Raw genomic sequence first — 57,671 nt, 5'->3', positions numbered from 1 at the left:
ACGCATGGCTGGGGCGGCGCTGGCGGCAACGCCGTGGCCGTGAATCAGCGCTATCTGTATGCGGCGGTTGGCGTGGGCAACGAGAAAGGTCATCTCGTCGGCAGCGGAATCTGGCCTGCGAAGGGCAGCCAGTGGTACGGCATCACGCGCCGGCCGCTCGACGAGCCCAAGCGCGCGGCCGCGTTCCAGGCCTCGCCCGATCCACTCAATCCGCATGCGCAGCTTTCTGCGTCGTTCCTGAAGATCAACGAAGTGCCAACCGGCACGCATGCCGACATTGGCGGACTCGCCGCGACGGATTCGACGCTCTACGTGAGCAACACGCCGATGAATCGCATCGAGGTGTACGACGCGAACTCGATGCAGCGCAAGACGCAATGGGACGTGCAGGCGCCGGGCCGGATCGCGCTCGCGGCCGACGGGTCGGTGTGGGTGCTGGTGGGTGCTCAAGCGGGCGCTGACGCGGGCAAGGGCAGCGTTCATCCGCGCATCGAGCATTACTCGGCCGATGGCAAGCGCCTCGGCGACACGCTCGCGCTGCCCGACGATTCGGTGCCAGTGGATCTCGCGTTCGATCCGCAGCAACGCTTGCTAATCGCCGATAACGGGCCGCGCCAGCAGATCCTCATCTTCACGCGCAACGGCAAGACGTGGACGCAGAGCGCCACGCTCGGCGAGCGCGGCGGCATTTTCGCGGGTGTCGCGGGCCGTCCGGGTCCAGGCCGCTTCAACGGCCTCACGGGCGTTGGCACCGATGCGCGCGGCAACATCTACGTCTCGACCAATGGCGTCGGGCCGCAGCATGAAGACAACATCGGCGCGGGTCTTGGTGCGACGCTGGAAGCGTATACGCCCGCAGGCAAGCGCTTGTGGAACCTGGAAGGCTTGCTTTTCGTCGATGGCGCGTGGGTGGACCCGCAGCGTCCGAACAGCGTGTACACGGGCAACAAGCGCTTCGAACTCGATCTTTCGAAGCCGGCCGGGCAGGACTGGAAATATGTCGGATTCCTGTCTAATCGTTTCCGCTATCCCGACGACCCGGTTTTTCACACCGACCAGTGGCCGGGGCTGCCTACCGCGCGCGCGTTGAACGGGCGCACGTTCCTGTTCCTCACCGACATGTACGCGGACCACTTGAAGATTTATCGCTTCGACGCGCAGCGCGACGGCGAGACCGCGATCCCCTCGGGCCTCATCGCGGGGCGCGGCCGCGGGGTGCAGAACGTGCCGAACGCGCCGCAGGGCGGCGACTGGATCTGGCGCGACGCGAACGGCAACGGTGGCTTCGACACTGACGAATTCACGCGCAATTCCGGCCGCGACCATCTGGCGGGCGGCTGGGGCTGGTGGATCGACACGCGTGGCGACATCTGGCGCGCGCGCGACGACAAGGGCATCTGGCGCTTCCGCTTTGGCGGGCTCGACGCGAAGGGCAACCCGATCTACTCGTACGACAAGCTCGACAAATACGCGATCCCCGCGCCGTTTACCGAAGTGCATCGCGCGATCTACGAGCCGCAGACCGACACGCTCTACGTGACGGGGTACACGGCCGATGCGCCGCACGAGCCCGGCTTCTGGAAGGAAGCGGGGCGTGTGCTGGTGCGCTACGACAAGTGGTCGAGCGGCCACCCCGAGCAGCACTACATGCTGCGCCTGCCGTGGGACCCGAAAGCCAAGCCGCCTGTCACGCCCGCGGGGCTCACGGTGGAAGGCCAGTACGTGTTCGTGGTCGAGCCCGCGGGCAACGTGCACGTGTACGACAAGGACAGCGCGAAGGAGATCGGCACCTTCGGCCCCGGCACGGAAGTGGGCAATACCTCGGGCTGGGTCGACGTGCCGTTCGGCATCACCGCGCATCGCGAAGCGAACGGCGAATACCTCGTGTTCGTCGAGGAAGACGCGCGCGGCAAGGTCCTCATGTACCGCTGGAAACCGGCCTGACCCTCACGGGCCATGCAACTGGATACCTAATGGATAAAGGAATACTGCGCAACGTCGCAATCAATCTGTTCGGTCTCGTGCTGCCGACCTTCGTGTCGCTCGTCACGGTGCCTTCGTATATTCGCCTGCTCGGCGTGGAGCGCTACGGCGTGATCGCGCTCGTGTGGACCTTGATCGGCTACTTTAGCGTGCTCGATCTCGGCATGAGCATGGCCGCGCAGAACCAGATCTCGAAGGCGTATGCGTCGAAAGACGCCGACGCCTGCGAGCGCGTGTTCTGGAGCGCGTTCTGGCTGAACTTCACGACGGGCGCGATTGGCGGCCTGCTGATCTATTCGGGTGGCGCGCTTTATACGGCGTATTTCACGCACGTCACGCCCGAATTGCGTCACGAGGTCTATCTCGCGCTGCCCTGGCTCGCCGTGGCGATTCCGGTGGCGAACGTCTCGTGGGTGTTCGCGGGCGCGATCAACGGCGCGGAGCGCTTTGGCATCTACAACACGAACCAGACGCTCGGCACGTTCCTGTTCCAGCTTCTTCCGCTCGCCGCCGCCTGGGCGTACGAACCGAATCTGCAGACCGTGCTGGCCGCCGCCGTGTTCGCGCGCCTCGCGGCGGCCATCCTGCTCGGCCGCTCGGCGCTGCGCGTACTGGGGATCAGCAAAGTGCGCGGGCCGCGTCTCGATACCTCGAAGGCGCTCTTTAATTTCGGCGGCTGGATGCTCGTCGCGAGCATCACGACGATGGTCGCGGATTCGCTCGACCGCATGATGCTCGGCGCGGGCCTCGGCGCGCGTTTCGTGACGTACTACACGGTGCCGCAGAACCTCGTCACGCGCCTGAACATGGTGCCCAATGCGCTCGTGCGTACGCTGTTTCCGCGCCTGTCTTCACTGGGCCGTGAGCATGCGGACGAAATCGCTTCGCAGTCGCTGCAATTTCTCAATGCCGTATTCACGCCCATCGCCATCGGCGCGATCGTCGTGCTCCAGCCCTTCCTGCACGCGTGGGTCGGGCCTGTGATCGCCGAGCACGGCGCACCGGTTGGCCGCGTGTTGATCATCGCTGTGTGGCTCGTCGGGCAGGCCGGCGTCACGCGCATTCTCATCCAGTCGCAGAACAATCCTGCCGCCGCCGCGCGCGTGGGCCTTGTCGAGCTGCCGCTTTTCGCGGGACTGCTGTGGCTCGGCATATCGCGCTACGGCCTGCCGGGCGCCGCCGCGGCGGTGCTGTTTCGCGCACTGTTCGACTACGTCGTGCTGCTTTGGCTCTCGCGCATTCATAGCCGCACGATCATCGTCGATATGTTTGCACACCTGAGTTTTCTCGGCGCCGCGCTCGCTCTTGCGTGGTGGCTGCCGGATGCGCTGTACGCAATCGGCGCCGGTGTCGTGCTCGCGCTCGCCAACGTGGTGTGGTCCGTTGCGACTACGCCCATGCTGCGCGGCTACGCCCGTTCCCTTCTCTTTCGACTGAATTCACGGAAAAGCGCATGAGTCACGAACTGATCGACGAAGCGGCGCCGTCCGAAAGCGCCGCCGCGCCCATTCAACGGCGCGACGCCACCAAACCGCGACGCCCTGAGTCTGGCGCCGTCATGCCGCTGCGGCCAATGCGTCCGGCCCTCGCCGCAGGCCGCGCGCCGCGCGTGGCGATCGTGCACGACTGGCTTGTGACCTATGCGGGCGCGGAGCGCGTGCTCGAGCAGATTCTTGCCTGCTTTCCGGACGCAGACCTGTTCTCGGTCGTCGATTTCGTCGATGACCGCACGTTCCTGCGCGGCAAGCGCGCCACGACCTCGTTCATCCAGAAGCTGCCCGGCGCGCGCAAGCGTTATCGCGCGTACCTGCCGTTCATGCCGCTCGCTATCGAGCAACTCGACGTGTCGGGCTACGACGTGGTGATTTCGAGCAGCCACGCGGTGGCCAAGGGCGTGCTCACGGGACCGGACCAGTTCCACATCAGCTACGTGCATTCGCCGATTCGCTATGCGTGGGACCTCCAGCATCAATACCTGCAGGAGTCGAGCCTCACGCGCGGGCCGAAGTCGATGCTCGCGCGCCTGATCCTGCATTACATCCGCAACTGGGACGTGCGTACGGCGAATTCGGTGGACCAGTTCGTCGCCAACTCGGGGTTCATTGCGCGGCGCATTCAGAAGGTGTATCAGCGCGAGGCCGAGGTGGTCTATCCGCCCGTGGATGTCGACGCGTTCGAGCTGGAAACGCAGAAGGAAGACTTCTACATGACCGCCTCGCGGCTCGTGCCGTACAAGAAAATCGACCTGATTGTCGAGGCGTTCGCGCGTATGCCCGAGCGGCGCCTCGTGGTGATCGGCGACGGCCCCGACATGCACAAGGTGCGTGCGAAGGCCACGCCCAACGTGGAAGTGCTGGGCTACCAGCCGTTTGCCGTTCTGCACGATCGCATGCGGCGCGCCAAGGCCTTCGTGTTCGCGGCGGAAGAGGACTTTGGCATCTCCGTGGTCGAGGCGCAGGCGTGCGGCACACCTGTGATTGCGTTTGGCAAGGGCGGCGCGCTCGAAACGGTGCGCGACACCGGTTCGCGGCCCACGGGCATTTTCTTCGAAGAGCAGAACGCAGACGCGATCATCGAGGCTGTCGAATCGTTCGAACGCGATCCTGGCCGATTCCGCGCCGAGGATTGCCGCGCGAACGCGGAGCGCTTTTCCTCGCGGCATTTCCGCGAGCAGTTCTTCGCGCGCGTGGCGAAGGCGGTGCCGGCGATTTCGCAGGCGGGCTCCGCTCACGGCGCGCCGCCGTTCGAGATCGATGCGGACGCAACGGAAGCGCCGCGCGTGCTCGCGATCGACCAGAGCGGCGTGCTGGGCGGCGCCGAGCTTTCGCTGCTCGAAGTGGTGAAGGGCTTGCGCTCGCGCATCGACGTGCTGCTCTTCAACGACGGTCCATTCAGGGAAGCGCTAGACAAGGCCGGCGCGCGCGTGGAAGTGCTCGATTCGGGCGCGCTGAGCAAGGTGCGCCGCGATGGCGGCGCGGCACCGCGCCTGGGCGTGCTCGCGGGCATTGCGGCGCTCGTGCGCGAGACGCGCCGCCGCGCGCGCGAAGCCGACGTGCTTTACGCCAACACGCAGCGCGCCATGGTGATCGGCGTGCTCGCCGGCAAGCTCGCACGCAAGCCGGTAGTCTGGCATTTGCGTGACATCGTGAGCGACGAGCATTTCGGTCGCGTGCAGCGTGCCGTGATCAAGGGCTGCGCGAAGCTGGGACTCGCGCATGTGATCGCGAATTCGCATGCTTCGGCGAAGGTGTTCGCGCAGCTTACGCGCTTCGACACGAAGCGCATCGACGTCGTGCATAACGGTGTGGATGAGTCACCGTTCCGTGCGCTGGCGCGAGTGCCGCAGGCGCAATTGCGGGCGCAGATCGGCTTGCCCGAGGACGCGTTTCTCGTTGGTGCGTTTAGTCGCCTCGCGCGATGGAAGGGGCAGCATGTGCTGCTCGAAGCGTTGCTGGACGAGCCGCGCGCGCATGCGGTGTTTGTGGGTGCGCCGCTGTTTGGTGAGGATGCTTACGCCGCCGAACTGCATGCATTTGTCGAAGCGAATGGGTTGCAGGAGCGTGTGCATTTTCTCGGCTTCCGGCATGACATTGCGGCTTGCATGCGTGCTGTTGACGTGATCGCGCATACGTCGATTACGCCCGAGCCGTTTGGACGTGTGGTGGTCGAGGGCATGCTGGCGCAGCGGCCTGTCGTTGCTTCGCGCGATGGCGGTGTGACCGAGATCGTCGAGCACGGCAAGAGTGGGTTGCTCTGCACGCCAGGCGATGCGAAAGAGTTGGCCGCGACGATCGGCAGGCTGCACGATGATGCGGTTTTGCGGGAAGGGCTTGCTGCGCAAGGGCTTGCTACTGCGCGTGAGCGTTTTGGCAAGCAGCAGTATGTCGAGGCTGTTGAGCGCGTGCTGGATGGCGTTGTCGCGCGTGGTAAGTAAGTAGGTCTCTCTTAGGCCTTTGTCGCGGCTCTTGCCGCTTTGGCCTTTCCTTGATTTCGTGTCGGTATGCGAGCGTTGCCCCTGTGCGGGGCGGCACCTACTTTTCTTTGCAGCGGCAAAGAAAAGTAGGCAAAAGAAAGCCGCTCAAACCGCTAGCGCCTGCCACCGTTCACCTCGCGCCATACCAGGTTAATGGCTCCGGAGCGTCTGTCACCACTCGCCCACAACGGGAGTGACAAGGCAATCATACGTCCGGCGGCGCTACGCGCCCCGAAGGGCATAACCCAAAACCAAATGCCCTCGCAAACAGACCGGTTTCCCATGCAGACCCAACCGCAGCGCGCGTAGCGAGCAGCGGGATGAATGAGTCCTTTGTCACTAGCGAGAATGGTGCGAGGCGACAGACGCTCCGGAGCCATTAACCTGGTATGGCGCGAGGTGAACGGTGGCAGGCATTAGCGGTTTGAGCGGCTTTCTTTTGCCTACTTTTCTTTGCCGCTGCAAAGAAAAGTAGGTGCCGCCCCGCACAGGGGCAACGCATGCATACCGACGCGAAATCAAGGAAAGGCCAAAGCGGCCAGGAGCAACGTTTAAGCGATAACCCGCTTCCTGAGCCGCGCAGCGACATTAAGCGCCGGCCGCTCGAAGAGCCGATAGAACACCCAGGCGACTGGAATCACAGCAAGCGTGAACCCAAACGACGGCCAGATTGACGTTTGCAGCTCAGAGCGAAACAGGAGCGATCCGAGCAGCACGAAGAGCGGCAAATGGATGAGGTAAAGCGAGTAGCTGAAATCACCGAGCCTGGAAAACAGCGCTTGCAGCAGCCCAGGAGACGCAGGCGCGGGCCGCGCAAGCGCCTTGACGAGATAGCAAGCAAACGCGCATGCCCAGAGCTGAAACGCGCCAAACTGCCCAAAGTGAAACGCCACGCAACCGGCTGCGGCAAAAAGCGCCGCAGCAGGATACGCAAAGCGAAAACCGGAGGACCCACGCAAACGCACTTCGGCGATCCATGCGCCGAGCATCCACGAGAACCAGTACGACGTGAACACGACGATGTCGTGCCGCTCGAGCGTCAACGCGGATACGACATTGACGAGCGCCACACCAGCGAGCACGACATTCAGGCCGAAACGACGGCGCGCAGCGAAAAGCAGCGGATACAGCAGGTAAAACTGCACTTCGAGCGACAGGGTCCAGAGCGCGCCGTTGGAGCCAAATGTCTTGCCGGCCACGCCTTGCAACGAGAACAGGTTCACGAAGAAGTTACGCACGCCGATATCGTTGATCTTGTGACTCACAGGAAGCAGCGAAAGGCTGATCGAATCTACAGCCAGCGTGAGCAGCAACGCGGCGAGCAGCACCGGATAGATGCGCACGAACCGCCGCAGCCAGAACTGCCGCGCATCGAGCCGGAAATTGGGGTTCGCATTCAGGCGCGCAGCGCCGCTGCGGTGAATGCAATAGCCGCTGATGACGAAAAATATCGGCACGCCCGCCGATCCCCATGCAATGGGGAACGTCAGCCACGCAGCGATAGTGCCGGGGCTCGCGAAGCTGGCGTGCAACTGGTGGAACGCGCCCATGCCGATCCAGGTGACCTGGCGGCAATGGAAATAGGCCACCAGCAGGGCCGCAAAGCCGCGCAGGGCTTCGATCAGATGCTCGCCGGCAAGCTCGCGGGCCGCGGCCGTGGGCCGCGCTGCAGGCGTAGCAGCAGCGGGCAGGGCGGATGCAGGCGGCATGGCGGTTTGGAGTACGGGATCGCTCATCGGTGTCAGCCGGTCCTTGGGGGAGAGTACCCGGCGATCTTAGTGGCGCGCGCGCGAGGGAAGTAAGCAAAAGATTTACAAAATGTATTCATGCGGAAATGAGAAATGGAGAAATAAATGGATTGAAAAACAAAGCAGTTTATTTATCGAATTTGGAATGCTAGTTTGAGTGTGATCGACTATGGTCGCTGGAGAATCCGATGAACCTGCACTTGCTGGCCGGCGTGGCCGTGCTGTTGATACTCGTGGGGGTGTCCGCGTATCGCGAAGCGTTGCGCAATGAGCCCATCCGGCGCGCGCGCACGCGCTCCGGCGCCTTGCCGCCCGCCGATGAGGCGGAGTAGACTGCGCCCGAACGCGACGTCATTGACACGAGCCGGATCAGGAAATTCATGCCGACTTGTTTAGAATTATTCGGAATGGGCGGCAATAATTTCCGGTGTTATGCTGAAAGCACGAAATCTGTATTTGCTGGCCTTTTTTTTATTGCTTAAAAGGCGGTAAACAATCTTATTCAATACAAGAATCTGCCACGGCAGAACCTCGGGGAAGTCGGCTTGCCTCGCTGCGAGACCGAGACTCAAACGAACGATCTGGGAATGGACATCATGCTGAAAGTAACCAAAGCGGTATTTCCTGTTGCAGGCCTTGGGACGCGCTTCTTGCCCGCCACCAAGGCGAGCCCGAAGGAAATGCTGCCGATCGTCGACAAGCCGCTCATTCAGTACGCGGTGGAAGAGGCGATCGCTGCGGGGATTACCGAAATGATCTTCGTGACCGGCCGCAGCAAGCGCGCGATCGAAGACCATTTCGACAAGTCGTACGAGATCGAATGCGAACTCGAAGCCCGCAACAAGCAAAAGCTGCTCGACCTCGTTCGCAGCATCAAGCCCGCGAATGTGGACTGCTTCTACGTGCGCCAGGCCGAGGCGCTCGGTCTGGGTCACGCCGTGCTGTGCGCGGAAAAGCTCGTGGGCGGCTCGCCGTTCGCCGTGATTCTCGCGGACGACTTGCTCTACAGCCCGACGCCCGTCATGAAGCAACTCGTGAACACGTTCAATCACTATCACAGCTCGGTGATCGGCGTGGAATCCATCCCGCGCGAACATAGCGCGTCGTATGGCATTGTCGATGGCCGCGAGTGGGAAGAGGATGTGTTCAAGCTTTCGGGCATCGTCGAAAAGCCGGCGCCCGAAGTCGCGCCGTCGAATCTCGGCGTGGTCGGCCGCTACGTGCTGATGCCCACGATCTTCGATCATCTGCGCTCGTTGAAGCCGGGCGCAGGCGGCGAGTTGCAGCTTACCGATGGATTGCAGTCGCTGCTCACCGAAGAGCAGGTGCTCGCGTACCGCTACATGGGCACGCGTTTCGACTGCGGCAGCAAGCTCGGTTACCTCAAGGCGACGGTGGAGTTCGCGCTGCGCCACCCGGAGGTCAAGGAGGAGTTCGAAGCGTATCTGCAAACGCATCTGCCGGCGGCGCTGGCCGCTGCAGCATAAAAATTCCCCAACGACTCCACGGCGGCACAACCACGCTACGGGGTACATCAAAGCGCGCGGGTTCAGCGCCCGCGCGCTTTTCGCACATCTCGTCTCTCATCCCCATCGACCTCCGCGACCAGGCCTTGCGCCGTCGTCCGGAGAGATTTGCAATCGTCATCGGTGTATAACGATTCTGCGGGCACGCCGAATGCGCACAGCGCCTCGTTTGCGCTCGCGTCGCGCCGATGCTGCGTGAATATTCCAGACACAGGCACGCGCTTCATGAAGGAGAAACCGGTCATGACCAGGCACCTCCCGGTGGCAGGCAGTGAACATCCCACTCCCGCTGGCGCGCAGTGCGTCGGCGCGTGCGACCCGGCGGAGCGCATCAGGGTCGTGCTGATCCTGCGGCGCCAGGCGTCGGCAGAATTTCATGAGCTGGTGGACCGGCTCACCACGAACGATCCGGCCGCGCAGCCGGTTTCCCGCGCGGACTACGAGCGGCGCTTCGGTGCGAGCGCGGCCGACATCAAGCGCGTCGAGCAGTTCGCGAGCGCGCACGGGCTCAATGTCGATCAAGCCGATGCCTCGGCGCGCCGCGTCGTGCTCTCGGGCACGGTGCAGCAATACAACGCCGCCTTCGGCATCGACCTGCAGCGCTTCGAACATCAGGTCGGCAAGACCGTGCATCACTTTCACCAGCCGAGCGGCCCGCTGCATTTGCCGGAAGACATGCACGAGGTCGTCACCGCCGTGGTGGGGCTCGACAACCGCGCGAAGGCGCAGCCGCACTTTCGCATCGTGCCGACGAGTCTGGCGGCAACACCGGAAGCCGCAGCACAAACGCCCGGCGCGCCCATTCGTCCGCCAATCCGCGCTGCACGTGCGGTCACCAGATCGTTTACGCCTTTGCAACTCGCGGAGCTTTACAGCTTTCCCGCGGGCGACGCCAGCGGCCAGTGCATTGCCATCATCGAAATGGGCGGCGGCTATGACAAGGCGGACCTCAGCGCGTATTTCAGCGAGCTGGGCGTGAGCGCGCCGCGCGTGGAGGACGTCTCTGTCGATCAGACGACGAATGCGCCGACCGGCGACCCCAACGGCCCCGACGCCGAAGTCACGCTCGATGTAGAGATCGCCGGTGCGCTCGCGCCGGGCGCGCTCATCGCCGTGTATTTCGCGCCGAACAGCGAATCCGGCTTCGTGGATGCGGTGAGCGCCGCGCTGCACGACAGCCAGCGCAAACCGTCGATCATCTCGATCAGCTGGGGCGCGCCGGAGTCGGCGTGGTCGCAGCAAACGCTCGGCGCGCTGAACGACGCGTTGCAAACGGCCGTTGCGCTCGGCGTGACCGTGTGCGCGGCCTCGGGCGACAGCGGCTCGTCGGACGGCGTGAGCGACGGCGCCGATCATGTCGACTTTCCCGCTTCGAGCCCTTATGCGCTCGGCTGCGGCGGCACGCACATCGCGGCGTCGAACGGACGCATCTCGCAGGAAACCGTCTGGAGCGAAGGCGCAGACGGCGCGACGGGCGGCGGCGTGAGCGCGACGTTCGCGCTGCCGGACTGGCAAAAGGGCTTGCGCGTCGTGCGCGGCAGCGGCGGGGCGGGTGCGCTGGTGCGGCGCGGCGTGCCCGATGTCGCCGCCGACGCTGACCCCGCCACGGGCTACGAGGTGCGCGTGGCCGGCGCGGATACGGTGGTGGGCGGCACGAGCGCCGTCGCGCCGCTGTGGGCCGCGCTGATCGCGCGTATCAACGCGGCGCGCGGCAAGCCCGTGGGCTTCGCGAATGCGAAGCTCTATGCGCAGCCCGGCGCTTTCAACGACGTGACGAGCGGCAGCAACGGCGACTTCTCGGCGGCCCCCGGCTGGGACGCCTGCACGGGTCTCGGCACGCCGGTGGGCAGCAAGGTGGCAGCCGCGCTCGGCTCGGCGTAGGATGAGCGCGGCGCCCCGCCGCTACGGCAAGAAGCGGTGAAAGGCTGGTGGCGGGCGCGATGCGGGTTGCATGAGAGGTTGCATTCGAAGTTGCATTCACTGTCTCAAACGCGAACACATAAAGTGGAGACGACATGAACGACGAAGCGCAGTCCACCAAAGGCAATGGCGGCGCTCAAGGGGCCAGCCCCGCGAGCGGCAACGGCAAACATCGCGCGCAGGCCGACCAGCCGTGCTTCGATCCCACCGCTTATGGCAACGGTCCCGACGACTTCGTCACCGACATGACCGAGAACGCGGCGATCACGCATCACGCCATTCAGATCGGCAAGGAAGTCATCGCCTACACGGCAACGGCAGGCCACCTCGTGACCGTCGATCCGAGCAGCTCGCAGCCCAACGCCAAGATCTTCTACGTGGCGTTCACGAAGGACGGCGTGCAGGCGCAGGACCGTCCCGTCACGTTCTTCTACAACGGCGGGCCGGGCTCGTCTTCCGTGTTCGTGCTGCTCGGCTCGTTCGCGCCCAAGCGCATCAAGACCTCGATGCCGGGCTTCACGCCGCCCGCGCCCTATGCGCTCGAAGACAATCCGGACAGCCTGCTCGACAAGAGCGACCTCATCTTCATCAATCCGGTGGGCACGGGCTATTCGGCTGCGGTCGCGCCGCATCACAACCGCGACTTCTGGGGCGTGGATCAGGACGCGGATTCGCTCAAGCAGTTCATCAAGCGCTATCTCTCGGCGAACGATCGCTGGAATTCGCCAAAGTTTCTCTACGGCGAATCGTATGGCACGGCGCGCAGTTGCGTGCTCGCGTACCGGCTGCACGAGGATGGCGTGGACCTGAACGGCATCACGCTGCAGTCGTCGATACTCGATTACACGCAAAGCGGCAATCCGGTGGGCGCGCTGCCTACTGCGGCCGCCGACGCGTGGTATCACAAGCGCCTTGGCGTGACGCCCGCGCCGAAGGACTTGCAGGCGTTCGCCGCGCAGGTCGCGCAATTCGCACGCACCGATTATCTTCAGGCGCTCTCGAAGTTTCCCGATCCTGGCGACAAGAGCATTCCGGCTACGCTCAAGACGCTGTCGCAATACACGGGCATCGACACGCAAACGCTGGAGTCGTGGAATCTCGACATCGCCTCGTACGACAGCCGCGGCAACTCGCTTTTCCTCACCGCGCTCATGAAGGACAAGGGCGTGGCGCTCGGCTCGTACGACGGCCGCGTGACCGCCATCGACACGGGCATTGCGGGCAACATCGACCCCAACTCGGGCGGCAACGATCCCACCATGACGGCGGTGAGCGGCGTGTATACGGCGATGTGGAACAGCTACCTGAACGAGCAGCTCAAGTTCCGCACGAACTCGTCGTTCACGGATCTGAACGACCAGGCGTTCAAGAACTGGAACTTCGGCCATATCGATCCGACCGGCGCGCAAAAGGGCGTGGACGCGCAGGGCAATATCGTGCTCTACACGGCGGGCGACCTGGCGGCGGTGATGGCGTTGAACCCGGATTTGCGCGTGCTTTCGGCGAACGGCTACTACGACTTCGTCACGCCGTTCTACCAGACCGTGATCGATCTGCAGAAGATGCCGCTCCTCGACCAGAAGGTGCGCGACAACCTGAGCGCGCGCTTCTATCCCTCGGGGCACATGGTGTATCTCGACGCCGGCTCACGCACAGCGCTCAAGGCCGATCTCGCGAAGCTCTATCAGGTCGCCGTGACGGACCGCCCAGCGGTGGCACGCATTCGCGCGCTTCAGCGCATGAGCACGATGAGTACCATGCATCATTGATGCCTTCGGTGGCGCACGCGTTATTGCGTGCGCCCCTGCGCCATCGCTTCAAGACATGCGCGCGCGTCGCCTTGCACGAGACGCGCCGCGCACGCGATCATCAAGTTCTTCGTCAGGCCGAAATCTTCCACCAGATAGCCGCGTTCACACACGCGCCCCTGCGCGTTGGGCACCGAAGGCACGCGCTCAATGAGCGTGCCTTCGTCGGACGAGTAGGCCCAGATTTCCTTGCCTAGCGCGGCGGCATAGCCGATCTCGAATGCAGTGCCGGAGTCGGGCTCGCCGGGGCCGCGAAAGTCGTTGACATTGGCCATCACGATGTCGGCGGCGCGGATCGACTCGATGTTCGCGCGATAGATCCACGCGGCCTGGCGCGGGCCGTCGAGGTCCGGGGGCGCTTGCGCGTCGAGCGGATAGACGCCCTCGAAGCCAAACTCCGCACACGCGGCGACGAGGCGCGCGCCGTGCTCGAGCGCGTCGCGCCGGAAGACGTCGAAGCCGGCAAGATACACGCGCGGGCGGCGGGGCAGCGGGGTCGTAATCATGGCGCGCGGTCCTTCGTGCAAGGGGTTCGTCGAGAGTGAGTTCGACGATTCTAGCGCCAGCTCCCGGGCCGGAGTGGTTTCGGGCATCTTCCTGCTACTTACAAACAGTTGACAACAATTGTTGCCTCTCGCTACGATGATGCACTTTGCATGTTGTCGTGCGGTGTTGCGAGCCGCGCAGGCACACGCAGTTCGTTGCGGGCGCAACATATTGGGGATGCACCCCGGGGATGCGCTCTTATTCCCTGGCCTTTGCCTGCGCGGCATTGGCTTTGCACCATGTTGGAGACCATGAATACGATCGCCGGCGGCCAGTCGAAGGCCGCATTACAAAATATCGAGACGCGCGCCTATTCCAAGGCTACGTTGCGTCTGCTGCCGTTTCTTTTCCTTTGCTATGTAGCGGCGTATCTCGACCGCGTCAACGTCGGCTTCGCCAAGCTGCAGATGCTGAGCGACCTGCAGTTCAGCGAAACCGTGTACGGTCTCGGCGCGGGCATTTTCTTTATCGGCTACTTTTTCTTCGAAGTCCCGAGCAATATCCTCATGCACCGTGTGGGCGCGCGCGTGTGGATCGCGCGCATCATGATTACGTGGGCCGTGCTGTCGGCGGCCACGCTGCTCGTGCAGACGCCCACGCAGTTCTATTTCGTGCGCTTCCTGCTGGGCGTGGCCGAGGCGGGCTTCTTCCCCGGCATCGTGCTCTATCTCACCTATTGGTTCCCGGCCGCGCGCCGCAGCCGCATGAATGCGCTGTTCATGATCGGCATTCCGATCGCGGGCGTGCTGGGCGGCCCGCTCTCGGGGTGGATTCTCTCGGCCTTCACCGGCGCGAACGGCTGGTCGGGCTGGCAATGGCTCTTCCTGATCGAAGCGGTGCCTTCGCTCGTGCTGGGCGTGGTCACGCTCTTCTATCTGCCCAACGGCATTCGCGCGGCGAAGTGGCTCTCGGAAGATGAGAAGGCCGTGCTCGAACGCAATATCGCCCAGGACCAGGCCGGCAAGGGGCATGCCTCGATCGGCTCGGTGTTCGCCAACGGCCGCGTGTGGCTCATGGCCGTGATTTACTTCTGCTGCATGATGGGCCTTTACGGCATCAGCTTCTATCTGCCCACGCTCATCAAGGCGAGCGGCGTGAAGAATGCGCTGGACGTGGGCCTGCTCACCGCCATTCCGTATGCATGCGCCGTGTTCAGCATGCTGTTCGTCGCGAAGAGCGCCGACCGCACGGGCGAGCGCCGCTGGCACTTCGCCATCGCTTCGCTGGCTTCGGCAGTCGGCCTGTATTTCAGCACCGTGTTCGGCAACAACGTGCCGCTCGCCATGCTCGCGCTCTCGGTGGGCGCGGCCGGCATGCTCGCGACGATGCCCGTGTTCTGGACCTGGCCCAGCGCGATTCTCGCTGGCGGCTCGGCTGCCGCCGCCATCGGCATGATCAACTCGATCGGCAATCTCGCGGGCTTCGTGAGCCCTTCGATCATCGGCTGGATGAAGGATGTGACGCAAAGCACGAACGCGGGCATGTACTGCGTTTCGGCGGCGATGGTGCTAGGCGCGGTGCTTGCTCTGCTGCAGCCGAAGAAGCTTGTTAACGGCTGATCGAGCCGGTCGTGAGGATTGCGCGGTATTGAACAAGAAAAGCAGCGGCACTGTCCGCTGCTTTTTTTCGTCGTCGGCTTAACATGTCGGGAAACCCCTGGTATTTCCCGCATGTTGCGCGACGATCGATTGTGGCGACAAATGTAGGCTTTGACCGCGCAAGACAACGACGAGAGAAGAGGACCGACCCATGAACCGACTGAAGCGGCTGTCGCTGGCCTGCTGGGCCATCGTGCCGTGCCTCTCGCTGCTGCAGCCGGCGTCCGCCCAGGTCGCGCAACCCACGCTGGAGAAAATCCGCTCGGCGAACATCATCGCCATTGGCTATCGCGAGACTTCGGTGCCGTTCTCGTACGTGATTGGCGACAACCAGGTAATCGGCTTTTCGCAGGATATCTGCGACAAGGTGATCGAAGCGGTCAAGGTAAAGACGAAGCGCCCGAATCTACAGGTGCGTTTCATTCCCGTCACTTCGCAAAACCGCATTCCACTCGTGCAGAACGGCACCGTGGATCTGGAGTGCGGCGTCACGACGAACCTGAAGGCGCGCCAGGACCAGGTGAGCTTTTCCTATACGTTCTTTGTCGCGACCACGCGCCTGCTCACGCTCAAGGACTCGGGCGTTCACGACTTTCGCGATCTCGTGGGCAAGACGGTGCTCACGAACCAGGGCACGACGTCCGAGCGGATCTTGCGGCGCATGAACATCGAGAAGCAGATGAACATGCGCATCATCAGCGCACGCGATTATGGCGAGGGGCGCGCCACGCTCGAGTCGGGGCGCGCCGTGGCCTACATGATGGACGACGTGCTGCTCGCCGGCACGCGCTCGCTGACCACGAGGCCCTCCGAATGGGTGATCGTGGGCACGCCGCAATCATCGGAGGCTTATGCCTTCATGATGCGCAACGGCGACCCTGAATTTCGGCAACTCGTGAACAACACGATGGCGGCGCTGATGAAGAACGGCGAAATCAACGCGATGTACGCGAAGTGGTTCGAGAAGCCGGTGCCGCCCAAAGGCGTGAATTTCGACTTTCCGATGAGCGAACAACTGCGCGCGCTTTACGCGGCGCCAAACGATCGCGCGTTCGACTAGGCGCGGCGTGCACGCGCGAACCGTGAGATGATCTCGTTCCTGGCGCGGCGGGCGGCGTGGATTGAAATGTGCATATGAGTCCAGGCCGCCGATGCGCGCAATGAATCAATTAACGTGTAGAAAGCGGGAAAAGCGGGAGCGGACATGCAAGAAGACGGCAGCACGGTGGTGATCGTTGGGGCAGGGCACGCGGGCGGCAACGCCGCGGCGCTGCTGCGGCAATACGGCTTTGGCGGCCGCGTCGTGCTGGTCGGCGAAGAACCGGTGCCGCCTTACCACCGGCCGCCGCTCAGCAAAGCCTATTTGAAGGGCGAGGCCGATGTCGAGCGCCTGTGGCTGAAGCCGCGTGCGTTCTACGACGAGCAGCGCATCGAGTTGAAGCTCGGCGCGAGCGCGCAGTCGCTCGACCGCGCGAACCGCACGCTCACGCTCGCCGACGGCAGCCACGTTCAATACGACAAGCTCATTCTCGCCACCGGCTCGACGCCGCGCGTGCTGACGGTGCCGGGGCACGATCTCGCGGGCGTGATCGCGCTGCGCTCGCTTGCGGACGCAGACGTGCTGCGCGAGCGTGTGAAGCCGGGCGAGAAGCTCGTGGTGATCGGCGCGGGTTATATCGGCCTCGAAGCGGCTGCGGCCGCGCGCCAGCTCGGCCACGAGGTCACGGTGCTCGAAGCCGCGCCGCGCGTGCTGGGCCGCGTGACGGGCGAGACCGTTTCCACTTTCTATGCGAACGAGCATCGCGCGCAGGGCGTGGCGTTGCGCCTGAACGCGAAGATCGAGGCGCTCGTGGGCGAGGGCGGCAAGCTCACGGGCGTAAAGCTGGCCGATGGCGAGATCGTGCCCGCCACGCTCGCGCTGGTCGGCATCGGCATCGTGCCGAACGAGGCGCTTGCGAAAGCAGCGGGCATTCAGTGCGCAAACGGCATCGAGGTGGACGACGACGCGCGCACGAGCGACCCCGATGTCTTCGCTATCGGCGATTGCGCGCACCGGCCGCTTGCGCATTACGGCCGCGCGGGGCGCCTGGAAAGCGTGCACAACGCGGTGGAGCAGGCGAAGCTCGCGGCCGCTGCAATCGTCGGCAAGCCGCGCCCCGCGTGCGACGCGCCGTGGTTCTGGTCCGATCAGTACGACCTCAAGCTCCAGACGGTGGGCCTGCTCGAGGGCTATGACGAGGCCATCGTGCGCGGCGACCCTGCCGCGCGCCGCTTCGCGGTGTATTACCTGAAGGACCGCGTGCTGCTCGCGGTCGACGCCGTCAATTCGATGCCCGATTTCCTCTGCGGCAAGAAGCTCGTGGGCAAGGGCGTGAAGCTCGACCTCGATGCGCTGCGCGATCCGGCCACGGATATGGGCAAGTTTGCCGCGGCGGCGCTGGCCTGAGCGGTGAAGTGAGGGGACGGCGACGTCCCCGTTATTTTCGCGACCGGGATACGCTGCGCGTCGGTTAAACCGTCCCAGCATCCCGATCGCCCGATGAATCCCTCCGTCAATCCCGCTTCTGGCGCCCAGCGCGGCCTCCAGTCCACCGCCTTCGCGCAGCCCGGCGCACCCGCACTGGCGGGCCCGGAGGACATCCGCTACGACTTCAATTTCGGCGCCCGCGTGCAGGTGCCGAAAGACGGCTGGCGCGTGCGCATGCACGATCTCGACACCGCCAACCTGCTGTTCGACGAGGCGTTGAGCGCGGGCGAGATCGCTACGAGCCGCCGCAAATACCATGTGCGCTTCCTGCTGGAGGTGTTCGACGGCGCGCGCCTCGTCTTTTCGCATTCCTTCGATGCGGCAGGGCGTCGCGTACGCGTGGAAGTGGGATCGGGCGCGATCGGCGATGCGATCGCCTGGATGCCGGCCTTCGAGGCCTTCCGTGCGCAGCATGGCTGTGCGCTGACCGTGCGGGTGGCGGCGTCGCTGCATGCGCTGTTCGAGGCGGGCTATCCCGCCATCGCATTCACGGCGGCCGCCGGTGCCGAAGACGAGACCGGCGAGCCCGTCTACGCGACTTACCGCGTCGGCGCCTACCGGCCGCTCGCCGACCGCGACCATCAGCCTACCGACCTGCGCGTAAGCAATTTGCAGGATTTCGCTTCGTACATGCTGGGCGTGCCCGCACTCGAGCGCCGCCCACGCGTCCCGGTCGCGAACCCTGAACGTGAAATTGCCGGGCGCTACGTGTGTATTGCCACACAAGCCTCGTCGCAGTGCAAATACTGGAACAACCCGCATGGCTGGCCGGCGCTCGTCGCACACCTGAAGTCGCGCGGCTACCGGGTGCTGTGCATCGACCGCGACCGCGAATATGGCTTGCCGGGCGAACTGAACGTCATGCCCGAAGGCGCCGAGGATTTCACGGGCGCACGGCCGTCGACGGAACGCGCGAGCCTGCTCGCCCACGCCGACTTTTTCGTGGGTCTTGGCAGCGGACTTTCGTGGCTCGCGTGGGCCGTGGGTGCGCCGGTCGTGCTGATCAGCGGCTTCTCGCACCCGAAGGCGGAATTCCACACGCCGTGGCGCGTGATCAACTTCCACGCCTGCAATAGCTGCTACAACGACACGCGCTACGAGTCCGACGACAGCGACTTCGGCTGGTGCCCGCGCCATGCGGGCGACGCGTTCCGCTACCAGTGCACGAAGGCCATTACGCCGGCCCATGTGATCGGCGTGGTGGACCGGCTCATTGCGACGCTCGGCGAAGCACATCGAAGCGAATGAAGTCTCGAACGGCGCCTCGATCTGCGCTTTGGTCCGCACTGTCACAAGTCTCGGCTAGAATGCGAACGCGGCGCCGCCCAGGAGGCGGCTCAATCCGATAAAGAAGCCGCGCTATCCGGTGTTCGCGACCAACCGAACGCCGCCACTCGAGGAGAGTGACGCAATGGAACAACGCTCCCGTTTTGGGGCGAGCCTGCTGCCATACCTGCTCGTCGGCCCGCAGCTTGCGGTGACCGTGATCTTTTTCCTTTGGCCCGCTGCAGTGGCGCTCTTGCAGTCCACCCAGGCGCAAGACGCCTTCGGCACGTCGTCCGTGTTCGTCGGCTTCGCCAACTTCACGCGGCTCCTGCACGATCCGCTCTATCTGGCCTCTGTGCAGACCACGCTCGTTTTCACGGCGCTCGTCACGTTCGGCGGCCTCGCCATCTCGCTGCTGCTGGCCGCCATGGCGCACCATGTGACGCGCGGCAAGCGCTTTTATCAAACCTTTCTCATCTGGCCGTATGCGGTCGCGCCTGTTATCGCCGCCGTGCTGTGGGGCTTTCTGTTCAACCCGAGCATCGGCCTCGTGACGTTCGCGCTCGCGCGCTTTGGCGTCACGTGGAATCACGCGCTCAATCCCGGCCAGGCCATGACGCTCGTTGTGGTCGCATCGGTCTGGCAGCAGATCAGCTACAACTTCCTGTTCTTCTACGCGGGCCTGCAGTCCATTCCGCAATCGCTTTTCGAGGCGGCCGCCATCGATGGCGCGGGCCCCGTGCGGCGCTTCTTCGGCATTGCGTTTCCGCTGCTTTCGCCCACAAGCTTCTTTCTGCTCGTAGTGAACGTGGTCTACGCGCTCTTCGATACCTTCCCGGTGATCGACGCCGCAACGGGCGGCGGACCTGGCCAGGCCACGCGCACGCTCGTCTACAAAATCTTCGACGAAGGATTTCGCGGCCTCGACATCGGCAGCTCGGGCGCGCAATCGGTCGTGCTGATGCTGATCGTCACGGCGCTCACGATCTTCCAGTTCCGCTTCATCGAACGTCGGGTGCAATACTGATGGTCGAGAACCGCAAATACTTCAACCTGTTCTGCCACGTCATGCTGCTGCTCGGCGTGGCGGTGGTGGCCTTCCCCGTCTACGTGGCGTTTTGCGCGGCCACGATGAACGAGAAAGAGGTCTTCTCGGTGCCGCTCTCGCTCGTGCCGAGCACGCACCTGTTCGCGAACATGGCCACGGTGTGGAACGTGGGCACAGGCAGCGCGGCGAGCCCGTTCGGCGCGATGCTCATGAACAGCGTCATCACGGCGCTCGTGATCTCAGTGGGCAAGATCGCCATTTCGATCATCTCGGCCTATGCAATCGTGTTCTTCCGCTTTCCGTTCCGCCGTCTCGCGTTCTGGCTGATCTTCGTGACGCTCATGCTGCCCGTGGAAGTGCGCATTTTCCCCACGGTGCAGGTCGCGGCCACGCTGCATCTCACGAACACGTATGCGGGCCTCACGCTGCCGCTCATCGCCTCGGCCACGGCCACGTTCCTGTTCCGCCAGTTCTTTCTCACGCTGCCCAACGAGCTGATCGAGGCGGCGCGTATCGACGGCGCGGGGCCGCTGCGTTTCTTCTGGGACGTGGTGCTGCCGCTATCTAAAACGAACATCGCGTCGCTGTTCGTCATCACGTTCATTTACGGCTGGAACCAGTATCTGTGGCCGATCCTCATGTCGAGCACGGCCTCGATGACGACCGCCGTGGTGGGCATCAAGAGCATGATTTCGAGCGGCGACGCGGCCACGCAATGGCATCTCGTGATGTGCGCGACGATGATCGCCATGCTGCCGCCGCTCGTGGTGGTGCTGGCCATGCAGCGCTGGTTCGTGCGCGGCCTCGTGGATGTGGAGAAATAAGCATGGATGCAATTCGGGAGACGGCATGACGGCATTGAGCATACGGGGCGTCACGAAGTCGTACGACGGCGCGCAACAGGTGTTGCATGGCATCGACGTGCAGGTGGCGGACGGCGAATTCATGGTGCTCGTCGGGCCTTCGGGCTGCGGGAAGTCCACCCTGCTGCGCATGGTCGCGGGGCTGGAGACCATCACGTCGGGCGAGATCGCCATCGGCGAGAAAGTGGTCAATCGCGTGGAGCCGAAGGATCGCGACATCGCCATGGTGTTCCAGAACTATGCGCTTTATCCGCACATGAGCGTCGCGCGTAACATGGGCTACAGCCTCAAATTGCAGGGGCTCGACCGCGCGACGATCGATTCGCGCGTGGCGGCGGCCGCCGAAATCCTGGAGCTGGGCAAGCTGCTGGAGCGCAAGCCGCGCGAGCTTTCGGGCGGGCAGCGCCAGCGCGTGGCGATGGGCCGCGCGATCGTGCGCGAGCCTTCGGTGTTCCTGTTCGACGAGCCGCTTTCGAATCTCGATGCGAAGCTGCGCGTGCAAATGCGCCTGGAAATCCAGCGTCTGCATGCGCGTCTGCGCACCACGAGCCTGTACGTCACGCACGACCAGATCGAGGCGATGACGCTCGCGCAGCGTGTGATGGTGCTCAACGGCGGACGCGCGGAGCAGATCGGCACGCCCAGCGAAGTGTACGACCGGCCCGCTTCGATGTTCGTGGCGAGTTTCATTGGCTCGCCCGCCATGAACCTGCTGCGTGGGCGTGTGAGCGGCGACGGCCAGCGCTTCGAAATTGCGGGTAACGGGCCACATCTGCCGCTGGGCGATGCGCCGGCCTGGCTGCCGAAGGGCGCGGAATGCGTACTGGGCGTGCGGCCCGAGCATATGCACGCGCGTGGCGCCAATGAGCCGGTTACGCTCGAAGTCGAGACCTGTGAACTGCTCGGCGCCGACAATCTCGCGCACGGCCGCTGGGGCAGCGCGGATGTGGTGGTGCGCCTGCCGCATGAAACGCGGCCCACGCCTGGCGAGCGGCTGGCGGTGCACCTGCCGCCTGCGCGCCTGCATTTCTTCGATCCGGCTACGGGAAAGCGGCTGGGTTAGAGCCGCCACCGTTGCTGCCAAAACCGCGGCCTGCGCGCGAATGCGCTGCTCGCCGCGGTCTCGATTGTCGTAAACTGTCGCATCACGCGGGCGCGATTGCCGCCTGCGCAATTCGTACCGGCAACAGCCGGCACCCACACGAACTGGCGACATGGCCGTAATCCCTTTTCTCCGCATCCTCGCCCAATCCGCACGAATCGCGCTTAACGCGCGCCGGAGCCTTGCTTGAGCCCGCGCGAACTGCCCACGGGGCTGATGCTCGTTCACGGCAACCAGCCCGAGCGCATGCGCGATCTGATCGTGAACTGGATCGGTCAGAACCCGGTCGCGCCGCTCGAAAAGGAAATGTTCCTCGTGCAGAGCAACGGCATCGCGCAGTGGCTCAAGCTCGCGTTTGCCGCCGATCCCGAGGAGGGCGGGTGCGGTATCGCGGCGGCGTTCGAAATGTCGCTGCCGTCGCGCTTCCTGTGGCAGGTGTATCGCGCCGTGCTCGGTAACGACGCGGTGCCCGCGGTCTCGCCGTTCGACAAGTCGCGCCTCGTCTGGCGGCTCATGCGCATGCTGCCAGCGCTGCTCGACGAGCCGGGCTACGAGCCCCTGAAACGCTTCATGGCCAACGACGAGGACCAGCGCAAGTGTTTCCAGCTCGCGCAGCGCGTGGCGGATTTGCTCGACCAGTACCAGGTCTATCGCGCGGACTGGCTCGCTGCGTGGGCCGCGAACGAGGACGTGCTGATCGACGCGCGCAACGCACGTGTGCCCTTGCCCGAGGAGGCGCGCTGGCAGGCGGCGCTCTGGCGCGCGTTGCTCGCGGACGTGAGCGCGCAGGCGCAAGACGGCATTGGCTTGCGCGACACGGGCCGCGCCGCCGTGCACGAGGCGTTCATGGCGCGCGCACAGTCCTGGCAGGAGGGCGACCCACGGCCGAAAGGCTTGCCGCGCCGGCTCGTGGTGTTCGGCATTTCTAGTCTCGCGCGCCAGTCGGTGGAAGTGCTGGCGGCGCTCGCGCGCTGGAGCCAGGTGCTGATGTGCGTGCATAACCCTTGCATGCATTACTGGGCCGACATCGTCGCCGACCAGGACCTGCTGCGCGCGCGGCACGCGCGCCAGCGCCGCCGTGCGGGCGCGCCGGACCAGCTCGACGAGGCGCAACTGCATCTGCATTCGCAGCCGCTGCTCGCGGCGTGGGGCAAGCAGGGGCGCGACTTCATCGGCCTGCTCGACGAATACGATAGCGACGAAGCGCGCGAAACCTACACGCCACATTTCACGCGCATTGGCCAGCGTATCGATCTGTTCGACGGCGAAGACGCGCTCACGCTGCTCTCGCAGTTGCAGGACGATATTCGCGATCTGCGGCCGCTTGGCGAGACGCGCGAGCACTGGGATCCCGTCAACGCGCAGGACGACGAATCAATTCGTTTTCACGTTGCGCACAGCGCGCAGCGCGAAGTGGAGATTCTGCACGACCGTCTGCTTGCCGCGTTTGCGGCGGATTCCACATTGCGTCCGCGCGACGTGATCGTCATGGTGCCCGACATCGAGGTCTACGCGCCGCATATCCAGGCCGTGTTCGGCCTGCTAGACGGCAACGACCCGCGCAGCATTCCGTTCAGCGTGGCCGACCGCGCGCAGCGCGCGTTCGACCCGCTCATCGGCGCGCTGGAAATGCTGCTTTCGCTGCCGTATTCGCGCGTGACGGTGAGCGACGTGCTCGATCTGCTCGAAGTGCCGGCCGTGCGCGCGCGTTTTGGCATCGACGTCGAAGACGTGCCTACGTTGCGCAACTGGATCGACGGCGCGAATATCCGCTGGGGTCTGCACGCGGGCCAGCGCGCGAGCCTCGGGCTTCCCCAGGCCGACGAACTGAGTGCGCCCAATAGCTGGGCGTTCGGCTTACGGCGCATGCTGCTGGGCTACGCCGCGGGCGAGCGTGCGGGCGCATGGCGCGGCATCGAGCCGTACAGCGAGATCGGCGGGCTGGACGCCGCGTTGCTCGGCCCGCTCACGCGCCTCGTGGATGCGCTCGACCACGCATGGCGCACGCTGCGCGAACCGGCCACGGTGGAGGTGTGGTGCGAGCGTTTGCGCGCGTTGAAAGCGGCCTTCTTCAAGGCGGAGGACGAAGACGCCTACACGCTCGATCGCCTCGACGGCGCGCTCGAAACGTGGCGCGAAGCCTGCGACGAAGCCGCGCTCACCGAGACCTTGCCGCTCGCCATCGTCGCGGAGAACTGGCTTGCGGCGCTCGAAGGCGGCGGCCTCTCGCAGCGTTTTTTCGCGGGTGCGGTGACGTTTGCCACGCTCATGCCGATGCGGGCCATTCCATTCCGGCGCGTGTGCCTGCTCGGCATGAACGACGGCGACTATCCGCGCAGCCGCACGCCGCTCGACTTCGACCTCATGCGCCGCGACTATCGTCCGGGCGACCGCTCGCGCCGCGAAGACGACCGCTATCTGTTCCTCGAAGCGCTGCTCTCGGCGCGCGACCATCTGCACGTTTCGTGGATCGGGCGCAGCGTCACCGACAACACGCCGCGCCCGCCCTCGGTGCTGGTGGGGCAGTTGCGCGATCACCTGAAGGCCGGCTGGCGGCTAGAAGGCGAAGAAGATGCCGGCGGCGAAGCGCTGCTCGACGCGTTGACCATCGAGCATCGCTTGCAGCCGTTCAGTCCGGACTATTTTCCGCCGCGGCCCGAAGCGTCGACGCTTTACACGTACGCGCACGAATGGAGCAAGCCCGCTGAGATGCGGCCCGCGGCTGAAGCCAACGCCGAAGTCCTCGCGCCGCCCGAACGCGACGAGCCGCTTTCGATTCGAGAACTCGGGGAATTTCTGCGCGAGCCGGTGCGAAGCTTCTTCCGGCAGCGTCTGCGCGTGGCGTTCGAAAGCGAGGACGCGGCGAGCGAAAATCACGAGCCCTTCGAGGTAGACGCGTTGCAGGCGTGGCAGTTGCAAGGCGAACTGATCCGCGCGCAGGTCATGGCGATGGAGCGCGGCGAGGACGATCTCGAACCGGCTGCGCTGGCGCGCCTCGAGCGCATGCATCGCAGCGGTGACCTCGCGACCGGCGGCTTTGGCGAAGTGATCGGCGAGGAACTGCTCGCGCCCATGCCCGAGCTTTTTGCCGAATATCGCAAGGCGCTCGCGCGCTGGCCCGAGCCGCTCGAGCATCAATATGAAATTCGTCTCGAGGCGACGCTGGATGGCCGCGTCATTTCGCTCGACGACTGGCTCGACGATTTGCGCGCGGGCCCGGATGGCGCACTTGGCCGCGTGATTCTGGAGCCGGGCACGCTCGTGAAGGACCACCGCTATCGCAGCGACCGTCTCGTGCCCTATTGGGTCACGCACGTGGCCGCACAGATCGCGGCCGGGCCGGTGACCACGGTGATCGTGAGCAAGGTGGGCGTGGCGGAGTTCGCGCCGCTCGACGCGCAGGTTGCGCGCGACTATCTGCTCGCGTTGCTCGCCGCATGGGACGATGGCGCGCGCCGGCCCTTGCCGCTCGCGGTGAAGACCGCATTCGCATGGCTGCGCAAGTTGCCGGACACCTTCGACGGCGCGCGCGCGACGGTTCCGGCCGAAGCGTGGGAAGCGGCGCTCGCGGCCTACGAGGGCAATGGGCGCACGCCCGGCGAACGCGAGACGAACGCGTATTTGCGCCGCGCCTTCCCCGCTTTCGACGCGCTCGCCGCCCAGGACGATTTCATCGCGCTCGCCACCACCTTGCTGCTGCCGGTAAGCCGCGCGCCGCTCGCGTCGTCGCGTGCGAAGCGGGCCTCGGGCGAGGCGGGAGAAACGGCATGAATCCGCTCGGGACCATGGACGCACAAGTACTCGAACCGTTGCGCTTTCCGCTCTACGGCAGCCGCCTGATCGAAGCGAGCGCGGGCACCGGCAAGACCTTCACGATCGCCATGCTGTACGTGCGCCTCGTGCTGGGTCACGGCGCGCTCAACGCATCGAGCGATGACGCGGATTTCAATGACGAGGCACGCACGGCAGGACGCGCACTTACGCCGCCCGAAATTCTCGTCGTGACGTTCACCGACGCGGCCACGAAAGAACTGCGCGAGCGTATTCGCGCGCGTCTCATCGAAGCCGCTGAATGCTTTCGCGTCGAGCCTGAAGACGTGCCAGAGCGGGAGCCTGGCGAGGACTTGCTGCACGACCTGCGCGAGGACTACGCGCCGGAGCAATGGTCCGCGTGCGCGCGGCGCCTTCAGCTCGCGGCCGAATGGATGGACGAAGCTGCCGTCTCGACGATCCACGGCTGGTGCAACCGCATGCTGAGCGAGCATGCGTTCGACAGCGACAGCCTCTTTTCGCAGACGCTCGAAACCGACCAGACGGAGTTGCGCGCCGAAGTCGTGCGCGACTACTGGCGCACCTTCATGGCGCCGCTCGACGCGGCGAGCGCTGCAGAAGTGAGGACGTGGTTCGCGAGCCCCGACGCATTGCTCGACGCCATACGCGGGCTGCTTGCGCACGCCGACCGTTTGCCGGATGCGGGCGACCCCGATGCGGCGCTCGCAGACGCCCGCAAGCGCGCAAGCAACGAACTCGAAACGCTGAAGGCGCCGTGGCGCGTGTGGATCGACGAGGTCGAGGCGTTGCTCCACGCGGCGCGCGCAGCGAAGCAGTTCGAAGCCAGAAAGCTCAATTCAAAGCACTCCGAAACATGGATCGGCAAGTTGCGAGACTGGGCCAACGACCCCGAATCCGCGCATCCGGGCTTCGACGACAAGGCGGCCGTGTGGACGCGCCTCACGCCCGCTGGTCTTGCCGAGATCTGGGTGAAGGGCGAGCCGCCGGAGCATGCCGCGTTCGTGGCGATGGAAACCCTGCGCGAGTCGCTGGCTTCGCCGCCCGAGGCAAAGCAGGACCTCTTGTGCCACGCGGCGCGCTGGGTGGCGAAGCGCTTCGAGGAAGAAGAGGCGCGCCGCTCGCAAATGGGCTTCGACGACCTGCTCACGCGGCTGCGCGTGGCGCTGCAGCGCGAAAACGGCCCGCGTCTTGCGGAAATCATCCGCAAGCAGTACCCGGTCGCGCTGATCGACGAGTTTCAGGACACGGACCCGGTCCAGTATCAGATCTTCGATGCGGTCTACCGTATCGCGGAGCACGACACCGAGACGGCGATCGTCCTGATCGGCGACCCGAAGCAGGCGATCTACGCGTTTCGCGGCGCGGACATCTACACCTACTTGCGCGCGCGCCGTGCCTGCGAGGGGCGTCTCTATACGCTCAAGAAGAATTTCCGCTCCACGCGCGCGATGGTCGAGGCAGTGAACCGTTGTTTCGAGGCGGCGGAATCGCGGCCGGAGGGAAGCGGTGCATTTTTGTTTCGCAGCCCTGATGGTCGCGAGAACGCGTTGCCGTTCGTCGCCGCGGATGCGAACGGCCGGCCGGAACGACTGGTCGCAGCAGGCGCCGAGCTGCCCGCGCTCAACGTCTGGTGGATGCCGCCTGCAGCGGATGGCAAGCCGCTCAGCAAGGGCGCTTATCTCGCGGGCATGGCGGGGAGCTGCGCGACCGAGATGGTTCGCCTGCTCAATCTCGGCCAGGAGCATGCCGCGGGTTTCTCGGGCGAACGCGGCATGCGGCCGTTGCAGCCCGCCGACATGGCCGTGCTCGTCAACAACCGCAGCGAGGCGCAGGCCATACGCGAAGCGCTGGCCGCGCGCGGCGTGCGCAGCGTCTATCTCTCGGATCGCGACTCGGTCTATCAAACGCCGCAGGCCGAAGAACTGCGCTACTGGCTCGCCGCGTGCGCCGAGCCCGATGACGGGCGCCTCGTGCGCACGGCGCTCGCTACGCCCACGCTCTGGCTCGAATGGGCGGAACTCGACCGGCTTGGCAGCGACGAGATCGCCTGGGAGGCTCGCGTGCTGCAGTTCCGCGAGTATCGCGAATGCTGGCGCAGGAAGGGTGTGCTGCCGATGTTGCGCCGCCTCGTCAACGATTTTCACGTGCCGCAGCGTTTGCTTGGCGAGGCCGCGGGCGCGGGGCTGAATGGCGAGCGCGCGCTCACGAACCTGTTGCATCTCGCCGAATTGCTGCAACAGGCGAGCACCCAGCTCGACGGCGAGCACGCGCTGATCCGCTATCTCGACGAGCAGCGCGAAGATGAAAGCGCAGGCGGCGGGGGCGACGCGCGTCAGTTGCGTCTGGAAAGCGATGCGGGACTCGTGCAGGTGGTGACGATCCACAAGTCGAAGGGGCTGGAATATCCACTCGTGTTTTTGCCGTTCGCGTGCGCGCACCGCGCCGTCAAGCCCGACGACGTGCCGTTCAAATGGCACGACGAGGAAGGCGAATTGCGCGTCACGCTCGAAGCGGACGCGCGCGTGTTGACTCAGGCCGATCGCGAGCGACTTGGCGAAGATCTGCGCAAGCTCTACGTTGCGCTCACGCGCGCGCGTTACGCGACGTGGGTCGGCTATGGGCCGGTGCAGGGCGTCGAGGCGAGCGCATTCGGCTATTTGATCAACGGCGGCGCAGCCGTGCCCGCTGAGGAGAGCGAAGCGTTTCTCGGCGCATTGCGCGGAACCTGCACGGACATCGCCGTCGCGCTCGCTCCCGAAGCGCGCCGTGACGTGCTCGCGCTGCGCGACACCGGCGCCGTGCGCGGCGAAGCGCGCACGCTCGCGCATCGCGAGCGCGAACGCTGGTGGATCGCTAGCTATTCGAGTCTGAAGACGGTTGAAACGTCGATCGGTTCGGGCGTTCCCGTCGAAGCGGACGACGCGCGCAGCGCGCCCGACACGCGCAGCGAGGACGTGTTCCTCGAACTGCTCGAAGCGAGTGTGCCGCCCGAGGACGACGAGGCATTCGATAGCGCGGGTCAGGCACTCGTCGCGCCCGCGCTTGCGCCGATGCACGGCTTCGAGCGCGGCGCGGACGCGGGCACGTTCCTGCACGAACTGATGGAATGGGCGGCCAACGAAGGCTTTGCCGAAATCGCGCAAGACGAAGCGCGCGTGCGCGACATGGTTGCGCGCCGCTGCAGCGTGCGCGGCTGGTCGCACTGGATCGAGACGCTCACGGCGTGGATGCTGGAACTCGTGCGCACGCCGCTGCATTTGCCGGACATCGATGGCGAAAGCGTGGCGCCCGTGGCTTTCGCCGACTTCGAAGCCGGCGCGTACATGGCCGAACTGGAGTTCTGGGTCACGGCGCATGCCGTCGATACGCTCGCAATCGACGCGCTCGTCACCGAATACACGCTGAATGGCGAGGCGCGCCCCGCGCTCGACGCGGCCACGCTCAACGGCATGCTCAAGGGCTTCATGGATCTCGTGTTCGAACACGAAGGACGCTATTACGTGGCTGACTACAAGTCGAACTGGCTCGGCCCCGACGATGCTTCGTACACGCCCGCGAAAATGCGCGCGCAGATCTTGCACTCACGTTACGAACTTCAATACGTGCTCTATATGTTCGCGCTGCACCGGCTCCTCAAGGCGCGCCTGCCCGATTACGACTACGACCTTCACGTGGGCGGGGCCGTGTATCTGTTCCTGCGCGGCGGCCGCGCGCCGGGGCAGGGGCTGCATTGCGAGCGGCCGCCGCGCGAGCTGATCGAACGACTCGACGCGCTCTTCGCGCGTCGCAACGCGCTGGAGGATGTGGCATGACGAGGCGCCGCACGAAAGGGCAGGACGGCCTCACCGGCGATCTGTTCGAGAATCTGGACATACCGGAAGCTGCTCCGGAGCCGAGGCCAGGCGCCGCGCGCGAAACGGCCGTGCAAATGCTCGGCGTGCTCGACAACTGGGTGGAGCGCGGCTGGCTGCGTACGCTCGATGCCGCGTTTGCGCGTTTTTTGTGGACCGAAGCGCCGGAAAGTCCGCCGCTGTTGCTGCTGGCGGCCGCGCTTGCGAGCCATCAGCTCGGGCGCGGTCATGTGTGCCTCGACCTGAAGGCCACGCTGGAAGACCCGGCGTTCGCGCTTTCCCTGCCGCCCGACGGGCCGCAGGCGCTGGCCGCGGTGCCGGCGCAGCCGCCTGCCGAAGTGCTCGCAGGCGTCACGCTTGCGCAGTGGCGCGCGGCGCTCGCTGTGCCGGACCTCGTGAGCGAGGAAACAGCGGTTGCCGACGCTGCGCAAGGCAACGCGCCGCTCGTGCTCGCGGGCACGCGGCTTTATTTGCGGCGCTACTGGCAATACGAGCAGGACGTGCGCGAGGGAATCGAACGACGGTTGACCCGCGCTCCGCAGCTTGAAGCTGCGTTGCCGCTCGACGTCGCGCGCGCGGCGCTCGATGCGCTGTTCGAGCCGCGCAACGGTCAAGCAACGCGGGCCGCCGACTGGCAAAAACTCGCCTGCGCGCTCGCCGCGCGCAGCGCATTCAGCATCATCACGGGCGGGCCGGGTACGGGCAAGACCACCGCGGTCGTGAGATTGTTGGCACTCCTGCAAACATTGGCGCTGGGCCGTGCGGGGCAGGGAACGCCTGCTGCGCGGCCGTTGCGCATTCGCCTCGCCGCGCCGACCGGCAAGGCCGCGGCGCGCTTGAACGAATCGATTGCGGGCGCGGTGGAGCGGCTGCCGTTCGATGCGCTGCAGGCGCAGGTGGACGCCGTGGCGCTGCGCAATGCGATTCCAACTGTCGTGACCACGCTGCACCGCGTGCTCGGCACGCGGCCAGGCAGCCGGCGCTTCCGGCACGACGCTGCGAATCCGCTGCCCGTGGATGTGCTCGTGATCGACGAGGCCTCGATGGTCGACCTCGAGATGATGGCCGCCGTGCTCGACGCGCTGCCGCCTTCCGCACGGTTGATCCTGCTTGGCGACAAGGACCAGCTGGCTTCCGTCGAGGCCGGCGCGGTGCTGGGCGAACTATGCGATCGCGCGCGCGAAGGGCACTACACGCAGGCGTCGCGTGCCTGGCTCGAAGCGGCCACGGGCGAGCGCATCGACGCGGCCATGCTCGACGCGCACGGCTTGCCGCTCGACCAGGCCATCGCGATGCTGCGCGAGAGCCATCGTTTCGCATCGGAAAGCGGCATCGGCGCGCTAGCCGAACTCGTCAACACGGGCGACGCGGTGGGCGTCGCGAAGATCTGGTCGCGCGGTTACGCGGATCTCGCGCGCCTCGTGTGTCCCGCGGACGATGACGGCCCGTTGCGCTCGCTCATCGTCGACGGTCGCGTGGGCGAACAAGGCGCCGCGAACGCGCAGCGCCAGGGCTACCGCCACTATCTGGAGACGATGCGAACGACCCGGCCCGAGCCCGGCGCGACACCAGAAGCGCTTTCCGCATGGGCCGCGGGCGTGCTCAAGGCGCACGGCGCGTTTCAGTTGCTGTGCGCGTTGCGGCGCGGTCCGTGGGGCGTCGAAGGCTTGAACCGGCGCGTGGCGCGCCTGCTGCACGAAGAAGGTCTCATCGACCCGCATGGCGACTGGTACGCGGGCCGGCCCGTGCTCGTCATGCACAACGACTACGAGCTTGGGCTCATGAACGGCGATATCGGCATCGCGCTGGATCTGCCCGTAGCAGCGGGCGAGCCGCCCGTGTTGCGCGTGGCGTTCCCGGCCGGCGACGGCTCGGGCGGCGTGAAGTGGGTGTCGCCGAGCCGGTTGCAGGGCGTGGAAACCGTGTTCGCGCTCACCGTCCACAAATCGCAGGGCTCGGAGTTCACGCACGCGGCACTCGTGCTGCCCGATACGTACAGCCCGATTCTCACGCGCGAACTCGTCTACACCGGCATCACGCGTGCGCGCGCGTTTCTCACGCTCGCGGTGCCCGAGGGGCGCTCCGTGCTCGATCGCGCGGTGCTCGCCAAGGTGCAGCGCGCAAGCGGCCTCATGGCGGGACTCGCGCGCGACGTGCAGGCCGCTTGAGCCGCATGTGCGTGGGCAAAAAAGTCGAGGGCCGCTTATGGCGGCCCTCGGCTCTTGCTGCGTGGCGCTCGCGTGGAGCGTGACGCTTAGACGATCGTGAGCGTCACGTCGATGTTGCCGCGCGTGGCGTTCGAGTACGGGCACACGATATGTGCCTTGTCGACGAGCGCCTGGGCAGCGGCGCGATCCATGCCGGGCAGCGAAATCTTCAGTTCGACTTCAATGCCGAAGCCATTCGGAATCTGGCCGATGCCGACATTGCCGGTGATTGAGACATCGGCGGGCAGCGCAATCTTGTCGCGTGCGGAGACGAACTTCATCGCGCCGATGAAGCACGCGCTATAGCCTGCGGCGAAAAGCTGCTCGGGGTTCGTGCCGTCGCCGCCCGCGCCGCCCAGTTCGCGCGGCGTGGTGAGCTTCAGGTCCAGGTTGCTGGCGGGGACGACGGCGCGGCCGTCGCGGCCACCGGTGACGTTGGCTTCGGCGCGGTAGAGGACTTTTTCGATCGACATGACAGGCTCCTTTGAGCAAAGACGGTTCGTTGAAGGTACAGCGGATTACAGCGTTCAATTTAGTGATGCAAGGCGACAGCCATGTGCACCAGGGTCCAGCAGAAGAGCAACGCTTGCGAATTTCCGATCGTCAATTTTTGTACTCTATCTATTGCCAGATAGATTTCCGATCGTCGAAACACGCTCATGATGCTCCTCTTTCTAGCTATCTATCAGAAGATAGAATCATAAGCCTAATAAAAGAGGCGGCTAGCCGCCCCGTCTTACTGGCAAAAATGCTTCACTGAGCCACGCGCCACATGGCTTCGACATCTTCGAGGCGCGACTTCGTATGGAACAGCCGGCTTGCAACCACGCTGCCCTGCAAGGCCGCGAACAACGTCCGCGCCGAACTTTCGGGCTTGCCCTTCACGACCAGCGTGCCTTCCTTCGCGCCTTGGGCCAGCACTTCGGCCAGCCAGCTTTCGTTGGCGCGGAAGAACGCTTGCACGGCCTGACGCACGGCTTCCGGCAGCGACTCGATGTCGGCGGCCAGCATGCCGCACAGGCAGATCTGGTTGCCGTCGCCCAGCGTCTTGCCGAAGAGCCGCGTGTACGTAGCGAGCTTTTCCTGCGCCGGGAGTGCTGCGTCGATCGACTGCAATCCCGCCATGACGTCGCCACTGTACTGGCTCACTGCTTCCAGCACGAGGTCGTCTTTCGACGGGAAGTAATAGTGGATGCTCGACGTTTTCACGCCCACCAGCTCTGACAAGTCGCGGTAGCTGAATCCGTTATAGCCCCGCAGCATCATGAGGGTGATGGCGTGGTCGAGAACCTGCTCCCGGACTGTCAACTTCGTGTTCATGGGCTCCAATTTATCTACTGGAAGATAGATTGTCAAGCGCCCGTGCAAAAAAATTCAGTGCGCCGGGCGCGACCTTGAGGCCGCGCCCGGCGCTGCGACGTCAAATTCCGCGATGCCCGGCGCTGAAAATCAGGCGCAGGCCCAGCGCCGCAATCGCCCCAGCCGCGACGCGGTCGATCCAGCTCTTGGCGCGCAGATAGACGTCGCGCGGACGCTGGCTCGAAAAGCACAGCGCGACGACCGTGTACCAGCCGGTTTCGATCGCGAATACGAGTGGCGGCAATGCGAAGTAGCACCACAGCGGCGGGTTATGCGGCAGCAGCGCGACGAAAATGCCGCCGTAGGCAATGGCCGTTTTTGGGTTGCTCAACTGGGTGGTGAGGCCGCTCCAGTACGACTTCCCGGGGCGCTCGTCCGGCGCTGCCGTCTTGCTCATCGTGATCGGCGAGCCCGCGCCGCGCCAGATGCGCGATGCGATGTAGAGCAGATAGGCGCCGCCCGCGATCTTGAGCGCGGCGTACAACCAGGCAACGGTGGCGAGCACGGTGTAGAGCCCGGCGAGCGCGATGCCCGCAAAGCAGATCGCACCCGTGCCCATGCCTAGCGCGGTGGCGACGCCGTCGCGGCGCGAAAGACCGATCGAATTGCGCGCGACGAGCACGAAGCTCGGGCCGGGGCTCATGGCTCCGAGTAGAACGGCGATGAGAATGCTGGCAACGGCGGCGAGAGGCGACATGCTGGCGGCTCCAGGCGGGGAGGGAATCTCGAACACTAACACGCTCGGAGATGCGCCGCGAGGGTTCCCTTCAGTGCCGCAGGATCGTGCCGGTCGCGTGAATAGTGCTTAGTTATTCTGAGCGATTGTGCTTGTCGCGCTCGCGATTCCAGTGGTGCAGCAGCACGCGCGTCTGGTCCGCGATGCTCGCCTTCAGGAAGTCGGCCTTCGCTCTGTCGATGTCGTCCCAGCCGAGCATCGTGAGCGTGGAGCGGCGCGCGATGAAGAACAACAGAAACTGCCCGTACAGGCTGTACATGCGCACTACGGTGAGCGGATCGTGGGCCGGCATGCCGGTAATGCGTTCGAGCAATTCCACGTTGATGTTGTTCAGCGGCGAGCGCACGCGCTCGCGCAGGATTTCCGAGCCGATCTCCGGTTCGCCGCCGCCTTGTTCGCGCGCGAAGAAGAGGCGCTGGTCCGGGCCGTGCTGCTTGACGAAGCTGCGGTCGGCCACGGCCGACTGGATATCGATGAAGGCGTCGATCAGCGCTTCGGTGTCCGCGTTGCGATCGAGCGCTTCGCGCGCGCGCTGCATGGCCGGTGCGAACGATTGCAACGATTCGTCGGCGATCGACTCCGCGCAGGCGCGGTACAGGCCTTCCTTATTCTCGAAGTAATACTGCAGCGCCGGCGCGTTGACGCCCGCACGCGCGGCGATGTCGCGCGTGGAGGCGCCGTCGAAGCCGTGCTGCCCGAACAGGCTGATCGCCGCCTCGATGATCTTGCGGCGTGTTTCGTCGCCCCGCGCATAGCCTCCTTCGGGCGAGCGTCGCAGTTTCTTACCTTCGCTCATGCATTTCCTTTCGTATCCCTGCGAAATATAACACTTGACACAATTTTTCCAAGTGGAATAATTTTGCCGACTGGAATAAATTGAGAAACAACAACATGTCTACGACTGCAGGCGCGCCCGGGCGCGACGTGCCGGACGCCGCCGCTTCACCTGCGCGGAGCGGCGCGAAACGAACCATCCTGATCCTGCTGGGACTCGCGGCGCTCGTCGCCGCGGCGGCGTGGCTCGGCCACTGGTGGGTGGTCGGGCGCTTCATCGAATCCACTGACGACGCCTATCTGCAGGCTGACAGCGTGACGATCGCGCCGAAGGTGAGCGGCTATGTGACGGACGTCTACGTGGCCGACAACCAGGCCGTGAAGGCCGGCGATCCGCTCGTGAAGCTCGACGCACGCCAGTATCAGGTGGCGCTCGACCAGGCGCAGGCCACCGTCGACGCGCGCACGGCGGATATCGAGCATGCCCAGGCGCAGATCGAGCAGCAGCGCGCCAACGTCGCGCAGACGCAAGCGCAGCAGGAAGTCGCCCAGGTGAGCCTGCGTCACGCGAACGACGAAGTGGCGCGCTACGCGCCGCTCGCGGCCACGGGTGCGGAAACGACTGAGCGGCTTGCCGAACTCAAGAGCGAACGCGACAAGGCGCAGGCCACGCTCGCCGCCGATGCAGCCGCCGTGACGTCCGCGCGCTCGCAGATCTCGGCGCTGAACGCGCAGCTCTCGCAGGCGCGAGCACAACTGGAGGCGGCGCGTGCGAACGCCGCGCAGTCGCAGCTCGACCTCGACAACTCGGTGGTGAAGAGCGCGCTCGCGGGCCGCGTGGGCGACCGCACCGTGCGCGTGGGCCAGTACGTGCAGCCGGGCACGCGCATGCTCACTGTCGTGCCTGTGCAGCGCACCTACCTCACGGCGAACTTCAAGGAAACGCAGATCGGCCGCATGCGCGCGGGCCAGCCCGTGGAGCTGCATGTGGACGCGCTGCCCGGCCACACGCTGCATGGCGTGGTGGACAGCTTCTCGCCGGGCACGGGCGCGCAGTTCGCGCTCTTGCCGCCCGAGAACGCCACGGGCAACTTCACGAAGATCGTGCAGCGCGTGCCGGTGCGCATCCGCCTCGACACCGGGCCCGAGACGCGTAGCGTGCTGCTGCCGGGCATGTCGGTGACGGTCGATGTCGACACGCGTTCCGCGAGCGAGGACGACCGCCGCATCGAGCAAGAGAACCACCATGGCTGAGGCGGCCATGCCGCATCCGCATGGCGAGCGCGCAAGCGTCGCCGACTGGATCGCCGTCGCGGCAGGTGCGCTCGGCGCGTTGATGGCCACGCTCGACATTTCCATCACGAACTCGGCGCTGCCGCAAATCCAGGGCCAAATTGGCGCGACGGGCACCGAGGGCACGTGGATCTCCACGGGCTATCTGATGTCCGAGATCGTGATGATTCCGCTCGCCGCGTGGCTCACGCGCGTATTCGGACTGCGAAATTTCCTGCTCGCGAACTCAGCGCTCTTCATCGCCTTTTCGATGATGTGCGGCTGGTCGAATACGCTTGGCATGATGATCGCCGGGCGCATTGGCCAGGGTTTCACGGGCGGGGCGATGATCCCGACCGGCCAGACCATCATCCGCACGCGCCTGCCGCTTTCGCAGCTGCCCGTGGGCATGACCGTGTTCGGCCTGATCGTGCTGCTCGGCCCGCTACTCGGGCCCGTGGTGGGCGGCTGGCTCGCGGAGAACATCAGCTGGAGCTGGTGCTTCTTCATCAACCTGCCGGTGTGCCTCGCGCTCATTACGTTGCTGCTCGTCGGGCTCGAACCCGACCGGCCGCACTGGGAAGCGTTTCTCAAGGCGGACTGGCTCGGTATTGTGGGGCTCGCGGTGGGCCTTAGCTCGCTGACCGTCGTGCTCGAAGAGGGCCAGCGCGAACGCTGGTTCGAGTCGCACTTTATCGTCACGCTCACGTGGGTAACGCTCGCGGGCATGGCGCTCATCGCGCTTTCGCAGGTCACCGCGAAAAAGCCCATTCTGCGTCTCTCGCTCATGCGCAATCCACGCTATGCGAGCGTGATCATTATCGTGTTCGCGGTGGGGGCAGGGCTTTACGGCATTTCGTACCTGCTGCCGCAGTTTTTGAGCCTCGTTGCCGGCTACAACGCCCAGCAGTCGGGCGCGATCATGCTGCTTTCGGGGCTGCCCGCGTTCCTCGTGATGCCGATTCTGCCGCGCTTGCTCGGCAAGGTGGATTTCCGCATCCTGGTGGTGTCCGGGTTGCTGCTGTTCACGCTGAGTTGCATGCTCGACATTTCGCTCACGGCGCAAAGTGTGGGCCACGATTTCGTGTGGTCGCAGCTCGTTCGCGGCGTAGCGCAGATGCTTGCGATGATGCCGCTCAACCAGGCGTCGATGGCGGCGGTGTCGCGCGAAGATTCAGGCGACGCGGCCGGGCTCTACAACATGGCGCGCAACCTGGGCGGCTCGGTGGGGCTGGCGATCATCGGCACGCTGATCGACCGGCGCGAGGCGTTCCATACTGCCGTACTGCGCGAATCGCTCAGCGCCAATTCGATCATCGGCCAGGAGCGTGTGGCGGGGAGCGCGGCCAACTGGTTCACGCAGACATGCGACATGGCGCACTCGCAGATGCAGGCGCTCGGCCAGATCGCTGCGCAGATCTCGCAGCAATCGATGGTCATCACGTACTCCGAAACATTCTGGGTGCTCGGCATCGCACTGGCGGCGTGCGTGCCGCTCGCGCTCCTGCTCAAGAAACCGCAGCCCGGCGCGCAAGCGCCGTCCGGCGGCCACTGAAGATTATCTCTGACTCATGACGGCAACCCGTTACTCCCGTATTCCCTACGCCGCGCTGAGCGCGCTCGCCGCAGCTTGCGCGCTGGCCGCCTGTACCGTAGGCCCCGACTATCGCGGCGCACCGGCCGTCGCGCCGGAAGCGGCGAACGCAGCTTCGTTCATGCGTACGCCCGCACAAGGCGTGACGCCCACGCGCGCGCCGAGCCAATGGTGGCTCGCACTGAACGACCCGCAACTGAACACGCTGATCGAAGCGGCGCTCGCCCATAATCCCGATGTGCGCGCGGCGCAGGCGCGTTTGCGTGCCTCGCGCGCGCAACTGCAACAGCAGCGTGCCGCCGAACTGCCGAAGGTCGCCGCGAGCGCAGCGGCGATCCGCATGCGCCAGCCGGACTTGAGCGCGTTGACGTCGGGCAGCAGCTCGGGGCAGGGCGGCTCTTCGGGCGGCGGTCCGATCACGTTCTACACGGCGGGCTTCGATGCGTCGTGGGAAATCGATCTGTTCGGCGGCACGCGCCGCGCCATTGAAGCGGCGGGCGCTGAGGCCGATGCCGTGAACGCCGATCTTGCGGACACCCAGGTATCGCTCGCGGCCGAAGTCGCGCAAGCCTATATCGATCTGCGCGACGAGCAGCAGCGCCTCGCCATCGCGCAGCACACAGCGGAACTGCAACAGGAGATGCTCACGCTCACCGAACAGCGCCGTGCGGGCGGTACGGCGGCCGAGGTGGACGTGCAGCGGCTCACGACGCAGGTGGAAAACACGCGCTCCACGATCACGCCGCTCGCGGCGCAAGTGGAAATATCACTCGATCAGCTGGCGGTGCTCACGGGCAAGGCGCCTGGCGCGCTCGACGCGGAGCTGGCAACGGCGCAGCCGCTGCCCACGATGCCTGCAAGCGTGCCCGTGAGTGATCCCACCACGATGCTTGCGCAACGCCCCGATATTCGTGCGGCGGAGCGGCGTCTCGCTTCGAACAATGCGCAGATCGGCGAGCACGTGGCTGACTATTTCCCCAAGCTCACGCTGTTCGGCGACCTCGGTTTTTCGGCCGCGGAGCCGGGGCACTTGTTCCGCAAGAGCAATTTCAGCTGGGTAGGCGCGCCGTATCTGCAGTGGAACGTGTTCGACTTCGGGCGCACGTTGGGTGCGGTGCGCGGCGCAGAAGCGTCGCGCGACGAAGCCGAGGCGCGCTACGAAAAGGCGGTGCTCGCGGCGCTCCAGGACGCGAACGCGTCGCTCTCGCGCTATGGCTATCAGCGCGAGCATCTGGTGACCTTGCAGAAGGTGCAGGTGTCGGCCGAGCGGTCCGCAACGCTCATGCGGCAGCGTTATCGCGCGGGGGCGTCGAGCCTCGTCGATCTGCTTGACACGCAGCGCACGGAATTCACCGCGCAGCAGAACGTGGTGTCGGGCCAGGCCGATTTGCTCAAGGACTTCGTGTCGTTGCAGAAGAGCCTGGGTCTTGGCTGGCAGACCACCACGACGGCCACGGCCGCCACGGCGGCAACGCCGGGCTAACCGGGTTCGGCGGGCGCGTGCTCGTGCGCGGCCGGCTCGCAATAGCCGAGCCGCGCAGAGATCGCCGCGCCCGCGCGCTTGAGCAGGGCGACGTAGTGCGCCTTCGTATCCGCGCCGCAGCGCATGGTCGGAAACGAAATCGAGAGGCCGGCGATCACATGCCCGAAGCGGTCGAACACGGGCACTGCCAGGCACTGCAAACCATCTTCCTGTTCTTCGTTGTCTTCGCCGTAGCCTTGCTCGCGCACGTGCGGAAGAATGCTCAGCACCGCATCGGCGGACGTGAGCGTTTTTTGCGTCGACTTTCTGAACTCCACGTGCGAAAGCGTTTCCTGCGCGTCGGCGGGCGGCATGAACGCGAGCAGCACCTTGCCGATTGCGGTGCTATGCAGCGGATTGCGCCGCCCTATGCGCGATTGCATGCGCAGGCCGTAATCGCAGTCGATCTTGTGGATATAGATGATCGCGTCTTCGTCGAATGCGCCCAGGTGGACCGCTTCGCGCGTGGCCTGCGCGATGCGGCGCATTTCGATGTCGGCCTCGCGCACGAGGTCCACGCTTTCGAGCGCCTTCGCGCCCAGTTCGAACAGCCGGATCGTCAGACGATAGCGGTCGGTTTCGACCTCCTGCGCGACATAGCCTAGCGCCTTCAGCGTTTGCAGCACGCGGTGCACCGTGGTTTTGGAGAGCGCAAGCCGCTGCGAAAGCTCGCTGATGCCGATCGGCCCATTCTCGCCGAGGGCACCGAGGATCGCAAACACGCGGCCGATCGACGAGACCGATTCGCCTTTTTCCGTGCCGCCGTCCGTTTCGTTCATTGCGTGCTCCTGTGCGCCGCGCTGACCTTTGCCCGTTTTTTCCACGCTTGCTGCCATTGTTGCTGGTCCATGTGTATCGCTAACGCGAGCATACCGCGTCCCGCGCGCACCGCGTGTGCTAGCGCGCTAGCCAGCCGCCGTCCACAGCGAGCGTGTGGCCGTGCACGTAATCCGACGCCGCCGAGGCGAGAAACACCACGGGTCCCGCGAGATCATCAGGCTCGCCCCAACGGGCCGCGGGAATGCGGTTGAGGATCTCGCCGTTGCGCTGGGCGTCGTCGCGCAAGGCGGCCGTGTTCGCTGTCGCCATATAACCGGGCGCGATCGCGTTGACGTTGATGCCGTGCGCGGCCCATTCGTTCGCGAGCAGGCGCGTGAGACCCAGCACGCCGCTTTTCGAGGCCGTATAGGAAGCCACGCGAATGCCGCCCTGAAACGACAGCATCGAAGCGATATTGATGATCTTGCCGCCGCCGCCCTGCGCGACGAACTGGCGCGCGGCCGCCTGAGCGAGAAAGAACACGCTCTTGAGGTTGACGTCCATGACGGCGTCCCAGTCGTCTTCGCCGAAGGTGAGCGCGTCTTCCCGCCGAATTACGCCAGCGTTGTTCACGAGGATGTCGATCCGTCCGCAGGCTTCGACGGCTGCTCGCACGATGTCCTCCACCGGCGCGATCGAACCGAGGTCGGCGCGCACGTCGATGAAGCGGCGCCCCAAGGCCTCGACTAGCGCAGACGTATTGCCGGGCTCGCCCCTGCAAACGCCGACGATGTCGCAGCCCGCCTGTGCGAGCGCGAGCGCCATGCCAGCACCCAGGCCCGTATTGCTGCCGGTGACGACGGCGACTTTGCCGCTGAGATCGAAGGGATTGAGCGTGCTGGATGCCATGAGCAGGCAGGCCTTGTAGATCGAAGGGAGTTAGCGCAGATCGCGCACGGCGAGATGATCCATGTCGCCGAACACCTGGTTCTCGCCGACCATGCCCCAGATGAACGTATAGGCACGTGTGCCGACGCCCGAATGGATCGACCAGCTCGGCGAGATCACGGCCTGCTCGTTGTGCACGAGAATGTGCCGTGTTTCATGCGGCTCGCCCATCAGGTGGAAGACCGCCGCGTCGTCGGCCACATTGAAATAGAAGTACACCTCCATGCGCCGCTCGTGCGTGTGGCACGGCATGGTGTTCCAGAGGCTGCCGGGTTCGAGCTTGGTCATGCCCATTGAAAGCTGGCAAGTGGGCAGCACTTCCGGCACGATGAACTTGTAGATCGTGCGCCGGTTGCTCGTGGCCGCATCACCAAGTGTTTGCGGCGATGCTTCGGATAACGAAATGGTGCGCGTGGGATACGCGGTATGCGCAGGCGCACAATTGAGGTAGAACTTCGCGGGCCGCGCCGGATCGTTGCTGCCGAATGCGACAGCCTGTGCGCCCTTGCCGATATAGATCGCTTCCTCGTTGCGCACCGCGTGGCGCACGCCGTCCACGTCCACCCAGCCGTCGCCGCCGATATTGATCGCGCCCAGTTCGCGCCGCTCCAGCAGATAGCTCACACCGATCGACTTGCCGAGCGTGGCGCTTACCTCGACCGCGCGCGTGGCGGGAAACGCGCCGCCCACGATGATGCGGTCCACGTGGCTGTAGGTGAGCATGAGCGCATCGGGCTCGAATACGCGTTCGATCAGGAACTCGCGGCGCAGTCCCGCCGTGTCGAGCGTCTTTGCGTATTCGCTGTTGAGGCTTTGTCGGACTTCCATGCCATGTCTCCGTTGGATGGGGCGGCGCACCGTCTGTCGTGGACTATAGTGCAGATTCTCATTTTCGGAACATCGGTCCGGAAATGTTGCGACGCCGTAGCGCGCTTGGCAAGCCGTCTGCCCAAATAGTGAATCGTTAGCGGGTAAACGTTGATGATTTTCTACTCAAAAATCGGAACAGCGTTCCTTTCCCGCTGCTATCCTGTTTCCGGTAAGGGAGCACCGCGAGAAAAAAGCCGGACGCGCCAACGTGCCGATCCGGCAACCGGATGCAAAATCCACGGAGGAGGCATGAAGCTGAAGAAGGCCATAGACCGCATACCAGGCGGCCTGATGCTGGTCCCGCTGCTGCTCGGCGCCTGTGTTCATACGTTCGCGCCAGGAGCAGGCAAATACTTTGGTTCGTTCACCAATGGATTGATCACCGGCACCGTGCCGATTCTCGCGGTGTGGTTCTTCTGCATGGGCGCGACCATCGACCTGCGCGCAACAGGCACCGTGCTGCGCAAGTCCGGCACGCTGCTCGTCACGAAGATGCTCGTGGCCTGGGTCGCCACGCTGGTCGCCGCGCATTTCATTCCCGTTGACGGCGTGAAGACCGGGCTCTTCGCCGGGCTCTCCGTGCTCGCCATCACGACCTCGATGGACATGACCAACGGCGGTCTCTATGCGGCCGTGATGCAGCAATACGGCACGAAGGAGGAGGCGGGTGCATTCGTGCTGATGTCGGTCGAGTCGGGGCCGCTCGTCAGCATGCTCATCCTCGGCGCGACCGGCGTCGCGTTCTTCGAGCCGCGTCTATTCGTGGGCGCCGTGCTGCCGTTTCTGGTCGGCTTTACCTTGGGCAATCTCGACAGCGATCTGCGCGAACTGTTCGGCCGCTGCGTGCATCCGCTCATTCCGTTCTTCGGCTTTGCGCTGGGCAACGGCATCGATCTCAATGTGATCGTCACGAGCGGCATCCCGGGCGTGGTGCTCGGGCTGGGCGTGATCGTCGTGACCGGCATTCCGCTGATTCTTGCCGATCGCCTGATTGCAGGCGGCAACGGTGCGGCGGGGCTCGCGGCTTCGTCCACGGCGGGCGCGGCGGTGGCGAATCCGGCCATCATCGGCGAGATGATTCCGAGTTTCAAACCGCTCGTGCCGGCGGCAACGGCGATGGTCGCCACCGCCTGCCTCGTGACCGCGATCCTCGTGCCGATGCTCACGGCGCTGTGGGTGCGCCGCCGAAGCGCGCGCGATGCGTTGCTACAGGAACTGATGGAACCGCCCGTGCCGCCCGTGGCGGGGCGCGACGCTCACGTTTGATTGATAGGCGAGACGAGGTTCCCGTGCACGGGAACCTCGCTTCACACGCGCTTAACTGCGTGCTTCGCCGCGCGCCATGCTGGCGAGCACGCCGTCCCGGCGAATGAGCGCGTGAAAGAGCGCGGCCCCCAGATGCAGCAATACGGTCGCGTACAGCGCCATGGCGAGCCACGTATGCGCGGCGCGCAGCCAAGCATAGAGCGTGACATCATGCGGCACGATCGGCGGCAGGTGCACGCCGCCGAACATCACGATGGGATAGCCGCCCGCAGATAGCATCGACCAGCCGATCAGCGGCATGGCGATCATCAACGCATAGAGCACGAGGTGCGAAGCGTGCGCGCCAAGCCGCTGCCAGATGGGCAGATCGGCGGGCAAGGGCGGCGCGCCGCGCATGAGCCGCACGGCCAGGCGCAGCAGCACGAGCGCGAGCAGCGCAATGCCCAGCGGCCGGTGGAGCGCGAGCAGCGTGTCGTGCAGCCGCGAGACCGTCGAGACCATCCCCACGCCTACGAACAGCATCGTAACGATCAGGACTGCCATCGACCAATGCAGAAGGCGCTGGAGTGCGCTGAAGTGTTGGCCCGGTTGTTTCATGGCTGCGCGCCTCCATGCGTTTGCGCGAGGTTGGCTTCCTCACGCGTGCGTCGATTGAACGAAACGGCATACGCTGCCGAACGGGCGGCGAGCAAGGGGTCGTCGGAAGGCTTCAGGCCGGCGGGCAGGATGGTCGGATCGTAGTTCACGTCTCGGCACATGCCGTTGGCTTGTGGCTCGGCCCGCTGCAAGACAAGCGTGCCTGCGTCGATCTGCTGGCGGTCCGCGGGCCATCCCTGCGTGGCGTCGTTCGTGGGGTCGCCGGGTGCCGCGACCGTGAGCACCAGATGCCAACGCAGCGGGCCTGCTGCGAAGCGCGTGGTGAAGTCGTCGGCCAGGAAGTTCGGGTTGGCTTTTTCTGCGGGCGTTTGCGGCGCATACGCCACTTCGGGCACCGTCTGCCAGCGCACGGCACGCTGGTTGCCGGCAGCATCAGTTGCGATGAACGCGTTGACGCTGTAGAACGCCGTATTCGCGAAACTGGAGGAGGGCGGATTCGCCTTCAGCCAGTTGCGGAACGGCAGTGTTTCCGGATTCGCCTGGAAGAAAGCGTCGAGTTTCGCGGGGTCGGGCTTGCCCGTTGCCGGATCCGGTTTCGATGCCACCAGTTGGCTATAGAACTGCTTCGGGGTGCGAACGACAAAAATAGGAACCGAATTCATGCCGGTGCGCCACTGCTCGCCGTCCTGCAACTGGAAGAGCAGCGCCATGCTGCGCACGGGGGTGCTCGCGTCGGGCGCGGCGGGACTGCTGCCGGGAATGGCGAAGCGTCCGATCACGGGCGTGCGTCCCGGCGCGAACACGGCCGCTCGCGAGACTTGCGCGCCGTTGCCGTTGCTCTCGAACCAGCCTTCCACGCAGAGCCCCTTGGCATGATTGCGCCGATAGCCCGTATGGATGCCGTAGTTCGACTCGAACGTATTGATGATATGCGGCGCGGTGATGCGTGTTGGCGTGAGCCAGCCGGCCGTCCATGCAAATGCCGCGCCAGCGCAACCCACCACGGCCGCAATGGCCGCGAGCCGGCATGGCACGCAGATCGAGGCGCGGTTCACGGGCGTGCCCCTTTGCGCGCGCGCCGCAACGCAATCGAAAGCGAAAAGTGTGCGAGTGTGTGCATGATGGGTCCAGTCTATGGCCGAGGGCCGTTACTGGCGTCAACAACACGGCTCTGCGTTTTATTCCATGGGCGAAGCGAAATCGTGCAACGATGCTATGGCGCGCGTGTTACATCGTTGAAAGCCTTAAACCGGATCGATGCGCGAAGGAGTGAGTGATGCTGACTGGCGGTTGCTTATGCGGAAAGGTCCGCTACCAGATTTCGGCTGCGCCGATTGGCAGCACGGTGTGCCATTGCGTGGATTGCCGGCGCGCTTCGGGGGCGCCGTTCGTCGGCTGGATCAGCGTGCCGTGGAGTGCGTTCACGGTCGTTGCGGGTGCAACGAAAACGCGTGCGTCGAGTCCGGGTGTTGAGCGCGGGTTCTGCGCCGATTGCGGTACGCCGCTCACCTACCGGCACGCCGCATTCGCGGGCGAGATCGACGTGGCGACGGGCACGCTCGATCGTCCCGACGACGCGCCGCCCGAGCATCACACCTGGACCTCGCAGAAGCTGGCCTGGGTGCAACTCGCGGACGGTTTGCCGCAATATCCGCATGCGCTTCCCGAACCGTAAGCGGCCGAGAAGCGCGCTTCAACGAGAAGCGATCAACGATGCTCGGAAACGAACTTCGTGACGAGATAGGCTTCCATCGCTTCGCTGCCGCCTTCCGAGCCGTAACCCGAATCCTTGACGCCGCCGAACGGCGTTTCCGGCAGGGCGAGGCCGTGGTGGTTAATCGACAGCATGCCGGTTTCCACGTCGTCGGAAAGTGCGGCCGAGGTCGCGCTCGAACGCGTGTAGGCATACGCGGCGAGACCGTACGGCAGACGGTTGGCTTCGACGATCGCGTCCTTGTAGCTCGAGAAACGCGAGATCGGCGCGATCGGGCCGAACGGCTCTTCGTTCATGATGCGCGCGGAAAGCGGCACGTCGGTGAGCACGGTCGGCGCGAAGAAGTAGCCTTCGCGGCCCACGCGTTCGCCACCCGTGAGCACCTTCGCGCCCTGTTCGCGCGCGTCGGCCACGAGGCGTTCCATTGCCGCGAGGCGGCGGTCGTTCGCGAGCGGACCCATTTGCACGCCGTCTTCCAGACCGTTGCCCACCTTGATCGCGCGCGTGGTCGCGACGAAGTGCTCGACAAATTCGTCGTACGCGGCGTCTTCCACCATGAAGCGCGTGGGCGAGATGCACACCTGGCCCGCGTTGCGGAACTTGGCGCTCGCGAGCAGCTTCGCGGCGCGCGGCACGTCGGCGTCGGCGAACACGATGGCCGGGGCGTGGCCGCCCAGTTCCATCGTGGCGCGCTTCATGTGCTCGCCGGCCTTCGAGGCGAGCAGCTTGCCCACCGGCGTCGAGCCCGTGAACGAAATCTTGCGGATGGCCGGATGCGCGATCAGGTACGACGACACTTCCGAAGGCACACCGAACACGAGGTTCAGCACGCCAGCGGGCAGGCCTGCGTCGGCGAACACCTTCACGAGTTCGGCGCAGCTGGCCGGCGTTTCTTCCGGTCCCTTGAGCACGACGGTACAGCCCGAGGCGAGCGCGGCCGACACCTTGCGCACGGCCTGGTTGAGCGGGAAGTTCCACGGCGTGAACGCGGCGACCGGACCCACCGGCTCGCGCGTGACGATCTGGCGAACGGCGTCCGAGCGCGACGGGATCACGCGGCCATAGGTGCGGCGGCCTTCTTCGGCGAACCAGTCGATCGTGTCGCCGCCCGCGAGCGTTTCGAGCTTCGCTTCGCCAAACGGCTTGCCCTGCTCGCGCGTCATGATCGCGGCGATGTCGTCGGCGCGATCGCGCAGCAGTTGCGCGGCGCGGCGCATGAGCTTGCTGCGCTCGAGCGGCGAGACCTTGCGCCATTCGCGGAAGGCGCGCTCGGCGGCGGTGGCCGCATCGGAGAGGTCCTGCTCGCTCGCGAGGCTCAGGCGGCCGATTTCCGCTTCGGTCGCCGGGTCGATCACAGCAATCGTCTTCGCGCCGGCGCGCCATGCGCCGTCGATGTAGATCTGGGTGTTGGGATAGGGCTTCACGCTGGAACTCATGATGGGACGATCCTTTTCAACGGTTCAACGACAGGCTCTCGCCGCGCGCACGGCAATGCGCGCAGGCCAGCGCCGGAAAATGCGGAGCGCCCATTGTGCCACCGGTTCGCAGATGCTGCAGGACGTGCAAAAGGAAAGGGCCGATGTCTGGAGACATTGGCCCTTTTTAACCCACACTATGAGAACGAGCGCATCAATCGGCTAAGAAGCTATAGAGCGCTCAAAATTCGAGCGTTGCGTTGGCAACGAAGGTGCGCGTGGCCGAGGGCATGACGTAATAGCCCCAAGCCGCAGTCCAGTAGCTGCGATTGAACAGATTGTTCACGCCCGCGCGCAGCGTGACGTCCTTGCCGGCCACCTGGGTTTCGTATTTCGCGCTCAGGTCCCACGTCGTATAAGCGGAGACGAACTGCGTGTTCGCGGCATCGACAGCCATATTGCCGACATATTTGCCGCCGAACGCGACCGTGAGCGCGCGCAGATACGACGGGTTGTATTCCACGCGGCCCGTGAGCGTGAAGCGCGGCGTGGCGTACACGCGCTTGCCTTCCACGCTCGGGTCGTCCACGTCCACGGCCTTCGCGTTCAGCCACATCACGCCGCCCATCAGGCGCCAGTCGTGAGCGAGTTGCAGCCACCCGCTCGCGTCCACGCCGTCGTAGCGCTTTGTGCCGCTCTGCACGAAGACGTTTGCCATATTGGTGTATTCGTAGCCCTGATCGACGCGGAACAGCGCGAGATTCGCGCCCCAGTCGCGGTGATCGGCCTTGAACCCCACCTCATACTGCTTGCTCTTGAGCGGGCCGTAGGTCTGCGGATAGTTGACGTTCGTGTTGCTCGCCGCGCCGCCTTGCTGCAGGCCTTCGACATAGCTCGCATAGAGCGTCGAATCCGGGTCGAGCTTGAACATGAGCGCGGCGGTCGGCGTGACCGGGTTCGCGCTATAGCTCGACGCCTGCGACTGATCGGTGTTGTAGGTGGTGTCGCGGAACTGCGTGTAGCGCAGACCCAGCAGCGCGGAGAAGCGCGAAGTGAATTGCACGGTGTCGCTCGCGTAGAGCGCGGTTTGCGTGGTGATCTCGTGGCGGTACAGGTTCTCGCCGATATGCACCGCGTCGTTCGTGAGCAGCGTGCTGCCGTAGATATTCCCGATGCCGAGGAAATAGCCGCTGTTCCAGCCTTCGCTGTCGTCGTATTCGTTTTGCTGGCTCTGATAGCTCGCGCCCACCACCACATCGTGCTTGAACGGGCCGGTGTCGAATTTGCCCTGCACGTTGGCATCGACGTTTTGATAGAAGTAGCGCGTCAACGCGGCATAGAGCGTGTTGGTGTAGTCGCCTTGCGTGTTGAAGACGGAGAGCAGGCTATCGGAGTTGTAACGGTTTTCCTTGGCGAAGCGGTACTTGAGGTTCGCGTGCCAGTTCTCCGAGAAGCGATAGTCGAGCCCGGTGCCGAACGAGGCGATCTCCGTTTCGTACCAGTTTTGCGGCTGCGTGAGCTGGCGCGTGACCTTGCTCGCGTCGGGAATGCCGAGCGGATTGCCGTTTTCGTCGGTGCCGAAGTAGAGGCCGAACAGCGTGCCGGTGGTCTTGCGCTTCTGATAGAACGCGTCGACCGTCCATGTGAGGTCCGGCGTGATGCGATAGTCGAGCGCAAGCGATGCCACCTGGCGGCGCACGTGACCGTTCGCTTCGGCGGTGTTGCCGTCTTCGTTCACGAGATTCAGGCGATAGCCGAACTGTTTGTCCGGGCCAAAGCGTCCGCCCAGGTCGATCTTCTGGCTGAGGACGCCCGCTGATTGGTAGCCGATCGAGAAGCTGCGGTACGGGTCGTCGGTCGGACGCTTGAGCACGTAGTTGACGATGCCGCCCGGATTGCTGAAGCCATACATGAAGCCCGAAAGCCCCTTGAGCATCTCCACCTGCTCGAATTGTTCGAGCGAAAGCTCGGTGTCCCACGAGGGGAAGTTCTGGCCGTCCACCTTCACGCCGTTAAGCATGTCGACCGGCAGGCCGCGAATGCTGAAGGCCGAGTTTTCGCCGGTCATGTTGTTACCGACATCGGTCACGGCCGGGTCGTACTTGAAGAGGTCGTTGGCCGTGGAGGCGAGGCGGTCCTTGCCTTCCTCCGTCGTCACCACGTTGGTCGAGAACGGCGTGTCCACCTGCCTGCGGTTGCCGAGCGCGCCCGCGCTCACACGGTCCGGCGAGGCCGCAGCGCTGTCGCGCGCGGCGCTGACCTTGACGGTGGGCAGCGCCTGGTTGCTCCCGGTTTGCGTGCCGTCTTGCGCTTCGGCCAAGGCATTGTCTTGCGCCCAGCCTGGCGCGGAGAGCGTGATGAGCGTGATACCGACGCTCACCAGCAGCGCGGCGCTGAGTTGCGCGCGGCGTGCAAGCGCAGCGGATGAACGGAAACGGACGGGGTCGAGGCGAGGGCGGCAGGCGGCGGCAGGATTTTGCATGTTCTTCTGATCAATTGAGCGCGAGAAATAAGGCGAAACGGTGGTCTCGATACGTAATCGCCTTGAAAGCGCTGCAAATGGTAATGCAAATGATTCGCATCTACAACAAAAAGCATATAGCCGCCCGTAGGGTTGTGAAATCGCCGCATCTTGATGGGCCATTCCTTGCGTTTGCCGCCCTTTTATGCCAACGGACCAACCGCCGTGGCTGTGTAGGTAGACAAAAAAAGCGGCGCCCAAAGGCGCCGCAAATAGGGAAACAGAAAAGAAATCGTAAGACCGCGTCTAGCGTCGGACTCAGCTCAGCTTCGTGACCGGCGCAACGGCCGCGGGGTCGCTGATGCTCGGGCGGCCGTTTTCGACGTGTCCGGCGAAGCGCCAGGCGAACGTCGCGTCGTCGCGGCTCGTGACCGTGAGGTCGTACCAGTGATGGCTCGAGGCGAGGACCCAGACTTCGTCGATTTGCGCACCGGCCGGCACGACCACGTTGCGCTCGTGCGCGCCATAGGCGTTGTCGGTGACGTTCAGGTGCGCGACGCTGCTGCCCGCGTTCGAGAACCTGAGGAAGAGGTTGCCGTTGGCCACGTCGTAGTGCGCCGACACGGCCGGCGCCGGTGCGCGGCCCGACTTGCCCGGACCCGACTGCGCGGCCGTGCCTGCGAAGCGGCGCACGAAGCCGTTCGGGCCATGCACCTCGAATGCATAGACGCCGTTCGTCGGGGTGAGGTCCCACGTGTCGTCGAGCGCCTTGCCTGCCTCGACCGTGTAGCGCCACGGGCCGTCGCTGCGATTCGTGCCGTACACGTAGAAGTGCGCGCCCTGGCGGCCCGTGTTCGCGAACGTGATCGAAAGCGTGTTGTTCCGCGCTTCGGGCTTCGCGTTCACATGCAGTTCGTAGGGCAGCGCGCGCGCGTAGCGCACGCCCGGCTCCTGCGCGTCGATCGGCAGCGGCGTGGCTGGCACCGTGGGCGCCGAGTTGGCCGAGCACTGGTTGTCGGCGAGCGTCATGTAGTTGCTCGTATCCGGCAGCGTGGGCATCGTCGCGTCGGGCGTGCGGAAGTCGAAGCACGTCGTGAGGTCGCCGCACACCGCGCGGCGCCATGCCGTGATGTTGGGCTCCTGCACGCCGAAACGCTGCTCGATGAAGCGGATCACCGAGGTGTGGTCGAACACCTGCGAGCAGACGAAGCCGCCCTTGGTCCACGGCGAGACGACCGTCATCGGCACGCGCGGTCCGAGGCCGTAGGGCAGGCCGTCGGCGGTGTACTTGCCGCCACGGCCCGAGGGGTTGATGACGTTGTGGATCTCGCCCTCGACGCTCACCGTCGACTTGCCCTGCGTGGACGTCGTGGGCGGCTGCGGCGGCACGACATGGTCGAAGAAGCCGTCGTTCTCGTCATACATGATGAAGAGCACGGTCTTGCTCCACACGTCGGGGTTCGACGTCAGCGCTTCGATGATCTGCGAGGTGTATTCCGCGCCATAGGCCGGCGTGTACTTCGGGTGCTCCGAGAACGCCGCGGGCGGCAAGAGCCACGAGACTTGCGGCAAATTATTCTGGAGTACGTCGTTTTTCAGGTCGGCGATCGTGCGTACCGTTTGCGCGCGCTGGTAAAGCGCCGAACCGGGCTGCGCGTTGATGAAGTTCGCGAAGTTCTGCAGGATGTTCGTGCCGTAGTTGCCGTTCAGCGGGTCGCTGCCGTTCGTCCCCTGCTGGTAGATCTGCCACGAGATGCCGGCGGCCTGCAGGCGCTCGGGGTAGGTCGTCCACGAGAGCAGTTGATACGTGGGCGGCACGTCGCCGTCCACGAAGTCGTTGTTGTCGAGCAGCGGGCCGCCCATCGTGCCGGTCGGATCGACCATGCCGGTCATGAGATACGAGCGGTTCGGGTGCGTCGGGCCAGGCAGCGAGCAGAAGTAGTTGTCGCACACCGTGAAGGCATCGGCCAGCGCGTAGTGGAACGGAATGTCCGCGCGCAGGTAATAGCCCATCGTCATATCGGTCTTGTACTGCGGCCACTGGTTGTACAGACCGTTGTTGATCGCGTACTGCGTGGGGTACCACGAGTGGTCGAGATCGCCCACACATTGCGCGCTCGTCTTGAACGTGTCGAGGTGGAACGGCAGCACGGGCTTGGTGGCGTCTTCCTTCGACGGCTGATACCACACCGGCAAGCCGCCCGGCAGCGGAATCGGCAGGCGGTCGTTGTAGCCGCGCACGCCGCGCATATGGCCGAAGTAGTGGTCGAACGATCGGTTCTCCTGCATGAACACGACGATGTGCTCAACATCGCGGATCGTGCCCGTGCGCGAATTGGCCGGGATGGCCAGCGCATTGCGGATCGATTCGGGAAGAACGGTCATCGCTGCGGCGGCGGCGCCCGACTGCGCGACGGTCTGCAGGAAACGGCGACGGCTGTTTGACGTCATTGTTGCTCACCTTTCTGCTTGGGGTTGGAGTGTCGTGCCCGGCGGCGTGCTGATACAGCGGCACGCAGGGGCACGAAGGTGCAATGCTTCAATGGCTGGATGTTGCTGGACTGCTGGAATCGTTGCCGTTGCTGGCCTGGGTCTGCGCGCTGTCTCCCGGCGCGTAGCTCATGACCGGCGCGACCTGATCGCTGTCGGCGGCGATGCTGGCCTGTGCGTTTTGCGCGGGGTCGCTCGTCGTGTTCGCGGCGGGTGCCGCGTTCGCGCCGTAAGCGGGTATGGCGCTCGGGTTCGTCGACGCGTTTGTCGAACCGCTTATCGACGCGTTCGTGTCGGGCGTCGGCAACGGCGATATCCGCGTGCTATTCGCCAATGGCGTTGCGGCGCTCTGGCTTTCGGATGGTGCAGCCGATGTATCCGGCGTCGACGAAGCCGCCGACGAGCCGTAGCCCGGGCCGCATGCATCGAGCATGATGGTTGCGAGTACAACGATAGTCGCGGTCGACAGGGTCGTCGACACGCGGTTGGCAAGGCGTATTCTCATGTGCGCATCCGTTCTGTGGGGATGGGTCGCGCACAGTTTCGCCGCCATTGAAGAAAGAATTGTGAAATGCACGAAAACGTTTGCATGCGATGAATTTCCTTTGCAAACGTGCGGCATGAAAAACATTCGCTGCCGATTCGCAGCTAACGAAATGCTTTCACTTTGCGGAGCCGGTTTCGTGCGCGCGAAGCAGCACGTCGGTCGCGCGATGCGGCATCTCGACCTGATCGATCAGGAACACTTCGCCGCGCGAGTGCTCCGCGCGCAGCGGCAGGATCGCCTGATAGGCGCTGGAGCAATACCACGCGCGCGCGGTCTCGCGACTTGCGAATTCGATCATGATGAGGTCGCCGGAAAACTTGCCTTCGAGCCGCTCGACGCGCCCGCCGTGAATGATGAAACGGCCGCCGAAGGGGGCGAGTGTGGCATCGATTTTCTCCAGGTATTCGACGATGGCGGGGCAGGGTTCGACGTCCCGCAGATGGGCGATGGCGTAGGCAGTCATGGCAGGTCTCGCAAGCGTGAAATGGCGTGAAGGAGGTGGGCCGACGCTTGCAAGAGTAGGGCGCGTGGAGCAGGGAATCGATTACCCCAGAGGTAAAGCGCGTGCTGCGCCGGGCTTAGGCTGAAGGCGTGCCGCGGGGTAAAATACATGCCATGCGCAGTCCGGATCGAGACGTTTGCGCTTTTCGCCACCGCCGCCATGAACCCGTCACCCGAGAACAAACCCGCACGCAAGCAGCCGCCCACGTGGCTGCTGAACACCCTCACGGCGCTCGTGGGCGTGCTGACGCTCGCGCTGGGTATTGGCTGGATCGTCTACAAGTGGGTCGTCGATCTGGAAGTTCCGTACTTCGCCATTCCGCTCGTGATGTGCGTGCCGGTGATCGTCGCCGTGGCGTTCCGCAACATCTGGGATTGAGACGCGCGAGCGCCTCGCTCGCCCAAACGTTGTTTCAAACCCCGAAACGCTCCGCACACGCCGCGCGCACGCGCTCCACGACGGCGCTCCACGTTTCGTCCATGCGCTGGCGGAACAGGCGCATCGTGCCGGGATACCACGGCGAATCCTCGCGGCCGTGCATCCAGCGCCAGTCCAGATCGTGCTGCGGCAGCAGCACCCAGCACGGTTTGCCGAGCGACGCCGCCAGATGCGCGGTGGACGTATCCACGCAAATCACGAGATCGAGCTGCGCGATGACGGCCGCGGTATCGACGAAATCGCCCACGTCCGTGCCCAGATGCAACAGCGGCTGGTCCGCGGGCGGATGGCTGGCCTCGTCTTCTCCCTGACCTTTTTGCAGGCTCACGAACTGCAGCCCCGGCACACGCCAGAGCGGCGCGAGCGCGGCCAGCGTTGGCAGCGAGCGGTGCGCGTCGTTGAAATGCTTCGGATTGCCCTTCCAGACGATGCCGATGCGCGGACCCGCCGCGAGCGTGGCGAGGCGCGCGCGCCAGTGCTCGACGAGCGCGGGCTCGGGCGTGTAGACGAGCGGCGCGGGGATCGTGTCGAGCGTGGTGCGCAGACGATGCGGCACGCTGATGGGGCTGACCCATGCGTCGAACCGGGCGGATGCGGCCGCGCCGGCGTCGTGGTCGAGCACGGCGTCGATACCCTCCACGCTGCCAAGCAGCCGATGCAGCGACGCCTGGCACGCGAATGCGACGTGCGCCGCGCCCTGTGCCTTGAGCACACGCGCATAGCGCCCGAATTGCAGCATGTCGCCAAGGCCGTCCTCCTGCCACAGCAGCAGCGACTTGCCGGCGAGCGGCTCGCCTTGCCAGGCCGGGCACTTCAACAGGCGTTGCGTCGCGTGATGCACGAAGCCGGGCATCGTATAGCGGCATTCGTAGCGCGCGAAGCCTTCCTCGAAGCGGCCCATGCTGATGAGCAGCGTGGCGAGGCGGAACTTCGCGTCGCCGTAGTCGGGATTCGCGTCGAGCGCGCGGCGGTAGCCGGCCTCCGCCTCGTCGAGCTGGCCGTGCTCTTTGTGCAGGCTGGCGATATTGAAGTGCGCCTCGGCGAAGTCGGGGCGTACGGCAAGGGCTGCATGGAGCACGTCGAGCGCTTCGCCGCGCCGCCCGAGCGCCATGAGCACGCAGGCGAGATTGTTGTACGCCTCGACGCGGCCCGGCAGGCGGCGCAGCGTCTCGCGATAGGCGGCTTCGGCTTCGGGCAGCCGCTCGAGCGTATGCAGCGCGACGCCGAGGTTGTACTGCGCTTCGGTGTGGTTCGGCGCGAGCGCGAGCGTCCGGCGAAACGCCACCTCCGCCTCCGGTGCGCGCTTGAGCTCGTTGAGCACGCAGCCGAGGTTGTTGAGCGCATCCACGAAATCGGGGCGAATCTGCAGCGCGAGGCGGGCGGCGAGTTCCGCTTCCGCGAGCTTGCCCGACGCCTTGAGCAGCATGGCGAGGTTGTTGAGCGCCTCCGGATACTGCGGCTGGATCAGCAGCGCCTCGTGAAAGGCGCCGGCTGCGGCCTCCCACTGCTCCTGGTCGCGCAGCAGCATGCCAAGACCGTTATGGGCCTTCGCGTGGCGCGGGTTCGCGGCGATGGTGGCGCGAAACGCGCTTTCGGCTTCGGCCTGGCGGCCTTGTCCTTGCAGCAGGACGCCGAGGTTGTAGTGCGCGTCGGCGTGATCGGGGCAGTGCGCGAGCACTGCGCGAAAAGCCGCTTCCGCTTCGGCATGTTGCGCCTGGCGCTGCAATACGACGCCGAGGTTGCAGCGTGCGGTGCTGTCGGCCGGCATCAGGTTCAGCAGCCGCTCATAAAGCGACTGCGCCTGGGCGAGGGCGCCGAGCGTTGCATAGAGCGCGGCGAGCCCGCTGTACGCCTGGACGAAGTCGGGCCTGACGGCGAGGCAGCGCAGCCAGAGCGCCTCGCCGCGCGCCACGTCGCCCGTGCCCGTGGCGCTCAGGGCCGCGAGATTGAGCGCCGGCGCGAGCGTGGCGTCATCGGCGGCGCGCTGGCCGACGAGCGGGTCGAGCAGCGCGAGCGCGTCGGCGAAGCGGTGGGCGTCGCAGTGCGCATTGGCTTCGCGCAGGATGTCGTCGGGGGCGGGCGCGAGAGGCGTCGAAATGGTCACAGTGAAAATCGTAAGAGACGGGGCGCGGCGCCTGGGCGACACGAACAATGAGGCAAGGTCGAGGTTACGACAGCTCGCGTCGAGGCAACGGCGCGAATTGAGCGCATCCGCTGCGCTTATTCGGGCGATAGGCCCGTTTGGCCCGAAAAAGCTTGCAGATGGCTTGCATTTCGGGCGCGTGCCGTGGGTAGGCCGTAAGGGGCGGCGTTTGCGCGCGCAGGCATGGGCAACGCCCGTCTCCATGGGTCAATCTGCCCGATTGTTTCGTATTCCGAACAATATGTCATCGCGCGCGCCGAAACGGGCCGCACGCGATGTCACGCGTCAGGGCACTCAGGGCACGAGCACCTGCCGCCCGACCACCTTGCCCTGCACGAGCGCTTCGAACGCCGCGTTGATTTCCGTGAGCGGGCGCGTGGAGACGGGCGAAGGCTGCATCTTGCCTTCGCGCATCAGCGTGACGAGTTCGCGCAGCTCGGGCAGCGTGCCCACGTAGCTGCCCTCGATCTTCAGCGGCCGCATCGGGATGATGGGCAGCGAAAGCGTGAGGTCGCCGCCCATGAGCCCAACGATCACCACGTGGCCGCCGCGTGCGCACGAGTCGAGCGCGAGTTTGACGGTGGGCGTCGCGCCCACGAGGTCGAGCACCGCACGTGCGCCGCCGCCGGTTGCCGCGACGATCTGCTGCACGGCGTCCTCCGCGCGTGCGTCGATGGCCGCGAGCGCGCCGGCTGCAAGCGCGGCTTCTCGCTTGGCGGGGTCCACGTCCACGACGATCGCGCCTTGTGCGCCCATCGCCTTGAGCACTTCGAGCGCCATCATGCCGAGGCCGCCCGCGCCGATCACGACCACAGGGCCTTCATGGATGCGTTCGCCGAACTTCTTCACGGCCGAATACGTCGTCACACCCGCGCAGGCGAGCGGCGCGGCCTTCACGGGATCGAGGCCGGCGAGATCCACGAGATAGCGCGGATGCGGCACGATCACGTAGTCGGCAAAGCCGCCGTCGCGCAGCACGCCGAGCGACTGCGGCTTCGCGCAGATGTTCTCTTCGCCGCGCTTGCAGGCCGCGCATTCGCCGCAGCCGATCCACGGATGCACCACTGTCGACGTGCCTGCAGCGAGTGCTTCCGCCGCGCCTTGCGCATCGGGCCCGAGTGCCACGACCTCGCCGCAGATTTCATGGCTCGGCGTGAGCGGCAGCTTGATGCCGCGGTCGGCGAGCGAGAGCTTCTTGCCGCCGCCCAGGTCGTAATAGCCTTCCCAGATATGCAGATCGGAGTGGCACAGGCCCGCGGCCTTCACGCGCAGCAATACTTCGGTGCCCCTGGGTTCGGGCACGTCGCGCTCAATCAGCTCGAGCGGCTTGCCGTGATGGATAACGCAGTAACAGCGCATTTGCATCGATGTCTCCGTGAGTGTTGTGTACGACGGCCAGGCACGGCCAGGCGAAAAGCGGTGTCTATGCATCATAGCGGATGCGATACATATTCGTCCGGTCGTTCTATTTTCGGGGCTACGCAGATCGTTGCATAGCTAACTATATTGGGTTATGCTGTGCGCATGTTCGATCATTGCCTTTACTTCAACACCACGGCGCTCGCGCGGCGCCTCGAGCGCGAATGGGCGGAAGCCTTCGAGCCCTTCGAGCTCACGCCGCCGCAGGGTTTCATGCTGCGCGCCGTGCTGGAGCGTCCCGGTTCGCCGCAGCGCGACCTGGCCGATCTGCTCTCCATCGCGCGTCCCACGGCTACGCGTGTGCTCGACGGTCTCGAGGCGCGCGGCTATGTGGAGCGCCAGCGCACCGAGGACGACGGCCGCGAAGTGGCGATCGTGCCCACGGCGCAGGCCATGGCGATTCGCGAGGCGCTCAATGCCGCGAGCGCGACGGTTACGAGCCGGCTCAAGCGCACGCTGGGCGGGGAGGCATTCGTGGATACGGTGTCGCGTCTGCGCACGGCGCGCGCCACGTTGTGCTGAATCCGCACGGCACGCTTTATGCGCAGCGGTAGGGCATTAAAGCAAGGTATTAAAGAGTAGGGAGTTGCATCATGCGGCGCATAGGCGCTTTCTGTATTTCAACCTGGCTTGCGGCCGCGGTTCTTGTTCTCGGGCGCCATTCGGTGCCGTTGATGGCGCTCAGCGGTGTGATCGTGTTCGCCGGCTTCGATCTATTTCGTCCTGATTCGGGCGATCAGTAACGCTGTGCTGCGAGCGCCGCGCGTAGCACGCGCCGCTCGCAGTCCTTACATCACATCACATCTCTTCGGCCCACGACATGTTCTCGCGCGCAAGCAGCGCCGAAGACGCCGCCGGCCCGAACGTGCCTGCCGTATAAGTGCGCGGGCGATCGTTCAGTTCCTTCCAGCCGTCGAGAATCGGTTCGACCCACGACCACGCGGCTTCCAGTTCGTCGCGGCGCATGAAGTGTGTGAGGCGGCCGCGGATCACGTCGATCAGCAAACGCTCGTAGGCTTCGGCGCGACGTTCGGGAATGGCCTGCTGCAAGTCGAGATTCAGGCTCACGGGCAGCATGTTCATGCCG

The 57,671-nt window shown here is 65.1% G+C and carries 45 protein-coding genes (2 of these 45 running past the window's edge); 25 read left to right on the top strand and 20 right to left on the bottom strand.

Translation table 11 applies throughout. The features are described 5' to 3' along the window. The 3 genes in view from VSR72_RS04330 to VSR72_RS04320 are tightly spaced (at most 29 nt apart) and all read left to right on the top strand, a layout consistent with a single transcriptional unit that may run on beyond the window. Positions 1 to 1,944, top strand: partial view of a hypothetical protein gene (locus tag VSR72_RS04330; protein ID WP_342951563.1) — the 3' portion only. Its footprint begins 237 nt before the window's first position; the window shows 1,944 of its 2,181 coding nt (coding positions 238-2,181); the start codon falls outside the window, past its left edge; the stop codon is at positions 1,942 to 1,944. A 29-nt stretch (positions 1,945 to 1,973) separates the two neighbouring features. Then, on the top strand, positions 1,974 to 3,440 hold the full coding sequence (locus tag VSR72_RS04325; RefSeq protein ID WP_342951191.1) for a flippase: 1,467 nt from the start codon (positions 1,974 to 1,976) through the stop codon (positions 3,438 to 3,440). After that, a complete protein-coding gene (locus VSR72_RS04320) occupies positions 3,437 to 5,917 on the top strand; it encodes a glycosyltransferase family 4 protein (RefSeq protein WP_342951190.1) in 2,481 nt (826 codons plus the stop codon). Before VSR72_RS04325 ends, VSR72_RS04320 begins: the two co-directional genes overlap by 4 nt. Before the next feature lie 590 nt (positions 5,918 to 6,507). On the opposite strand, the gene VSR72_RS04315 is transcribed toward VSR72_RS04320, so the two are convergent. Continuing rightward, on the bottom strand, positions 6,508 to 7,692 hold the full coding sequence (locus VSR72_RS04315; protein ID WP_342951189.1) for an acyltransferase: 1,185 nt from the start codon (positions 7,690 to 7,692) through the stop codon (positions 6,508 to 6,510). Between the two features lie 200 nt (positions 7,693 to 7,892). On the opposite strand from VSR72_RS04315, the gene VSR72_RS04310 reads away from it, so the two are divergent. Continuing rightward, positions 7,893 to 8,036 (top strand): hypothetical protein, encoded by a 144-nt coding sequence (locus VSR72_RS04310; RefSeq protein WP_199272116.1) that lies wholly within the window; start codon positions 7,893 to 7,895, stop codon positions 8,034 to 8,036. A 264-nt stretch (positions 8,037 to 8,300) separates the two neighbouring features. Further along, a complete protein-coding gene (gene galU, locus VSR72_RS04305) occupies positions 8,301 to 9,191 on the top strand; it encodes a UTP--glucose-1-phosphate uridylyltransferase GalU (protein ID WP_342951188.1) in 891 nt (296 codons plus the stop codon). Positions 9,192 to 9,253: 62 nt separating this feature from the next. On the opposite strand, the gene VSR72_RS04300 is transcribed toward galU, so the two are convergent. Continuing rightward, positions 9,254 to 9,475 (bottom strand): hypothetical protein, encoded by a 222-nt coding sequence (locus VSR72_RS04300; protein WP_342951187.1) that lies wholly within the window; start codon positions 9,473 to 9,475, stop codon positions 9,254 to 9,256. Here VSR72_RS04300 and VSR72_RS04295 point away from each other — a divergent pair. Continuing rightward, positions 9,474 to 11,111, top strand: a complete 1,638-nt coding sequence (locus tag VSR72_RS04295) for a S53 family peptidase (protein ID WP_342951186.1) — start codon at positions 9,474 to 9,476, stop codon at positions 11,109 to 11,111. The two genes, VSR72_RS04300 and VSR72_RS04295, sit on opposite strands and share 2 nt — an antisense overlap. Positions 11,112 to 11,245: 134 nt before the next feature. Then, positions 11,246 to 12,919, top strand: coding sequence for a peptidase S1 (locus VSR72_RS04290; RefSeq protein WP_342951185.1), 1,674 nt, complete (start codon positions 11,246 to 11,248; stop codon positions 12,917 to 12,919). A gap of 20 nt (positions 12,920 to 12,939) precedes the next feature. Here VSR72_RS04290 and VSR72_RS04285 read toward each other — a convergent pair whose 3' ends face one another. Beyond that, entirely contained in the window at positions 12,940 to 13,464 is a 525-nt protein-coding gene (locus VSR72_RS04285; RefSeq protein WP_342951184.1) for a nucleoside 2-deoxyribosyltransferase, read from the bottom strand. A gap of 291 nt (positions 13,465 to 13,755) precedes the next feature. Between VSR72_RS04285 and VSR72_RS04280 the strand changes: the two genes are divergently transcribed. The 10 genes from VSR72_RS04280 (at position 13,756) to recD (ending at position 31,719) form a co-directional block, all read left to right on the top strand. After that, complete coding sequence (locus VSR72_RS04280; protein WP_342951183.1) at positions 13,756 to 15,063, top strand: MFS transporter; 1,308 nt, start codon at positions 13,756 to 13,758, stop codon at positions 15,061 to 15,063. Between the two features lie 190 nt (positions 15,064 to 15,253). After that, positions 15,254 to 16,162: a transporter substrate-binding domain-containing protein gene (locus tag VSR72_RS04275; RefSeq protein WP_342951182.1), complete on the top strand. Its 909-nt coding sequence runs from the start codon at positions 15,254 to 15,256 to the stop codon at positions 16,160 to 16,162. Positions 16,163 to 16,306: 144 nt separating this feature from the next. Continuing rightward, positions 16,307 to 17,548, top strand: a complete 1,242-nt coding sequence (locus VSR72_RS04270; protein ID WP_342951181.1) for an FAD-dependent oxidoreductase — start codon at positions 16,307 to 16,309, stop codon at positions 17,546 to 17,548. Between the two features lie 93 nt (positions 17,549 to 17,641). Beyond that, the gene (locus tag VSR72_RS04265; RefSeq protein WP_342951180.1) at positions 17,642 to 18,877 is read left to right on the top strand and encodes an autotransporter strand-loop-strand O-heptosyltransferase; all 1,236 of its coding nucleotides are present in this window, start codon (positions 17,642 to 17,644) and stop codon (positions 18,875 to 18,877) included. A gap of 163 nt (positions 18,878 to 19,040) precedes the next feature. Continuing rightward, positions 19,041 to 19,922 carry a sn-glycerol-3-phosphate ABC transporter permease UgpA gene (ugpA, locus tag VSR72_RS04260; protein WP_342951179.1) on the top strand — a complete coding sequence of 294 codons (882 nt, stop codon included), beginning with the start codon at positions 19,041 to 19,043 and terminating at the stop codon, positions 19,920 to 19,922. Continuing rightward, complete coding sequence (gene ugpE, locus VSR72_RS04255) at positions 19,922 to 20,767, top strand: sn-glycerol-3-phosphate ABC transporter permease UgpE (protein WP_342951178.1); 846 nt, start codon at positions 19,922 to 19,924, stop codon at positions 20,765 to 20,767. The genes ugpA and ugpE overlap by 1 nt, the downstream gene beginning before the upstream one ends. Before the next feature lie 25 nt (positions 20,768 to 20,792). Continuing rightward, positions 20,793 to 21,869, top strand: coding sequence for a sn-glycerol-3-phosphate import ATP-binding protein UgpC (locus tag VSR72_RS04250; RefSeq protein ID WP_342951177.1), 1,077 nt, complete (start codon positions 20,793 to 20,795; stop codon positions 21,867 to 21,869). A gap of 225 nt (positions 21,870 to 22,094) precedes the next feature. Then, positions 22,095 to 25,679, top strand: a complete 3,585-nt coding sequence (gene recC, locus VSR72_RS04245; RefSeq protein WP_342951176.1) for an exodeoxyribonuclease V subunit gamma — start codon at positions 22,095 to 22,097, stop codon at positions 25,677 to 25,679. Further along, positions 25,676 to 29,512: an exodeoxyribonuclease V subunit beta gene (gene recB / locus VSR72_RS04240; protein ID WP_342951175.1), complete on the top strand. Its 3,837-nt coding sequence runs from the start codon at positions 25,676 to 25,678 to the stop codon at positions 29,510 to 29,512. The genes recC and recB overlap by 4 nt, the downstream gene beginning before the upstream one ends. Beyond that, entirely contained in the window at positions 29,509 to 31,719 is a 2,211-nt protein-coding gene (gene recD / locus VSR72_RS04235) for an exodeoxyribonuclease V subunit alpha (protein ID WP_342951174.1), read from the top strand. Before recB ends, recD begins: the two co-directional genes overlap by 4 nt. A gap of 86 nt (positions 31,720 to 31,805) precedes the next feature. On the opposite strand, the gene VSR72_RS04230 is transcribed toward recD, so the two are convergent. The 4 genes from VSR72_RS04230 to VSR72_RS04215 all read right to left on the bottom strand — a co-directional run bounded on the left by VSR72_RS04230 (position 31,806) and on the right by VSR72_RS04215 (position 34,649). Further along, positions 31,806 to 32,231 (bottom strand): organic hydroperoxide resistance protein, encoded by a 426-nt coding sequence (locus VSR72_RS04230; RefSeq protein ID WP_324157093.1) that lies wholly within the window; start codon positions 32,229 to 32,231, stop codon positions 31,806 to 31,808. Positions 32,232 to 32,511: 280 nt separating this feature from the next. Continuing rightward, positions 32,512 to 33,078 (bottom strand): TetR/AcrR family transcriptional regulator, encoded by a 567-nt coding sequence (locus tag VSR72_RS04225; RefSeq protein WP_342951173.1) that lies wholly within the window; start codon positions 33,076 to 33,078, stop codon positions 32,512 to 32,514. 100 nt (positions 33,079 to 33,178) lie between these two features. Next, positions 33,179 to 33,814: a LysE family translocator gene (locus VSR72_RS04220; protein ID WP_342951172.1), complete on the bottom strand. Its 636-nt coding sequence runs from the start codon at positions 33,812 to 33,814 to the stop codon at positions 33,179 to 33,181. Positions 33,815 to 33,926: 112 nt separating this feature from the next. After that, entirely contained in the window at positions 33,927 to 34,649 is a 723-nt protein-coding gene (locus tag VSR72_RS04215; RefSeq protein ID WP_342951171.1) for a CerR family C-terminal domain-containing protein, read from the bottom strand. A gap of 95 nt (positions 34,650 to 34,744) precedes the next feature. Here VSR72_RS04215 and VSR72_RS04210 point away from each other — a divergent pair, with 95 nt between their 5' ends. The 3 genes from VSR72_RS04210 to VSR72_RS04200 are packed head-to-tail and all read left to right on the top strand — an operon-like array spanning position 34,745 to position 38,976. Continuing rightward, positions 34,745 to 35,881 carry an HlyD family secretion protein gene (locus VSR72_RS04210; protein ID WP_342951170.1) on the top strand — a complete coding sequence of 379 codons (1,137 nt, stop codon included), beginning with the start codon at positions 34,745 to 34,747 and terminating at the stop codon, positions 35,879 to 35,881. After that, positions 35,874 to 37,454 (top strand): MDR family MFS transporter, encoded by a 1,581-nt coding sequence (locus VSR72_RS04205; RefSeq protein ID WP_342951169.1) that lies wholly within the window; start codon positions 35,874 to 35,876, stop codon positions 37,452 to 37,454. Before VSR72_RS04210 ends, VSR72_RS04205 begins: the two co-directional genes overlap by 8 nt. A gap of 16 nt (positions 37,455 to 37,470) precedes the next feature. After that, the gene (locus VSR72_RS04200; RefSeq protein WP_342951168.1) at positions 37,471 to 38,976 is read left to right on the top strand and encodes an efflux transporter outer membrane subunit; all 1,506 of its coding nucleotides are present in this window, start codon (positions 37,471 to 37,473) and stop codon (positions 38,974 to 38,976) included. On the opposite strand, the gene kdgR is transcribed toward VSR72_RS04200, so the two are convergent. The 3 genes from kdgR to kduI form a co-directional block, all read right to left on the bottom strand. Further along, positions 38,973 to 39,794, bottom strand: coding sequence for a DNA-binding transcriptional regulator KdgR (kdgR, locus tag VSR72_RS04195; RefSeq protein WP_342951167.1), 822 nt, complete (start codon positions 39,792 to 39,794; stop codon positions 38,973 to 38,975). The genes VSR72_RS04200 and kdgR overlap by 4 nt on opposite strands. A gap of 118 nt (positions 39,795 to 39,912) precedes the next feature. Continuing rightward, positions 39,913 to 40,683 carry a 2-dehydro-3-deoxy-D-gluconate 5-dehydrogenase KduD gene (gene kduD, locus VSR72_RS04190; RefSeq protein WP_342951166.1) on the bottom strand — a complete coding sequence of 257 codons (771 nt, stop codon included), beginning with the start codon at positions 40,681 to 40,683 and terminating at the stop codon, positions 39,913 to 39,915. A 30-nt stretch (positions 40,684 to 40,713) separates the two neighbouring features. Further along, positions 40,714 to 41,550, bottom strand: coding sequence for a 5-dehydro-4-deoxy-D-glucuronate isomerase (gene kduI / locus VSR72_RS04185; protein WP_342951165.1), 837 nt, complete (start codon positions 41,548 to 41,550; stop codon positions 40,714 to 40,716). A 291-nt stretch (positions 41,551 to 41,841) separates the two neighbouring features. Between kduI and kdgT the strand changes: the two genes are divergently transcribed. Then, on the top strand, positions 41,842 to 42,858 hold the full coding sequence (gene kdgT / locus VSR72_RS04180) for a 2-keto-3-deoxygluconate transporter (protein ID WP_342951164.1): 1,017 nt from the start codon (positions 41,842 to 41,844) through the stop codon (positions 42,856 to 42,858). A 51-nt stretch (positions 42,859 to 42,909) separates the two neighbouring features. Here the strand turns inward: kdgT and VSR72_RS04175 are convergent, their stop codons facing one another. Both VSR72_RS04175 and VSR72_RS04170 read right to left on the bottom strand, forming a co-directional pair. Next, complete coding sequence (locus VSR72_RS04175; protein WP_342951163.1) at positions 42,910 to 43,455, bottom strand: cytochrome b; 546 nt, start codon at positions 43,453 to 43,455, stop codon at positions 42,910 to 42,912. After that, positions 43,452 to 44,510, bottom strand: a complete 1,059-nt coding sequence (locus tag VSR72_RS04170) for a catalase family peroxidase (protein WP_342951162.1) — start codon at positions 44,508 to 44,510, stop codon at positions 43,452 to 43,454. Before VSR72_RS04170 ends, VSR72_RS04175 begins: the two co-directional genes overlap by 4 nt. A gap of 221 nt (positions 44,511 to 44,731) precedes the next feature. Here VSR72_RS04170 and VSR72_RS04165 point away from each other — a divergent pair, with 221 nt between their 5' ends. Then, on the top strand, positions 44,732 to 45,130 hold the full coding sequence (locus VSR72_RS04165; protein ID WP_342951161.1) for a GFA family protein: 399 nt from the start codon (positions 44,732 to 44,734) through the stop codon (positions 45,128 to 45,130). A gap of 32 nt (positions 45,131 to 45,162) precedes the next feature. On the opposite strand, the gene VSR72_RS04160 is transcribed toward VSR72_RS04165, so the two are convergent. The 5 genes from VSR72_RS04160 to VSR72_RS04140 all read right to left on the bottom strand — a co-directional run bounded on the left by VSR72_RS04160 (position 45,163) and on the right by VSR72_RS04140 (position 52,545). After that, complete coding sequence (locus VSR72_RS04160) at positions 45,163 to 46,605, bottom strand: NAD-dependent succinate-semialdehyde dehydrogenase (RefSeq protein ID WP_201700195.1); 1,443 nt, start codon at positions 46,603 to 46,605, stop codon at positions 45,163 to 45,165. Between the two features lie 220 nt (positions 46,606 to 46,825). Further along, on the bottom strand, positions 46,826 to 49,066 hold the full coding sequence (locus tag VSR72_RS04155; RefSeq protein ID WP_342951160.1) for a TonB-dependent siderophore receptor: 2,241 nt from the start codon (positions 49,064 to 49,066) through the stop codon (positions 46,826 to 46,828). A 297-nt stretch (positions 49,067 to 49,363) separates the two neighbouring features. Then, positions 49,364 to 51,496, bottom strand: a complete 2,133-nt coding sequence (locus VSR72_RS04150; protein WP_342951159.1) for a phospholipase C, phosphocholine-specific — start codon at positions 51,494 to 51,496, stop codon at positions 49,364 to 49,366. Between the two features lie 88 nt (positions 51,497 to 51,584). After that, a complete protein-coding gene (locus VSR72_RS04145) occupies positions 51,585 to 52,040 on the bottom strand; it encodes a hypothetical protein (RefSeq protein ID WP_342951158.1) in 456 nt (151 codons plus the stop codon). A gap of 157 nt (positions 52,041 to 52,197) precedes the next feature. Beyond that, a complete protein-coding gene (locus tag VSR72_RS04140; RefSeq protein ID WP_342951157.1) occupies positions 52,198 to 52,545 on the bottom strand; it encodes a DUF1330 domain-containing protein in 348 nt (115 codons plus the stop codon). A gap of 198 nt (positions 52,546 to 52,743) precedes the next feature. Here VSR72_RS04140 and VSR72_RS04135 point away from each other — a divergent pair, with 198 nt between their 5' ends. Further along, positions 52,744 to 52,962, top strand: a complete 219-nt coding sequence (locus tag VSR72_RS04135; protein ID WP_342951562.1) for a hypothetical protein — start codon at positions 52,744 to 52,746, stop codon at positions 52,960 to 52,962. Positions 52,963 to 52,996: 34 nt separating this feature from the next. On the opposite strand, the gene VSR72_RS04130 is transcribed toward VSR72_RS04135, so the two are convergent. Next, positions 52,997 to 55,126, bottom strand: a complete 2,130-nt coding sequence (locus tag VSR72_RS04130; protein ID WP_342951156.1) for a tetratricopeptide repeat protein — start codon at positions 55,124 to 55,126, stop codon at positions 52,997 to 52,999. A 333-nt stretch (positions 55,127 to 55,459) separates the two neighbouring features. Next, the gene (locus tag VSR72_RS04125) at positions 55,460 to 56,524 is read right to left on the bottom strand and encodes an alcohol dehydrogenase (protein ID WP_342951561.1); all 1,065 of its coding nucleotides are present in this window, start codon (positions 56,522 to 56,524) and stop codon (positions 55,460 to 55,462) included. A gap of 165 nt (positions 56,525 to 56,689) precedes the next feature. Here VSR72_RS04125 and VSR72_RS04120 point away from each other — a divergent pair, with 165 nt between their 5' ends. Both VSR72_RS04120 and VSR72_RS04115 read left to right on the top strand, forming a co-directional pair. Further along, positions 56,690 to 57,106 (top strand): MarR family transcriptional regulator, encoded by a 417-nt coding sequence (locus VSR72_RS04120; protein ID WP_342951155.1) that lies wholly within the window; start codon positions 56,690 to 56,692, stop codon positions 57,104 to 57,106. 71 nt (positions 57,107 to 57,177) lie between these two features. Next, positions 57,178 to 57,327 (top strand): hypothetical protein, encoded by a 150-nt coding sequence (locus VSR72_RS04115; RefSeq protein ID WP_342951154.1) that lies wholly within the window; start codon positions 57,178 to 57,180, stop codon positions 57,325 to 57,327. 55 nt (positions 57,328 to 57,382) lie between these two features. On the opposite strand, the gene zwf is transcribed toward VSR72_RS04115, so the two are convergent. Then, on the bottom strand, positions 57,383 to 57,671 hold the final stretch of the coding sequence (zwf, locus tag VSR72_RS04110) for a glucose-6-phosphate dehydrogenase (RefSeq protein WP_342951153.1). Its footprint extends 1,187 nt past the window's final position; 289 of the gene's 1,476 nt are visible here — the last part of the coding sequence; its start codon lies off the right edge, out of view — the gene reads right to left on this strand; the stop codon is at positions 57,383 to 57,385.

This window comes from Paraburkholderia sp. JHI869 (assembly GCF_038900775.1).
GTDB lineage: Bacteria > Pseudomonadota > Gammaproteobacteria > Burkholderiales > Burkholderiaceae > Paraburkholderia.
This window is presented reverse-complemented; position numbering and strand designations above follow the sequence as displayed.

What these genes read in the sequence shown, in the direction of transcription:
- VSR72_RS04210 (WP_342951170.1), top strand. Translation starts at nt 34,745, where the DNA reads ATGTCTACGACTGCAGGCGCGCCCGGGCGCGACGTGCCGGACGCCGCC.
- VSR72_RS04160 (WP_201700195.1), bottom strand. Translation starts at nt 46,605, where the DNA reads ATGAGTTCCAGCGTGAAGCCCTATCCCAACACCCAGATCTACATCGAC.
- VSR72_RS04270 (WP_342951181.1), top strand. Translation starts at nt 16,307, where the DNA reads ATGCAAGAAGACGGCAGCACGGTGGTGATCGTTGGGGCAGGGCACGCG.
- VSR72_RS04150 (WP_342951159.1), bottom strand. Translation starts at nt 51,496, where the DNA reads ATGACGTCAAACAGCCGTCGCCGTTTCCTGCAGACCGTCGCGCAGTCG.
- VSR72_RS04115 (WP_342951154.1), top strand. Translation starts at nt 57,178, where the DNA reads ATGCGGCGCATAGGCGCTTTCTGTATTTCAACCTGGCTTGCGGCCGCG.
- VSR72_RS04135 (WP_342951562.1), top strand. Translation starts at nt 52,744, where the DNA reads ATGAACCCGTCACCCGAGAACAAACCCGCACGCAAGCAGCCGCCCACG.
- VSR72_RS04120 (WP_342951155.1), top strand. Translation starts at nt 56,690, where the DNA reads ATGTTCGATCATTGCCTTTACTTCAACACCACGGCGCTCGCGCGGCGC.
- VSR72_RS04145 (WP_342951158.1), bottom strand. Translation starts at nt 52,040, where the DNA reads ATGAGAATACGCCTTGCCAACCGCGTGTCGACGACCCTGTCGACCGCG.
- VSR72_RS04230 (WP_324157093.1), bottom strand. Translation starts at nt 32,231, where the DNA reads ATGTCGATCGAAAAAGTCCTCTACCGCGCCGAAGCCAACGTCACCGGT.
- VSR72_RS04300 (WP_342951187.1), bottom strand. Translation starts at nt 9,475, where the DNA reads ATGACCGGTTTCTCCTTCATGAAGCGCGTGCCTGTGTCTGGAATATTC.
- recB (WP_342951175.1), top strand. Translation starts at nt 25,676, where the DNA reads ATGAATCCGCTCGGGACCATGGACGCACAAGTACTCGAACCGTTGCGC.
- VSR72_RS04225 (WP_342951173.1), bottom strand. Translation starts at nt 33,078, where the DNA reads ATGAACACGAAGTTGACAGTCCGGGAGCAGGTTCTCGACCACGCCATC.
- VSR72_RS04215 (WP_342951171.1), bottom strand. Translation starts at nt 34,649, where the DNA reads ATGAGCGAAGGTAAGAAACTGCGACGCTCGCCCGAAGGAGGCTATGCG.
- VSR72_RS04250 (WP_342951177.1), top strand. Translation starts at nt 20,793, where the DNA reads ATGACGGCATTGAGCATACGGGGCGTCACGAAGTCGTACGACGGCGCG.
- VSR72_RS04265 (WP_342951180.1), top strand. Translation starts at nt 17,642, where the DNA reads ATGAATCCCTCCGTCAATCCCGCTTCTGGCGCCCAGCGCGGCCTCCAG.
- VSR72_RS04320 (WP_342951190.1), top strand. Translation starts at nt 3,437, where the DNA reads ATGAGTCACGAACTGATCGACGAAGCGGCGCCGTCCGAAAGCGCCGCC.
- VSR72_RS04290 (WP_342951185.1), top strand. Translation starts at nt 11,246, where the DNA reads ATGAACGACGAAGCGCAGTCCACCAAAGGCAATGGCGGCGCTCAAGGG.
- VSR72_RS04310 (WP_199272116.1), top strand. Translation starts at nt 7,893, where the DNA reads ATGAACCTGCACTTGCTGGCCGGCGTGGCCGTGCTGTTGATACTCGTG.
- VSR72_RS04220 (WP_342951172.1), bottom strand. Translation starts at nt 33,814, where the DNA reads ATGTCGCCTCTCGCCGCCGTTGCCAGCATTCTCATCGCCGTTCTACTC.
- kdgR (WP_342951167.1), bottom strand. Translation starts at nt 39,794, where the DNA reads ATGAACGAAACGGACGGCGGCACGGAAAAAGGCGAATCGGTCTCGTCG.
- VSR72_RS04315 (WP_342951189.1), bottom strand. Translation starts at nt 7,692, where the DNA reads ATGAGCGATCCCGTACTCCAAACCGCCATGCCGCCTGCATCCGCCCTG.
- VSR72_RS04325 (WP_342951191.1), top strand. Translation starts at nt 1,974, where the DNA reads ATGGATAAAGGAATACTGCGCAACGTCGCAATCAATCTGTTCGGTCTC.
- ugpE (WP_342951178.1), top strand. Translation starts at nt 19,922, where the DNA reads ATGGTCGAGAACCGCAAATACTTCAACCTGTTCTGCCACGTCATGCTG.
- VSR72_RS04165 (WP_342951161.1), top strand. Translation starts at nt 44,732, where the DNA reads ATGCTGACTGGCGGTTGCTTATGCGGAAAGGTCCGCTACCAGATTTCG.
- VSR72_RS04155 (WP_342951160.1), bottom strand. Translation starts at nt 49,066, where the DNA reads ATGCAAAATCCTGCCGCCGCCTGCCGCCCTCGCCTCGACCCCGTCCGT.
- kdgT (WP_342951164.1), top strand. Translation starts at nt 41,842, where the DNA reads ATGAAGCTGAAGAAGGCCATAGACCGCATACCAGGCGGCCTGATGCTG.
- VSR72_RS04175 (WP_342951163.1), bottom strand. Translation starts at nt 43,455, where the DNA reads ATGAAACAACCGGGCCAACACTTCAGCGCACTCCAGCGCCTTCTGCAT.
- VSR72_RS04295 (WP_342951186.1), top strand. Translation starts at nt 9,474, where the DNA reads ATGACCAGGCACCTCCCGGTGGCAGGCAGTGAACATCCCACTCCCGCT.
- VSR72_RS04125 (WP_342951561.1), bottom strand. Translation starts at nt 56,524, where the DNA reads ATGCGCTGTTACTGCGTTATCCATCACGGCAAGCCGCTCGAGCTGATT.
- VSR72_RS04275 (WP_342951182.1), top strand. Translation starts at nt 15,254, where the DNA reads ATGAACCGACTGAAGCGGCTGTCGCTGGCCTGCTGGGCCATCGTGCCG.
- VSR72_RS04280 (WP_342951183.1), top strand. Translation starts at nt 13,756, where the DNA reads ATGAATACGATCGCCGGCGGCCAGTCGAAGGCCGCATTACAAAATATC.
- VSR72_RS04200 (WP_342951168.1), top strand. Translation starts at nt 37,471, where the DNA reads ATGACGGCAACCCGTTACTCCCGTATTCCCTACGCCGCGCTGAGCGCG.
- ugpA (WP_342951179.1), top strand. Translation starts at nt 19,041, where the DNA reads ATGGAACAACGCTCCCGTTTTGGGGCGAGCCTGCTGCCATACCTGCTC.
- VSR72_RS04285 (WP_342951184.1), bottom strand. Translation starts at nt 13,464, where the DNA reads ATGATTACGACCCCGCTGCCCCGCCGCCCGCGCGTGTATCTTGCCGGC.
- VSR72_RS04140 (WP_342951157.1), bottom strand. Translation starts at nt 52,545, where the DNA reads ATGACTGCCTACGCCATCGCCCATCTGCGGGACGTCGAACCCTGCCCC.
- kduD (WP_342951166.1), bottom strand. Translation starts at nt 40,683, where the DNA reads ATGGCATCCAGCACGCTCAATCCCTTCGATCTCAGCGGCAAAGTCGCC.
- galU (WP_342951188.1), top strand. Translation starts at nt 8,301, where the DNA reads ATGCTGAAAGTAACCAAAGCGGTATTTCCTGTTGCAGGCCTTGGGACG.
- VSR72_RS04205 (WP_342951169.1), top strand. Translation starts at nt 35,874, where the DNA reads ATGGCTGAGGCGGCCATGCCGCATCCGCATGGCGAGCGCGCAAGCGTC.
- kduI (WP_342951165.1), bottom strand. Translation starts at nt 41,550, where the DNA reads ATGGAAGTCCGACAAAGCCTCAACAGCGAATACGCAAAGACGCTCGAC.
- recD (WP_342951174.1), top strand. Translation starts at nt 29,509, where the DNA reads ATGACGAGGCGCCGCACGAAAGGGCAGGACGGCCTCACCGGCGATCTG.